Genomic DNA, 48,446 nt, shown 5'->3' with positions numbered 1-48,446 from the left:
CGGGGTTTCTTTTTGCTCGAGCGAGATGGCTCGCGTCATGGGGCGATCAGTGGAACTGGTCTTCTTCGGTGGAGCCGGTCAGCGCGGTCACCGAGGACTGGCCGCCCTGGATGACGGTGGTCACCTTGTCGAAGTAACCGGTCCCCACCTCCTGCTGGTGCGCCACGAAGGTGTAGCCCCGCTCGGCAGCGGCGAACTCCGGCTGCTGCACCATCTCGACGTAGTGCTTCATCCCCTCGCCACGGGCGTACTGGTAGGCCAGCTCGTACATGTGGAACCACATGTTGTGGATGCCCGCCAGGGTGATGAACTGGTACTTGTAGCCCATGTCGGACAGCTCCTGCTGGAAGCGGGCGATGGTGGCATCGTCCAGGTTCTTCTTCCAGTTGAAGCTCGGCGAGCAGTTGTAGGCCAGGATCTTGTCCGGGTACTGGGCCTTGATGGCCTCGGCAAACTTGCGCGCCTCGTCCAGATCCGGCTTGGCGGTCTCGCACCACACCATATCGGCATAGGGGGCGTAGGCCAGGCCACGGGAGATGGCCTGCTCGATGCCGGCCTGCACCTTGTAGAAGCCCTCGCTGGTGCGCTCGCCGGTCAGGAAGCCGGCATCGTAGGGGTCCGCATCCGTGGTCAGCAGATCCGCCGCGTTGGCGTCGGTGCGGGCGATCACTAGCGTGGTGGTGCCGCAGACGTCAGCCGCCAGGCGCGCCGCAACGAGTTTTTGCACCGCCTCCTGGGTCGGTACCAGCACCTTGCCCCCCATGTGGCCGCACTTTTTCACCGAGGCGAGCTGATCTTCGAAGTGTACGCCGGCGGCGCCCGCTTCAATCATCCCCTTCATCAGCTCGAAGGCGTTCAGCACGCCACCGAAACCGGCTTCCGCATCCGCGACGATGGGCAGGAAGTAGTCGATGAAACCCTTGTCCTCTGGCTCCACCTTGTTGGCCCACTGGATCTGGTCGGCGCGGGCGAAGGAGTTGTTGATGCGCTCCACCACCGAGGGGACCGAGTTGGCCGGGTAGAGGGACTGATCCGGGTACATGGTGGAGGATAGGTTGTTGTCTGCCGCTACCTGCCAGCCGGAGAGGTAGATGGCTTCTATGCCCGCCTTGGCCTGCTGCACCGCCTGGCCGCCGGTCAGGGCGCCGAGACAGTTGACATAGCCCTTCTTGGCGCCGCCGTTGATCAGCTCCCACAGCTTGTCGGCGCCGCGTTGGGCCAGGGTGTGTGCCGGCTGCAGGCTGCCGCGCAGGTTCACCACGTCCTCGGCGCTGTAGCCGCGTTTGATCCCTTTCCAGCGGGGGTTCTCTGCCCAGTCTTTCTCGATAGCCTGGATCTGTTGCTCACGGGTCAGTGCCATATCAGTTCCCTCTTTCATTGATTTCACGTGTCCATTGACTTGTTATTGGCGAGCCCCCTCCGGGGCCCGTGATTCAGAGCCGCTCGTAACCGGGCAGCGTCAGAAAATCGATCAGGGTATCGGCGCAGGTGATCTCTTCCATCAGCTCGCTCGCTTCCAAGAAACGCCCGGCCTGCCAGCGGGCTTCGCCCACTTCGCGTCTGACTACCTCCTGCTCCTCGGCCAGCATCTGGCGGAACAGCGCCTTGGTGACCGCCTGGCCGTTGGAGAGGGTCTTGCCGTGGCGGATCCATTGCCAGATGGAGGTACGGGAGATCTCGGCGGTGGCGGCGTCTTCCATCAGGCCGTAGATGGGCACACAGCCGTTGCCGCCTATCCAGGCTTCCAGGTATTGCAGAGCGACCCGGATATTGGTACGCATGCCCGCCTCGGTGCGCTCCCCCTCGCAGGGGGCCAGCAGATCGGCGGCCGTGATGGGGGCATCCTGCTCGCGCAATACACCGATCTGGTTGCTGGCGCCCACCGGGATGGCGGCGTTGAACACCGCCATGGCGGTATCGGCCAGACCGGGGTGGGCCACCCAGGTGCCGTCGTGGCCGTTGTCGGCCTCACGCTGCTTGTCAGCCTTCACCTTGGCAAATACCTGTTCATTCACCGCAGGATCCTTGGCCGGAATAAAGGCGGCCATGCCCCCCATCGCCAGGGCGCCGCGCTTGTGACAGGTCTTGATGAGCAGGCGCGAGTAGGCGGAGAGGAACGGCTTGTCCATGGTGACCACCTGGCGATCCGGCAGCACCCGGTCAGGATGGTTCTTCAAGGTCTTGATGTAGCTGAAGATGTAGTCCCAGCGGCCGCAGTTCAAAGCGACTATGTGATCCTTCATCTGATAGAGCAGCTCGTCCATCTCGAACACCGCCGGCAGGGTCTCGATGAGGACGGTGGCCTTGATGGTGCCGCGGGGCAGACCGAACCTGTCTTCGGTCCAGGCGAACACCTCGCTCCACCAGCGCCCCTCCAGATGGCTCTGCAGCTTGGGTATGTAGAAGTAGGGACCGGAACCCTTGGCCAGCAGCGCCTTGTGGTTGTGCAGGAAATAGAGGGCGAAGTCGAACAGGCCGCCGGGGATAGGGGCGCCATCAAAGGTGACGTGTTTCTCCGGCAGGTGCAGACCGCGCACCCGGCAGATGAGCACAGCAGGGTCGGCATTGAGGGTATAGGATTTCCCCTCCGGGCTCTGGTAGGCAATGGTGCCATTGACCGCATCGCGCAGGTTGAGCTGACCCTCGATCACCTTGTTCCATGCCGGTGCCAGGGAGTCCTCGAAGTCGGCCATGAACACCTTGACGTTGGCGTTGAGGGCGTTGATCACCATCTTGCGCTCGACCGGCCCCGTGATCTCGACGCGGCGATCCTGCAGGTCGGCAGGAATGCCGCGCACCGTCCAGTCGCCATCGCGAATATGGGCGGTTTCGGGCAAAAAGTCCGGCAACTCGCCACCATCGATACGGGCCTGGCGGGCGATGCGTTGCTTGAGCAGGGCCTCACGCTGGGGAGCGAAATGTTCCACCAGCTCCGACACCAGGGCCACCGCTTCCGGCGTCACTATCTGTGCATACTCGGGTTGCATGGGGCCTTGGATGCGAAGGCGATCGCTGCAGAGGGGCTGGGCCGGTGCCGACATGGGGTCACTCCTGTGAAAGGTTACATTTAGAACTAAATAACTACGACTAAAGTCGAATCCCTGTTCAGTGTCCTTGCGAGAGAGGCAAGTAACATGGATGTTACGGTGCTGAAAATAATCAGTAACGTCAACTTGTTTTTTTAAACGCATGTTTTCATGTGGTGGTTAAGTTGATGTTTTTTATGGAATTGAATGAGTCGAGTAAAAACTCAAGCCAGATGGATATGCTCTCGCGAGAGGGGCGGTTGCCGACTGCTCTGCTGGGGTGCCTGGTCAAGGCGGTTTTGTTGCTAATTACGTAATTTTATTACATATGCAAGGGGAGATCCCGACTCGACTCCAGGCTGAAAGTAAACGGCTGTATGAATGGGGTCGCCTCGGGCACGGGCCGACCAGGGGCTTGTCTGGCAAGGGAAAACAGGCTCTGTTTAAAACTGGGGGAGGGGAGGACGCTCGGGTGGAGCCGACGTTGGGACAAGTCCGGAATTGGAGCGCAATAACGTAGGTTTGTATCGGATGCCAGCGAGGACGTCTTGGGCCCAGGCACGGAGGCATCAGTAGGATGAACTGTTATTTTACGTTAATGCAACAGATAACACTTTTTTAAGGGCACCCCCGCAATGGGGGGCGAGAAGGGGGTGAAGGGAGATGGCGTGTCCCCTCAATACTCTTCATCGGGCTCGGCGAGATCTATGATGTCGAGGCGAACGACCTGTTCATCATCGGGTTCCTGGGTGGGGGTATGGGGGGGATGCTGGGTGGTCATGTCTGCTTGCCTCTGGGTAGATTGCAAGCCGGTGGGGAGCTTCCTTACCCCGAATTTTTCCGCATCCCTGCAGCGCGTGCCGGCACAAAGGCGCATATCCTAGCGGCTAATTGGCAAAGGCTCAAGCGGTTCTGTATAAAAAGTGGCCAGACCTTGATGCGACTATCCACTAAGGGGGAAGTGATCACCATATTGCAGGTGTGGCTCCGGCTCATCGAGGCGCGTAGGTGCGGGCAAAAAAATAGCCCAGTCGCGAGACTGGGCTATTTTCGGGGAATGATGGTCGGCGTGAGAGGATTCGAACCTCCGACCCCTGACACCCCATGACAGTGCGCTACCTGGCTGCGCTACACGCCGACTGCGTCAACCTTGGCTGACGGAGGTGAAGTCTAATGAGATGGTCCTTTCGGCGCAAGTCCTTTTTTATCAGAGAGATGCCGACTGCTTCTTTATTGCGCAACCCAGATGTTTCTTGGGCAATCCGGGGGGATTTGGCATAATCGCCCCCAATTCAACCGGCCTTGCGGGCCGGTTGTCGAGCAATCTTTTTCACACTGGCTGTTTTCAAAAAGGGGAGCGACGTTGGACGCCGAGATGTCTGCACAGGATGAAATCTGGATGAGACACGCCATGGCCCTGGCCACCAGGGCGGAGGAGATGGGGGAGATCCCGGTCGGCGCCGTACTGGTGCTGGGGGATGAGGTGGTGGGAGAGGGGTGGAATGGCTCCATCACCGGTCACGATGCCTGCGCCCATGCCGAAATCATGGCGATCCGGGCCGCCGGCGTGCGGCTGCAAAATTATCGTCTGCTCGATACCACCCTCTATGTGACCCTGGAGCCCTGCTGCATGTGCGCCGGCGCCCTCATCCACAGCCGGGTCAAGCGGGTGGTGTTCGGGGCGACGGATCCCAAGACGGGGGCGGCGGGATCCGTGTTCAACATATTGCAAGACCCCCGCCACAACCACAGGGTGGCGCTGTGCGGTGGCGTACTGGCCGAGGCGTGTTCCGCCCAGCTCTCCGCCTTCTTCAAGCGCCGCCGCGCCGAGCAGAAGGCGGCAAGGAGCCGGCACTCTGTCGAAGGGCTCCCCCCCGGGCAGGGGTGAGGGGCTGATCTGCTTTCCTCCCTGGGTGGTCATCGGGGAGGAAACATTAATTTCATGTTGTTATTCAGCCAGTTGACCGTTTCACTCTCGGCTTTCCAGCCGCAATAAACTCCCGCCCCATGTAACAAAACTGTCATGCAACCGCCATATAATGCCGCCAAGCCTAGCTCACATTGAGGTTTTGCATGTCATCGGAATCGATTCACCTGATCATGGCGGGCAGCAGAAAGCGCCGGATCAAGGACACATTGGCCAAATATGGCGTCACCACGGGGGGAACCCTGGTCCTGGTGGCGCTCCTGCTCATCTTCTTTTATCTGCTCTATGTGGTGAAACCCATCTTCAATGGTGCCTCCATGGAGCCGCTCGCCACTTTCTCCTTGCCCGTCAAGGACAAGACCGCCTGGATCGGGGTCGAGGAGCAAAACGAGATAGGCTATCGCTTCAGCGACAAGGGGGAGGTCAACTTCTTCGCGCTGCAAGACGATGCCCGCTTCAAGGTGGGGCAGGCCATCGCTCAGGCCCAGGTGCCGGGCGAGATCAGCGCGGTGGCGATCCCGACCCCGGGCAAGGCCTACCTCGCCTATGGTTTCAGCGATGGCAAGGCCCTGGTAGTGGAGCCCAGGTTCAAGGTGAGCTACCCGGGGGACGTGCGGCTGATTGAGCCCCAGCTCTCCTATCCGTTCGGTGAGGCGCCCATCACGGTGGATCCCGAGGGCAAGCCCCTGAGCCAGCTGGTGTTCGAGGCTGCCAAGGACAAGATGGTGGCGGCCGCACTGACCCAGGATGGCCGTGGCGTGATGGCGGTGCTGAGCGGCGAGGAGAACTTCATCTCGGGCGAGGTGGAGTGGACCAGCCAGAGCTACCCGATCCCGGCGCTGCCCCGTCAGGTGGATCAGATGCTGTTGACCCCCAACCTGCGCATCCTGCTGGTGCGCTCGGGCAACCGTCTCTCCGTCTATGACATCCAGAACCTCAATGACATCCAGCTGCGCAGCGTGCTCGACATCAATGCCCCGGATGCCAACGTCACCCAGCTGGCGCTGCTGGCGGGGGCCTCCTCCATCCTGGTGGGCAATGACAACGGCGTCATCTCCCAGTGGTTCGAGGTGGCCAAGGGGGGCAAGCGCGAGTTCACCTACATCCGCGACTTCAAGAGTGACGGCGCCGTGGCGCAGCTCACCCCCGAGCTGTTTCGCAAGGGGTTTGTCGCCGGCAGCCAGGATGGCGCCATCAACTTCTTCCACGCCACCGGTGAATCCAGGTTGCTCGGCGAGAAGATTGACGGCGGTGCCTTCAACGGCCTGGCGATCTCCCCCCGCAACAACCTGTTGCTGCTGCAACAGGGCAATAAGATCAAGACCTTCTCGGTCGAGAACGAGCACCCCGAGGTGACCTGGTCCGCCCTGTGGCAGGAGGTGTGGTACGAAGGCTATCCCGAGCCCATGTATGTCTGGCAGTCCACCTCCGCCAGCAACGACTTCGAGCCCAAGCTGAGCCTGATCCCCATCTCGTTCGGTACCCTGAAGGCGGCCTTCTACGCCATGCTGTTCGCGGTACCGCTCGGGATCGCGGGGGCCATCTATACCGCCTACTTCATGTCCGCCGGCATGCGCAAGTTCGTCAAGCCGACGGTGGAGATCATGGAGGCGCTGCCCACCGTGATCCTGGGCTTCCTGGCCGGTCTGTGGCTCGCCCCCATCGTCGAGGATTATCTGCCCGGCATCTTCATGATGCTCATCATGCTGCCCCTGGGCATGCTGCTGACCGCCCTGGCCTGGCATGGGCTGCCGGGCAAGCTCAACCAGTGCGTGCCGGAAGGGAGCCAGGCGGTATTGCTCATCCCTGTGGTGCTCTTCATCGGCTGGCTGGCCCTGACCCTGAGCCCAGTGGTGGAGCATGCCTTCTTCGGCGGCGATACCCGCAGCTGGCTCACCAACGAGATGGGCATCAAGTTTGACCAGCGCAACTCCCTGGTGGTCGGCATCGCCATGGGCTTTGCGGTCATCCCGACCATCTTCTCCATCGCCGAAGACGCTGTCTTCTCTGTGCCCAAGCATCTCACCCAGGGATCCCTGGCGCTCGGGGCCACCCCCTGGCAGACCCTGACCCGGGTGGTGATCCTGACCGCGAGTCCGGGCATCTTCTCGGCGGTGATGATGGGCCTTGGCCGCGCCGTGGGCGAGACCATGATAGTGCTGATGGCCACCGGCAATACCCCCATCATGGACTTCTCCATGTTCCAGGGGCTGCGCACCCTGGCGGCCAACATAGCGGTGGAGATGCCGGAGTCGGAAGTGGGCAGTTCCCACTATCGGGTGCTCTTCCTCGCGGCCTTCGTGCTGTTTGTGTTCACTTTTCTCGTCAATACCCTGGCCGAGTTCGTCCGCCAGCGTCTGCGTGAAAAATACAGTTCCCTGTAGTGAAGGAATCGACAATGGGTAAGTGGTTTAAATCAGGGGCCCCCTGGATCTGGATGACGGGCGGTGCCGTCAGCCTGAGTCTGGTCGCCGTGCTGGGTCTGTTGTTGCTCATCGGCTGGCGTGGCCTGGTCTACTTCTGGCCGCACCCCATCTATGAGTGGCAGGTGCAGGGTGCCGACGGCAGCAAGAGCGTGCTGATCGGCGAGATCAACGATCGCGAGCTGGTGCCGGTGGAGCGGCTGCGCGCCTCCGGCCTGGCCCTGGCCGGCGAGGAGCGTACCGATCTGACTCGCTATCTGGTCAAGACCGGCAACCGCGAGTTCGTGGGGCTGGATTTTCGCTGGTTGCTGGAGACCGACATCCTCTCCCGCAGCCAGCCCAAGGAGCTGGCGGTGCTCGAGCGCAGCACCAATGGCAACTTCTATGGCTACATCAGCTCGGTGCGCGAGGATGGCAAGGTCATAGACCAGGATCTGCATCAGGTCGTGGCGCGGATGCTGGATCGCAGCAACCGGCTCTCCGAGCAGGCCAATGATCTGCAAAAGGGCAAGATAGGCAGCATCAACTATCAGCTCGAGAAGCTGCGCCTCAAGGAGCGCAAGGCCGAGCTGGACGATGAGCTGACCGATGAGGTCAAGGCGGATCTCGCCCGCCAGCGGGATGCCCTCAACGCCGACTATCAGGTGCTGGAAAAAGAGCTGTTCGAGCTCAGACGCCAGGCGGATCGTGACGCCATCACGGTCAAGGACATGCGTGGCGAGCAGGTGACCATGCCCATGTCCAGGGTGCTGGACGTGGTCTGGCCCAACGACATGAGCCTGCTGGGCAAGATAGGTCACTGGTTCCATCAGATAGGCAAGTTCGTCAGTGGCGAACCCCGTGAGGCCAACACCGAGGGCGGCGTCTTCCCGGCCATCTTCGGCACCGTCTTCATGGTGATACTGATGGCCATCATAGTGACCCCGCTCGGGGTGGTGGCCGCCGTCTACCTGCACGAGTACGCGGGCAAGAACGGCCTGACCAAACTCATTCGCATCGCGGTGATCAATCTGGCGGGGGTGCCCTCCATCGTCTACGGCGTGTTCGGCCTGGGCTTCTTCGTCTATACGCTCGGTGGTTCGCTGGATCAGCTGTTCTACCCGGAAGCGCTGCCGAGCCCGACCTTTGGCTCCCCTGGCGTCATCTGGTCCGCGCTGACCCTGGCCATCCTGACCCTGCCGGTGGTGATCGTCTCCACCGAGGAGGGGCTGGCCCGGATCCCGAGCACGGTACGCCAGGGCTCCCTGGCCCTGGGGGCCACCCAGGCCGAGACCCTGTGGCGCATCGTGCTGCCCATGGCGAGCCCGGCCATCATGACCGGCCTCATCCTGGCGATAGCGCGTGCGGCGGGTGAAGTGGCGCCCCTGATGCTGGTGGGGGTGGTGAAGCTTGCTCCCACGTTGCCCATGGATGGCAACTTCCCCTACCTGCACGTGGAGCGCAAGTTCATGCACCTGGGCTTCCACATCTATGATGTGGGCTTCCAGAGCCCGAACGTGGAGGCGGCGCGGCCCCTGGTCTATGCCACTTCCTTCCTGCTGGTGACGGTGATCGTCGGCCTCAACCTGACGGCCATCGGTATTCGCAACCACCTGCGCGAGAAATTCCGCTCTTTGGAACATTGATGCGGCGGCATGGACTGATGTCGAGACAAGATATGAACGGCATCAAGCCGACCGACATCACAGGTATTCGCAACCACCTGTGAGAGGAATTCCGCTCTTTGGAACATTGATGCGGCGGCCTGGACTGATGTCGAGACAAGATATGAACGGCATCAAGCCGACCGACATCACAGGTATCCGCAACCACCTGTGTGAGACATGCCGCTCTCTGGCACCTTGATACGGATGGCCAGAGAGACAAGAGTGAGGTAGCAGATGCGCGGCCCGAGAGGGGTCGCCATCTGTCTGCACCAATGACATGAGGGTCGCTGGCAAGCGCCCGGCCACCCCAGACAAGATTTAGAGGTAACAGATGATCAACGTGACGCCGACTCCGACCCAGCACAAGTCCCTGGATCTGAACAAGCTGACCCCGGAGCAGACCGCCCTTGAGGTCAAGGATCTCAACCTGTACTACGGCAGCAAACAGGCGCTGTTCAACGTCAACATGAAGATCCCCAAAGGCCAGGTGACCGCCTTCATCGGCCCGTCCGGTTGCGGCAAATCCACCCTGCTGCGCTGCATCAACCGGATGAACGATCTGGTGGAGATCTGCCGTATCGAGGGGGAAATCCAGCTGCATGGCCACAACATCTATGACAAGAGCGTGGATGTCTCCGCCTTGCGTCGCCGGGTCGGCATGGTGTTCCAGCGCCCGAACCCCTTCCCCAAGTCCATCTACGAGAACGTGGTCTATGGCCTGCGTCTGCAGGGGATCAACGACAGGCGCCAGCTGGACGAGGCGGCCGAGCGCTCCTTGCGCGGCGCGGCCCTGTGGGACGAGGTGAAGGATCGCCTGCATGACAATGCGTTCGGCCTCTCCGGTGGTCAGCAGCAGCGGCTGGTGATCGCCCGGGCCATCGCCATCGAGCCGGAAGTGCTGCTGCTCGATGAGCCGACCTCGGCGCTGGACCCCATCTCGACCCTCACCATCGAGGAGCTGATCAACGAGCTCAAGAGCCAGTTCACCGTGGTGATCGTCACCCACAACATGCAGCAGGCGGCGCGGGTGTCGGATCAGACCGCTTTCATGTACATGGGCGAGCTCATCGAATACGCCGACACCAACACCATCTTCACCACCCCGGCCAAGAAGAAGACCGAAGATTACATCACGGGTCGTTACGGCTAAGGCATGCTTGGTGCAACAAGGATCATTGGTATGAACAAGATGAGCATCAATAAACAGATTGGCGGTCGATTCAACGGCTAAGGCATAATCGGAGCAACAAGGATTATTGGTATGGACAATATGAATCTCAACAAACACATCTCCGGTCAGTTCAATGCCGAGCTCGAGAGCGTGCGCAATCAGGTGCTGGTGATGGGTGGCCTGGTGGAGCAGCAGCTGACCGACGCCATCGCCGCCATTCATGGTCAGGATCTGGAGGCGGCGCGCAAGATAGTGGCCAACGACCACAAGGTCAACGCCATGGAAGTGGCCATCGACGAGGAGTGCACCCGCATCATCGCCAAGCGTCAGCCGGCAGCCTCCGATCTGCGCCTGGTGATGGCCATCATCAAGACCATCACGGATCTGGAGCGCATCGGCGATGTGGCGGACAAGATAGCCCGCATGCTCACCGACAACGCCAACAAGCCGCAGCCGCCCCTGGTGTCGCTTGAAAACATGGGCCGTCGCACCATCAAGATGCTGCACGACGTGCTCGATGCCTTCGCCCGCATGGATCTGGAGGCGGCCATCACTGTCTACAAGGAAGATGACAAGGTCGACCGGGAGTACGAGTCCATCATCCGCGAGCTGATGACCTACATGATGGAAGATCCCCGCACCATCCCCCAGGTACTCAACGTGCTGTGGGCGGCGCGGGCCATCGAGCGGGTGGGGGATCGCTGCCAGCACATCTGCGAATACATCATCTACTTCGTCAAGGGCAAGGACGTGCGCCACACCAAGGTGGACGAGATCAACGACCTGCTGGGCAAACCCTGATGAAATGAATAAAAAGGCGCGCTGAGCGCCTTTTTTATTGCATTGCGCGACAAGTTGAGATAGCGCGCCCAAAGGGGCGCTTTTCTGCTAGAATACGGCCCCTGTGTGAGTCCCGGATGGACTCACGGTCCGGTTTCCCGGGCCCAGTTTGCCGTCTTGTGTCAAGGCGGCTGTAGCAATAGGTCAATCATGAGTTTTGCCGATAGTCTGTTTTTACTGCTGCTGCTGGTTGCCGGCAGCGTGTTCTTTTCCCTCTCCGAGATCTCCCTCGCCGCTTCCCGCAAGATAAAGTTGCAGGTGATGGCCGACGAGGGCAACCGCCAGGCCGCCAAGGTGCTGGCCTTGCAGGCCCAGCCGGGTAACTTCTTTACCGTGGTGCAGATAGGCCTCAATACCGTCGCCATTCTGGGCGGCATATTGGGCGAGTCCGCCCTCAATCCCGCCATCAAGGGGCTGATCGCCGCCATCTATCAGGGGCCCTGGCTCGGGGAAATCAGCTCCATCGCCTCCTTCGTCTTTGTCACCGGCATGTTCATTCTGCTGGCGGATCTGATGCCCAAGCGCCTGGCCATGACCATGCCCGAGCGGATCGCCGTGGTGGTGGTGCGCCCCATGATGCTGTTCGTGGTGCTGTGGATGCCCCTGGTGTGGTTCTTCAACGGCATGGCCAATGCCCTGTTCCGCCTGCTGCGGGTCTCCATGGTGCGCAACGACGAGATCACCTCGGACGACATCTATGCGGTGATGGACGCGGGGGCGGCTGCCGGCGTGTTGCAGCGCGAGGAGCATCAGCTCATCGAGAACGTGTTCGAGCTCCAGTCCCTCGGCGTCACCTCCGCCATGACGGCGCGCGAAAGCCTCATCTACTTCACCCTGCAAGAGAGCGAAGAGAGCATCAAGGCCAAGATAGCCGAGCATCCCCACAACAAGTTCCTGGTGTGCGACCACAACCTCGACAGCATCAAGGGCTTCGTCGATGCCAAGGAGCTGCTGATCCGCGTCATCGGCGGCCAGAGCATAGACCTCATCGGCGGCAATCTGGTGCAGAACGTCATCATCATCCCGGATACCCTGAACCTCTACGAGGCCATGGAGTACTTCAAGAATCATCGTGGCGATTTCGCCGTGGTGATGAACGAGTACGCCCTGGTGGTGGGTATCGTCACCATGAACGATCTGATGAGCACCGTCATGGGGGAGTGGGCCACCCACGTGGTGGAAGAGCAGATAGTCCAGCGGGATGAGAACTCCTGGCTGGTGGACGGCGTCACTCCCATCTCGGACGTGATGCGGGCCTTCGACATCGAGGAGTTTCCGGAGAGCCAGAACTACGAGACCATCGCCGGTTTCATCATGTTCATGCTGCGCAAGATCCCCAAGCGGACCGACTCGGTCAAATACGCCGGATACAAGTTCGAAGTCGTCGATATCGACAGCTACAAGATTGATCAACTGCTGGTCACCCGGGTAGAGGCCGCACCGGCCGAGAAGCCCGCCCAGGAATCGTAAAGGAGTTCATCAGGAGTCATGAAGATGCCGTCTTATTCTCGTGCGTTCGGTTGCTTGGCCCTCGCCCTGGCGCTGGGGGCCTGCAGCCAGAGCGCCCCTCGCAAGCCGGTTGTCGCCCCCAAGCCGGTGGCCCCCAAGGCGGCGGTGGTAGCGCCGCAACCGGATCCCGATGCCGTGGTGCAGAGCGATGCCGCTCAGCCTGCCCCTACCTTTGACGAGGAGTACCATGGCCCGGATCAGGGGTCGCTGGAGTCGGTGACGGCCCTGTTCGCCCGTGGCTACATCGAATCCGCCATGCGTGAAACCATGCTGGCGGCGGTGCAGACCGATTATCCCCTGCTTGGCATGCGCGACGTGCGCATGAGCGATCCCGTGTCCAAGTTCCTCGGCTCTCCCCAGGCCAGCAAGCTGGCCCATGATTACCTGAGGGCCGGGGTCGAGCGCCGTCTCGGCCATCCCTTGAGCCAGGCCCGCTGGCAGGGGATCTGGCAGGGGCTGCCGCGCCAGGGCCGGGTATCCGACTGGAGCAAGCAGCTCAAGCGGGTGCTGGCGGGGCGTTGAGCCCGGGCCATTCACCCACCATGCAAGGCAAGAGGTCACCCCCTGGGGTGGCCTCTTGTCATTCTGGCCTTTCCATGACGAGGACTCGCTCTGCGCGCCGTCCTTTGCCGCCCTCATCCTGCGTTTGCCCGGATTTGTTCGTCGCTCCCGATTGCGTCCCTCTGTGCTTTGGGGCATGATGTCACGGATTTCTAGCCGTCCAGATGTTTTGATGGCTTTAGTGTGGCTTCACACAATAAACACCCGCCATGACGGGGACACGCAGAGAGACAGAGATGGAAAAACAGGATTTGTGGGTACTGGATGGCGGCATGGGCCGCGAGCTGGCGCGCCGTGGTGCGCCCTTTCGCCAGCCGGAGTGGTCGGCCCTGGCCCTGATGGAGGCGCCAGAGACGGTGCGCGAGGTGCACCGGGCCTTCGCGGCGAGCGGGGCCCGGGTCATCACCACCAACAGCTATGCCCTGGTGCCGTTTCATATCGGTGACGAACGCTTCGCCGCGGATGGCGAGCGACTTGCGGCCCTGGCCGGGCAACTGGCGCGGGAGGTGGCCGACGAGCAGAAGGGGGCCGTCAAGGTGGCCGGCTCCTTGCCACCGCTCTTTGGCTCCTATCGCGCGGATCTCTATCAAGCCGATCGGGTGAGCGAGCTGGCGACCCCGCTTGTCCGGGCCCTGTCACCCCATGTGGATCTCTGGCTGGCGGAGACCATGAGCCTCATCGCCGAGCCCCTGGCCCTCAAGGCCCTGCTGCCCGAGGACGGCAAGCCGTTCTGGGTCTCCTTCACCCTGGAAGACGAGGCTCCGGGCAGCGAGCCCAGACTGCGCTCCGGCGAGCGGGTGGCCGATGCCGTGACCGCGCTGGCGTCGGCCGGGGTGGACGCCATCCTGTTCAACTGCTGCCAGCCCGAGGTGATCGAAGGGGCGCTCAAGGTGGCGAGCGCCGGCTTGCAGGCCCTGGGGCGCAGCGGCATTCGCCTCGGCGCCTATGCCAACGCCTTCCCGCCCCAGCCCAAGGAGGCCACCGCCAACGACGGCCTGGACGAGATCCGCGCCGATCTGGGGCCGCTGGATTACCTCGGCTGGGCCGAGCGCTGGCGCGCAGCCGGCGCGAATCTTGTCGGCGGCTGCTGCGGCATAGGCCCGGAACACATCGAGGCCCTGGCCAACCGGCTGCGTTAAGGAGAGCCCATGAAAGAGAGCAAGATAGGGCTCTGGTCCCTTACCGCCCTGGTGTTCAGCTCCATGGTGGGGGCGGGGATCTTCAGCCTGCCCCAGAACATGGCCGAGGTGGCCGGCGCCCGCGCCGTGCTGATCGGCTGGGGCGTGACCGGGGTGGGCATTCTGGCGCTGGCCGCGAGCTTCCTCTATCTGTCGCGGCTGAGACCCGATCTCGACGGCGGCATCTACAGCTATGCCCGCGCCGGCTTTGGCGATCTGGTGGGCTTCTTCTCCGCCTGGGGCTATTGGCTCTGCGCCACCATCGGCGTGGTGGGCTATCTGGTCATCGCCTTCGCGGCGCTGGGCAGCTTCGTCGATACCCCGGAACAGATCTGGTTTGGTGACGGCAACACCCTGGCGGCTTTTGTCGGCGAGTCCTGCATCCTTTGGGCTGTGCACCTGCTGGTGGCCCGCGGCGTGCAGCAGGCTGCCCTGTTCAACCTGGTGGCGACCCTGGCCAAGAGCCTGCCGCTGCTGCTGTTCATTCTGTTCGCCTGCTACTGGTTCGATCCTGTCACCTTCGCGGCAGATCAGCAGGGCAGCACCCTGGCGGTGCCGGTCTCCGAGCAGGTGCGCAACACCATGCTGATCACCCTCTGGGTCTTCACCGGCATAGAGGGGGCGGCGGTGCTCTCGGCCCGGGCCAGAAACAGGCGGGACGTGGGCACGGCCACCGTGCTCGGCGTGGTGCTGGCGCTGCTGCTCTATGTGCTCATCTCTGTGCTGGCGCTCGGGATATTGAGTCGCCCCGAGCTCGCGGCCCTGCCCAACCCCTCCATGGCGGGGTTGATGGCCCAGATGACGGGCTCCTGGGGCAAGGTGCTCATCAGCGTCGGCCTCATCGTCTCTGTGCTCGCCTCCTACGTGAGCTGGACCCTGTTCTCGGCCGAGGTGCCGTTCAGCGCGGCGCGCCACGGCGCCTTCCCGGCCATCTTCCGGCGCCAGAACCGTAGCGGCACCCCCATAGCGTCCCTCTGGCTCACCAGCCTGACGGTGCAGGGCTGCCTGCTGCTGGTGTGGCTGCTCGGCAAGGGGTACACCAACCTGTTGCTCATCTCCACCTCCATGATCCTGGTGCCCTACCTGCTCATCGGCCTGTTTCTGCTCAAGCTCTCTTTTAGTGGAAAGGGTGGGAGCGGGCAGGGCAATGGCCTGGTGCGGGTGGTGGCCCTGGTGTCGAGCGGTTACGGTCTCTGGCTGCTCTACGCCGCCGGGGTGGAGTACCTGCTGCTGTCGCTTCTGCTCTACGGGCCGGGTCTGCTGCTGTTTCTCTACAGCCGCCGTCAGCTCGGGGCGGATCAGCGGCTCAGCGGGCGCGATCGGCTGCTGGCCGGGATAACCCTGATGAGCCTGGTGCCCGCCATCTGGTCCTTCACCCACCAGATTTGACGGGAGAGGGGCCAGGCCCACGCCAAGCGATAAGAGAAAGGGGAGCCGTAGTGGCTCCCCTTTTTCGCTATCCGATGGGCCTCCTCGCGCTAGAGCACCTGGCTCAGGAACTGGCGCAGACGGGGGGAGGCGGGGTTGTCGAAGAAATCGGCGGGCTTGTCATCCACCAGCAGCTCTCCGCGCTCCATGAACAGCACCCTGTCCGCCACTTCCCGGGCAAAGCCCATCTCGTGGGTCACCACCACCATGGTCATTCCCTCGCGCGCCAGCCCCTTCATGACATCCAGCACCTCCCCTACCATCTCGGGGTCCAGGGCGCTGGTGGGCTCGTCAAACAGCATGATGCGCGGCTGCATGGCCAGCGCCCGGGCGATGGCCACCCGTTGCTGCTGGCCGCCGGAAAGCTGGGACGGGTAGCTCTGGGCCTTGTCAGAGAGGCCCACTTTCAGCAGCAGGGCCTTGGCCCGCTCCTCGGCCTCCTGGCGGGGCAGGCCGCGCACCTTCTGGGGGGCGAGAGAGATGTTGTCCAGCACGCTGAGGTGGGGGAAGAGGTTGAAGGACTGGAACACCATGCCCACCTCTTCCCGCAGCTTGTTGACATCCCCGGGCTCGGTGAGGCTGATGCCATCGACCAGGATCTGGCCGTCGTTGATGGTCTCGAGCTGGTTGAGGGTGCGCAGGAAGGTGGATTTGCCCGAGCCGCTCGGGCCCACGATCACCACCACTTCCCCTTCGGCCACCTCTGTGCTGACGTTCTTGAGGGCGTGCACCTGGGTGCCGTAGAACTTCTCCACGCCGCTCGCTTTGATAATGGGATCAGTTGCTGCACGCATATTTCACCTCCAGACGACGCACCGGGAAGGGGCAGGGGGTACCGATGATGGCAGAACTGCTCGACCTCGGTTGCGACTTGATAATGGGGTCAGTTGCTGCGCGCATATTTCACCTCCAGACGACGCACCAGGAAGGAGAGAGTACCGGTCAGCACCAGATAGAGCAGGGCCACGGTGAACCAGACCTCGAACGGGCTGAAGGTGGAGCTGACCACCTCGCGTCCCGCCTTGGTGAGATCCGTGATGGAGATGACCGAGACCAGGGAAGAGTCCTTGATGAGGTTGATGAACTGGCCGGCCAGGGGCGGCAAGACCCGCTTGAAGGCCTGGGGCAGTATGATGTAGCGCATGGTCTGGGCCGAAGTGAGACCAAGGCTTCTGCCCGCCTCCATCTGCCCCTTGTGGATGGAGTCGATGCCGGCGCGCACGATTTCGGCCACGTAGGCGCCGGTGAAGACGGCCAGCGCCGCCACCCCGGCGGTAAACCTGTCGAGGTTGAGCACGGTCCCGATGAAGAAGTAGACGATGAAGATCTGCACCAGCAGCGGCGTGCCGCGAATGAGCTCCACATAGCAGCCGGCGAGATTGCGCAGGGCCGGGTTGGGGGAGAGACGGGCCAGGCCCGCCAGGGTGCCCAGCAGGATGGCGAACACCCCGGCCACCAGGGAGAGCTTGATGGTGACCCAGATGCCGAAGGCGATGGGACCCGGGGTCCACTTCAGCTGGGTATCGAGCACATCGCCGCGAAAGACGGTGTCCCCTTCGCTCAGGTTGGAGCCGGTGGCGGCGATGGCCTGGCGATGGCTGGCGTCCAGATCGTCTTGCAGCACCAGGGTGCCCTGTTCGGCCACGACGGTGCCGTCAAACTCGGCGTAGTTGTGTTGCTGGGCCTGATAGACGATGTACTGGGGGATGCGTTCCCAGCGCCAGGTGTAATCGACCGATTGCACGGCCTTGTAGATGCCGAATACGGCGAGCAGCATCATCAGCACGAAAACGCCGTGCCAGAGTAGTGAGCTGGGCTGTTTTTCCATCTGCTTGATGGGTCTCGGATTGAGCACAGTCGACAACCTCTTTCATTATTGTGTGGGGTCTGCGTGAGGGGCGCGGTCTGGCCGCGCCCTCGGGAGGTTTACTTGAGCTGTTTCAACCAGTCGTTGGACTCGAACCACTTCTGATAGAGGCGATCGTAGCTGCCGTCGCCCTTGATCTGGCGCAGGTAGTTGTTCATCCAGTTGAGGGTGTCCTGATCCCCCTTGCGAATGGCCCAGGCCAGGGGTTCGAAGGTGAAGGGCGTCGCCAGGTGCACCACGGCCGCCTTGTTTTCGGAGGCGAAGATGGCGTTGTAGGGCAGGTCATAGATGAAGGCATCGACCTTGCCGTTGACCACTTCCAGCTTGGCGTCGTCCTGGGTCTCATACTGCAGCAGGGTGGCTTTGGGGATCATGCGCTTGACGGCCTGCTCGCCCGTGGTGCCGAGCTTGACCGCGATCTTGTACTTGGGATCGTTCAGGTCTTGATAGGACTTGATGGCACCCGCCAGCTCCTTGCGCAGCACTATGGTCTGGCCGACGACGATGTAGGGATCGGCGAAGTTGACGCGCAGGTTGCGCTGGGGGGTGACCGTCATGCCGCCCATGATGACGTCGAACTTGTCGGTCAAGAGCGCGGGGATGATGCCATCCCAGGCGGTGTTGACGAACTCCACCTTCACGCCCATCTCCTTGGCCACCATCTTGGCGAGATCCACATCAAAGCCGATGTAGTTGCCCTGCTTGTTGGTCATCTCGAAGGGTTGATAGCCGGCATCGAAGCCGACCCGCAGCACGCCGCGATCCAGGATGGCATCCAGGGTGGAGGGGGAGGCAGTGGGGGCCGCGTTGGCCAGCCCGCAGGCCAGCAGGGTGGAAAGGATCAATTTTTTTATCATAGGTGACGTCTCTGTCGTAAGTGTGTTCGGCCTTGAACCTGCTCCCGTGCGACTCCATGGCACAAGAGACTGCTGCATCCGGCAGCAGGCAAGACAGGATTATTGTCTTGGTCGGGGCGAAAGCCCCATATGAGATTCTATGAATGGCAACTTGAGTGAAAAATGTACCAAAAGTTGATTGTGCCAGAAGACTCAATAAGTTAGTGGGACTTTTTCCTCGCGGCCTGGCTCATAAAACCACAAGAAAACAACATATCTATCTAATGGCGTGGGTTCAAGTGCAAAAATATTCGGCAGGCATTTTGCAGTCACCAGTCAGGATAATCCGGGCTCATACGGCGCTTTTTAACGGCAGTGCAGGGCGAGGGTGGCAGGTTGCGGCCGGGCCGGGGAAATAGTTCAGCACGTCAGAGGGTTTCCTCTGTGTCTCGTCATGGCCTTCCCATATACTCAGCCATCCCCACAGCAAGGCTCGGGTATGGACACCTCAATACTGCTCAATCTGGATGTATTCACCCTGATGCTGATGGCCCTCGGAGGCTACAGCCTGGGTTTCATCACCCTCTCCATCATCTGGTCGACCCACAGGGAGATCCCCGGTCTCGGGTTCTGGTGGTGGTCCAGTCTGTGCGCCCTGGCGGCCCAGTCGCTCTTCTTCCTGCAGGCGTTCTCCCCCCACATCGCCGGGATCTGGCTGGCCAACCTGCTCATCACCTTCTGCATTGCGCTGATGCCGCTGGCCTTGCAGCGTTTCTTCGGGGAGCCGCCAAGCTGGCGCGCCTTCGCCCTCTTCATGCTGATCTACCTGTTGCTGCTCTGCTGGAGCGTGCTGTTCAACGACGAGATGGCGCCTCGGGTACTGCTGGCCTGTCTGAGCTACATGGTGCTGGGGGCGGTGATCGTCTTTCTCGTCTGGCGGCACGGCTATCCGGCCTACCTGCCCGCCGTGCTGGTGTTTACCGTGGTCAACATACTGCTCTACGGCTTCAATCTGGTGCGGATGGCGGCCCTGCTGGACGGCGAGGTACGGGTGCTGATGGATCAGCACGTGGTCAATGTGCTGCCCTTTCTCTCCATGCTGATGGGCAACTACCTCTCCACCTTCGGGGTGCTGCTGCTCTGTACCCAGTACCGGGCCCTGGCCCTGCGCCAGCTGGCTACCCAGGATCCCCTGACCGGGGTCTACAATCGGCGCGGGCTGCATCACCACCTGGCCCCCTTGCTCGGCAAGGGACCCGTCTTGCTGGCCATGGTCGACCTTGACGACTTCAAGCAGATCAATGACGGCTTCGGCCATGAGATGGGGGACAGGGTGCTCAGGGAGGTGGGGCGCTACCTGAAGGATCAGCCGGATCTGCTGGTGGGGCGCTTTGGCGGCGAGGAGTTCGTCTTGCTGGCCAATTGGCAGCAGAGTCAGGCTCATGAGCGGTGCGAGCAGCTGCGCCGGGAGATAGCGGCCCTGGAGGTGGACGGGATCCGCATCACCATCAGCATGGGACTGGACTGGCTCTGGCCCGGCGAGGGGTTGGAGCAGGCACTGCACCGGGCCGACGGGGCACTCTATCGCGCCAAGCGGGAGGGGAAGAACCGGGTCTGTGTCTGGCAAGAGACCCGGGAGTCGTCCCGCCTGTGAGCCTCCCTTGATGGGGCGGGGCGGCCCTCGACCCGGGCGATCCGGGTCGTGGCGGCGTCAGCGGTGCAGTTCGCCCGCGCGCTCGGGCTGATAGACCACCTCCAGAATTTCGACGGCGATATTACGACCGGCCGGGCCCGGCCAGTTGATGCTGTCTCCCACCTTGAGCCCCAGCAGGGCGCTGCCCACGGGGGCCAGCACAGATATCCTGGACTCATCCCCTTGCACATCCTTGGGATAGACCAGGGTCAGGCAGAAGGGGGCATCGCTGTTTTGCATCTTGAAGCGCACCGTGCTGTTCATGGTGACCACGTCCGGCGGCATGTCGGCGGGCTCGCGGATTTCGGCGCGATCCAGCTCCTCCTGCAGGGCCTTGTGCTGGGGCGAGTGGCCCAGCAGGGGTTCAATACGGTCCAGATCCAGGCTGGAGATGATGAGATGGGGTGCTGTCATGGCATAGATCCTCATGCAATGGGATGAACTGGGCCACAGGGGCCGGGTTGAATAGCGGATAAAACGGATACAGGTGCGTGCTGCCCCCGGGCGACTCGGGACGAGACGCGGGCGGGGGCTCAGCTGGGTGTGAGCAGGATGGGGAAAATCAGATTGGTTTTCATGGGGATACCATAACCATTCTGTCCTGGCTTGGCAATCGCTGACCCGGGCTCAGGGAGCCTGGTAGTCGTATTGCAGCAGGATGCGATCCAGGCTGCCGTCGGCCGCCATCTCGGCCAGGGTGTGGCGCCAGCGCGCCGCCTCCTCGGCGGGAAAATCCAGGTTGGCGGCCAGATAGAGCGGCACCCTGGCCAGGGTCTCCCCCTTGATCAGGCGAGTGAGGGGGAGGCCGGCCTCCTGCTGGGCGTAGCGCATGGTATTCCAGGCGGCGGCCCAGGCCTGGATCCGCCCCCGTGCCAGCTTGTCGGCGTTGCCGCGCTCGGACCCGACGCTCTCCAGCTCGGGCATGCCCCGGGCCTGCAGCAGGCTGTGGCTGAGGGAGTGGCGCAGCACGCCAATCTTGAGCCGCCTCGCCTCGGCCAGGGTGAGCGGCTCGTCGTGATGGCGCCGATCGCTGGCAAGCACGAAGGACTCCTCGAGCAGGGGGGCTATCCATTGCAAGCGTGTCTCGCGATCCTGGCTGCGCACCGGGGGCAGCAACAAGACCCCGGACCTGTGCTGGGCCTCCACGAGGGCGCGGGCGAAGGGCATGAGCTCTATGGTGAGGGGTTCGCGCAGCCGACGGGCCGCCTCTTCGACCACTTCCACCGCCATGCCGGTCGGCGCCCCCTGCTGGGCGCGGATCACATAGGGGGGCACCTCGGCCGCCAGCAGGGTGACGGCCAGGGCGAAGGGACTGGGCAGGGCGAGCAGCAGGCACAGGATCAGGGGCATGGCGCTTCATCTGGGTGGCGAAGGCGTCAAGTGTATCATCTTCGCCGCCGCCAGGCCCTGCTCAGTCAAAGAAGTCGCGAATGTCCCGCTGCTGATAGCCGGCAAGATCGAGCCAGGGGGCCCTGGCCGCGAGCCGGGTGGGGGTGAGGGTCATGCGATAGCTGCGATAACCGTCCAGGGAGCCGGATTCCACGCTCAGGGGCACCTGCAGGCGCTCGGACCAGAGGATGCGGGTGCGCTCATGGGGGCTCTGGTGTGCATACCAGCGGGCCCCCGCTGGCGCCTCGTCATCGAGGGGATCCATGGTGGCCAGCAGCGCGGGATCGATGAGGAAGCGCACCTTGGCCGGGTTGGGGGTGAAGGCGACCTGGCCATACTCCTCGGGGGGCACGCTCACCAGCTGGTTGTGGTAGCGGTCGGCGTAGCGCAGTTGCAGATCCCCGGGCGCCAGGCTGACCCAGCGGGCCGCCATCTGGTGGGTGAAGTGCTTGTGGCCGGGCTGATTGTCGTGGCGCAGGTGGTAGGCGCGGGCAATGGGCAGCGGGATGAGCCGCTCGCTCCAGATGTGATCGCCACGGCGCTGCCAGCGCTCCTGCCAGCGGCTCTCGCGCACCACACCGTCGGCGCCCGTGCTGCGGTCCTCGTACTGGATGCGGGCGGCGAGATCCGGCGCCTCGGCCTCAAGGGCCAGGGCCCGGGGGGAGCAGAACAGGGCAAGGCCGAGCAGGGTCAGCAGGAGGCCGACGGGGGCCAGGGTTCGGGGCCCGCTGATCCGGGCGGGCAGGGGAAGGGACGTCTCTCTCATGGGGTCTCTGTCTGGGCTGGTCTGCCGGGGCTCGCCCGGCAGGAATAGAAAGGGAGGAGAGGGCCCCGGCCCGGGATCCTCTCCCTGGGGGCGCGTCAGAGGCCCAGAGCCTCTTTTATCTTGCCAAATACCCGGGTGTTATCCAGGGTACCCTTGAAGCGGCTGCTGCCGGCGCCATCGGCAAACAGCATGACATCGCCGCCGCCATGGGTCTCGGAGCCGAGCTTGATGCCGGTCTCCTGCAGGTAGTCATCCGCCATCACTTCTGTGCTGGTGAGGGTGGGGCGCACATCGGCCCGGTTCGGACCATTGCCGAACACCAGCGTGGTGAAGGGCTTGCCATCCACGTCGGTCTGGGTCGAGCCGTCGCCATTTTTCACCAGATCCAGCACGGGATTGCCCTTGGCGGCATAGCCGTTGATGGTCATGGTGTGGTCATGGTCGGCGGTGACCACGATCAGGGTCTCGTTCAAATCGACCTTGCCCAGGGCCGTCTTGACCGCGTCGTCCAGGGCGACCGCATCGGTGAGGGCCCGCTTGGCATTGGTGCCATGGAGTGCATGGTCGATGCGGCCCCCTTCCACCATCAGGAAGTAACCCTGACCGTTCTGGCTGAGCAGATCGATGGCTTTGGCCGTCATCTCGGACAGGGACGGCTGGGTATTGGCGGCGCCCTTGGCGACGCGGTCCAGCTCGTAGTCGAGGTGGGACTTGGCACTGAACAGGCCCAGCACCTTGCCGCTCTCGACCTTGGCGAGATCGCTTTGGGTGGTGACGTATTGATAGCCCTTGGCACCGAGCTCTGCGGTGAGGTCACGGCCATCGGCCCGGCCTCCCTTGTTGCTGGCGCTGTCGTAAGGGGTCCAGTGGTTGGCACCCCCACCCATCAGCACGTCCACCCCGTCCCCCAGCGCGCTGTTGAACCCGGCGCCGCCCGGCACCGCCTGGGCCGCGATGGCGTAGGCGGCATCCCGGTGGCAGATATGGGAATAGGTCGCCGCCGGGGTGGCGTGGGTCAGCTCGGTGGTGGTGACGGCCCCCACCGACTTGCCCGCCGCCTTGGCCAGCTCGAGGAGGGTGGGCACAGGGGTGCCGTTGTCGGTGCTGCAGTTGTTGATGCCCTTGTTGCCGTTGGCGTCCTTGGACGGCGCGACAGCCTGGGTGTCGCTGCTCATGGCGATCACTTCGTTGTTCATCTTGACGCCCGTGGTGTAGGCCGCCATGGAGGGGGCCGAGTCCGTGGTCTGGGCATCGTTCGAGAAGGTCTTGATGCGGGCCGTGCGCGGCAGTTTCATCATCTCCAGATTGCCCTCTTCTCCCACCTTGAACAGCCGGGTGGCGGTGAGCACGGTGGGGCCCATGCCGTCGCCGATGAAGAGGATGACGTTCTTGGCGTCGCTGGCCTGGGCCTGGGAGGCCAGGGTCAGGGTGGCCAGGGTCAGGGCGGTGCAGATCTGTGAGGTCTTGAATCGAGTCTTCATGGGTGCCATTCCTTAGAGCTGGGCCGCAGCCTTGATCTTGCCGAACACGGCGGTGTTATCCAGAGAGCCATGGAAAGCATCCGCTCCCTGACCGATGGCACCGAGGAACACATCGGTGCCGCCGTGGGTCTCGCTGCCGAGTTCACCCACCTTGACCACCACCTCCTGGTGATAGTCGTCGGCGGAGACGGTGGCATCGTCCAGCGGTGCCACGCTGGCCCGGGAACCGTCGACCCGGTTGTAGCCGTTGCCAAAGCCGATGATGGTGTAGGGCATGCCGTCGCTGTCGAGCAGGTTGTCGCCGCTGACATAGTTCTTCGCCAGCCCCAGCACCCCGGGGTTGCTGTCCGTGGTCTTGCCGGTGCGCTTGGCATAACCGTTCAGCACCAGCGTATGGTCATGGTCGGCGGTCACCACTATCAGGGTGTGTTTCAGCTCGGGATCGGTTTTCTTCACCTCAAGGATGGCGGCCTGGATGGCGTTGTCGAAGGCCAGGGTGTCTTGCAGGGCGCGCTTGGCATTGGTGTCATGCAGGGCGTGGTCGATGCGCCCCCCTTCCACCATCAGGAAGTAGCCCTGCTCCTTGTCCTTGAGCTGCTTGATGGCGGCCAGGGTCATGTCGGTGAGGGAGGGCTCGCTGGCGGGCCTGTCGAGCTCGTACTTCATGTGGCTGGCGCCAAACAGACCCAGCAGCGGCTTGCCGGCCTCGGCTCCCTGCAACTCGCCCAGGGTGCTGGCGAACTGGTAGCCCTGGCCCTTCATCTCCTCGATGAGGTTGCGGCCATCCTCCCGCTTGCCCTTGTCGGCGGTGGGCAGGAAGAAGCTGCTGCCGCCGCCGAGCACCACGTCGATGCCATCCTTGAGGGCAGGGTTGTAGCCGGTGCCGCCCGGCACCAGCTGCACGGCGATGTCCGCTTCCAGATCCCGGTTGCAGAGGTGGGCATAGGTATCGGCCGGGGTGGCGTGGGTGATGCGGGTGGTGGTGACCACGCCGGTGCCGCGGCCATCGGCCTTGGCCAGCTCCAGCAGGGTGGTGACCGGCTTGCCGGCACTCTTGCTGCAGTCGTCCTGCTGGGTTGCCTCGCCATCCATGCTGATGACGCCGTTGTTGCTCTTGACCCCCGTCATGTAGGCCGCCATGGAAGGCGCCGAGTCGGTCACCTGGGCATCGTGGGAGAAAGTCTTGATGAACGCCGTCTCTGGCAATGTGTCCATGGTGAGCTCCCCCTCCTCGCCCACCCCGTAGATGCGGGCGGCGGTCAGGGTGTTGATCCCCATGCCATCGCCGAGGAAGAAGATCACGTTCTTGGCGCGGGTGTTGGCCTCGCCCTTGTCACTGCTGCTGTTGTCGTCGTTGCTGGAATGGCAGCCGGCGGCCAGGGCGGCACTGATCATGAGTGCCATTCCCGTCATTTTTTTCATGGGTTCGCTCCTTGTAAAACCGAGGTGAAGGCTAAGGAGTCAAGATGACGGTTTGAATGAACCCAGATGACACTAGTGTTAAACCGGTGGAAAATCCGTTTATCAATCATGTGGTTAATATTGTGGTGTCGTGTCAGGGGGCGCCGATGGGAGGGAGAGTGGCCCCCGGTGAGACAAGAGTCTGTCAATGTGGGGAAAAGCAGGTAAAATGCGCCCCGTTCCGAGCAGAGAAGGTGAGAGAGAATGTCGATTAACTGGTTCCCCGGTCACATGCACAAGGCCCGTAAAGAGATCGCCGAGGTCATGCCCCAGGTCGATGTCATCATAGAGATGCTCGATGCCCGGATCCCCTTCTCCAGCGAGAACCCCCTGGTGCCGGAATTACGGGGTGACACCCCCGTCATCAAGGTGCTCAACAAGGCGGATCTCGCCGATCCCGAGATCACGGCGCGTTGGGTGGCCCACATGGAGCAGGAGAAGGGGATCAAGGCGCTGCCCCTGACCCAGCAGCAGCCCGACGAGATCAAGAGCCTGCTGACCCTGTGCCACCAGATGCTGCCGGAGCGCAACTTCGACCTGCGCGGGGTGCGCGCCATGATCATGGGCATCCCCAACGTGGGCAAGTCCACCCTGATCAATACCCTGGCGGGGCGTACCATAGCCCGGACCGGCAACGAGGCGGGGGTGACCAAGTCCCAGCAGCGGATCAAGCTCGACAACAACGTCATCCTGACCGATACCCCTGGCTTCCTCTGGCCCAAGCTCAACCCCCCTTCCTGCGGCTACCGGCTGGCCATCACAGCGGCCATCAAGGACACCGTCTTCGACTACGCCGACATCGCCATGTTCGCCGCCGATTATTTCATCAAGGCCTACCCGGAGCGCATCAAGGCCCGCTATCAGATTAGCGATCTGCCCGAGACCGAGATCGAGCTGCTGGAGCTCATCGCCCGCCAGCGCGCCTTCGTGCGCAAGGGGGGCCTGGCGGATCTGCACAAGGCCTCGGAGATCCTGGTCAACGAGTTCCGCTCAGGCCTGCTTGGCCGCATCACTCTGGAGACCCCGGAGATGGTGAGCGAGGAGATAGTGGCGGCGGCCGAAGAGGCGGAGCAGAAGGCCAGGGAGAAGGCCGAGCGGGAAGAGGAGCGCCAGGCGCGGGCCCGTCGCAAGTACGCCAAAAAGCGTCAGAAATAACCGGCATTGTGCCAGGCATCAAGAAGAGGCGACCCCGGGGTCGCCTCTTCTGTTATGGCCTTGATGGCCGGGGCAAGGCAAAAGAGTCGCGTATCCATAGAAGAGGGAGAGAAGCCCCGGGTCACCTTGATGACGTCGCTCACAGCGGGATAAAGATCTCAACCAGGTCCTGCACTTGCCAGTCCAAGACCCGCTTGGTCAGTGCCTTCATCCTGCTGCCGGGCAGGCGTTGCAGGGGGCAGTACCGCGGCGCCAGGGCTGTGCCAAGCAAAACCTGGCAGCGGTTCGTTCAGCGCCGATTGACAATGGCTTTGGCGGTGGCATGATGCGCTCGCATTTTGACTCTCCCCACGGTTTTATCCATGACCACATACTCCCGGCCAGTGCTGTCATTGCTCTGTGGCCTGCTGCTGTTGACCTTGGCCATCGCAGTGTTGAATACCCTGGTGCCGCTCTGGCTCGCCCATGACAAGCTGCCGACCTGGCAGGTGGGCATGGTCGGCTCCGCCTATTTTTTCGGCAACCTGCTGGGGACCCTGCTGGCGGGAGCGCTGATCAGGCGCGCCGGGTTCAACCGCAGCTACTACCTGGCGTCAGCCCTCTTTGCCGCCGCCTGTGTCGGACTAGGACTCACCCTGGGGTTCTGGAGCTGGCTCGGCTGGCGCTTCATCGCAGGCATCGGCTGCGCCATGATCTGGGTGGTGGTGGAGAGTGCGCTGATGTGCAGCGGCAACGCGCGCAACCGGGGGCGCCTGCTCGCCGCCTACATGATGGTCTATTACCTGGGGACTGTGCTCGGGCAACTGCTGGTCAGCACGTTGCCGACCGGTCTGATGGATGTGCTGCCCTGGGTGACTGGCCTGGTCGCGGCCGCCATCCTGCCGCTGCTGTTCACCCGGATTGCCAACGTGCAGGGGGAGGGGCAGGGGGAAACCCGGGTGTGGTCCATGCTGCGCCTGCGTCAGGCACGCCTTGGGGTCAATGGCTGCATCATCTCCGGCATAGTGTTGGGATCGCTCTATGGTCTGATGCCGCTCTACCTGAACCATCAGGGGGTCAGTGATGCCGGTATCGGCTACTGGATGGCGGTGATGGTGAGCGCCGGGATCCTGGGGCAGTGGCCTGCCGGCCGTCTGGCGGACAGGTTCGGCCGCTTGCCGGTACTGCGGATGCAGGTGCTGGTGGTCATTCTGGGCGCCTTGGCGATGCTCGGCGCCGTCGGGATGGGCCCGGCGCTCTTCATCCTGGGCGCAGCCGGTTTTACCCTCTATCCGGTGGCCATGGCCTGGGCCTGCGAGAAGGTCGAGCAACATCAACTGGTGGCGATGAATCAGGCGCTGCTGCTGAGCTACACCCTGGGCAGCCTGCTCGGCCCTGCCTATACCGCGCTCTTGATGCAACACTACTCGGACCATCTGCTGTTTATCATGATCGCCAGTGTCTCCTTCATCTATCTGCTGATGCTGCGGCGCCCCATGGGGGAACATCCGACGCCGGTGGCCCATGTCTGATGAACAGGCGAAGGCCCATGTCCTGACGGGCCTCTGGTGATGGGCTTCGATGGCCTGATGGTGCCAGATAACAACAAGGCGGCCCCGGGGCCGCCTTGTTGTTATCTGGGGCTGGCGAGGGGGAAGGCGCTAGCCATGGCGTTTTTTCGCCTCTTCGAACAGGGAGAGGTGCAACGGGATCAACTGCCGCCAGTCACGGCGATAACCGCCCCCCGGGACGGCGGCGATGGGCAGGCCGTGGCTTATCGCACAGTCAAACACCATGGCGTCCCGCTGGCGCACCCCGGCGTCGCTCAGGGAGAGGTAGCCGAGCTCGTCGGCCTGGTGCACGTCGACCCCGGCCTGATAGAGGATGAGGTCGGGGCGGTAGAGGCGCAGCGCCAGAGAGAGCGCCTGGGCCAGGGTCTCGAGGTAGGCGTCGTCCTCCATGCCGCTTGGCAGGGCAAAGTCCAGGTGGGAGGCGGGCTTGTGGTGGGGGAAGTTGTGCTCGCCGTGCAGGGAGAGGGTGATGATGTCCCGGCTTCCCATGCACAGGGCGGCGCTGCCATCCCCTTGATGAACATCGAGATCCACGATGAGCACCTGCTCGCAGCGCCCCTCGTCGAGGCAGGCCCTGGCCGCGATCACCAGATCGTTGAACAGGCAGAAGCCGCTGCCAAAGTCCCGATGGGCGTGGTGATAGCCGCCGGAGATCTGCAGGCCGCAGCCCTGTTCGAGGGCGTGGCGGCTGGCGGCCAGGGTGGCCCCGACCGAGCGCAAGGTGCGCTCAATCAGCATGGGCGACCAGGGGAAGCCGAGTCTGCGGATGGCACCCTCATCCAGGGTGCCGGCAAGGGCGGCTGCCACATAGTCGGCGTCGTGGACCCGTGTGATCTGCTCGCGGCTCGCGGCGGGGGCCTCTGCCAGCGGATAGCCCAGTGCTGCCAGGTGCTGGTAGAGCGCCTGGTACTTGGCCAGGGGGAAGCGGTGACGCTCGGGCAGCGTCAGGGAGGAGTAATGGGGGTGGTAGAAGATGCGCAGGGACATGGCTATCGGCCTGAACTGATATGAAAAAGGGAAGCCAGGCTCCCCTTTTTTCATAAAGCTATTTTTGCATAAAGCGACGCGCTGCGCCCTTATTGCTGCTGGATCACCCAGATCTGGAAGGCTTTGCGCGTCTCTGCGTCAGCCTTGTTGTACCAGCTTTGCAGCTGGGTCAGGGCTTCCGGGTTGCTCAGGGCTTTGCTCGGGGCCACCTGGACAGGGGCGCTGGCGGCGGCCATGACGGCGGCGGTGGAGACGGCGACCGTGGTCGGCTGGTTGAAGGCCTTGCCCATGGCGATCAGCTCCTGCTGATAGTCACGGGTCAGTTGGAACCCTTCAACCTTGGGCAGCACGAACTGCTCGCTCTTGACGGGCTGACCGCTCACCTTGTCCTTGAGTACCACTTGCTGGGTCTTGACGAACTGCTGCGCTTCGGCTTCGTTGCGCGGCTTCTTGTAGTCCAGGGTCAGGCGCTGGTTGTCTTCGGCGGTGAAGTTGATGACCAGGGGCTCTGCGGTCACGAACTTGGTGTCGCTGCGGCTGGAGTAGTTGCCTTCGAAGGCGACCACCAGCTGATGATCCCCCGCCTCAAGCGGGAAGCTGTTGGATTTGTCGAGCAGCTTGGGACTCATAGATGCGCCATCGATCAACTGCACCACATAGGGTGGGGTGACTTCCAATTGGACATTGGCCAGGGCGCTGCCGGCCCACAACAGACCAGCCAGAGCCGGCACCAGAACAGTCAGTTTCATTTCTTCTCCTTGAACAGTCAGGCGATGGCCTGCTGAAAACAGGGGCCATTTTTACAGGTTTGGCCGTGGGCGGCAATAGCCAAGGGGCGCCGATTCGAGCCCGGGCCGGACCTCCTCTATTCCTCTGTTTCTCAATAGCGAGGGCGGCCGCTGTCACTCGATGCGGCGGGTGAAGGGCGGCAGGGCATCGAGCAGCCCCTTGCCGTAACGCTTGGTGAGCAGGCGGCGATCGAGAATGGTCACCCGGCCCAGATCCGTCTCCTTGCGGATGAGACGGCCGCAGGCCTGGATCAGCTTGCGGGACGCCTCCGGCACCGTCAGCTGGAGGAAGGGGTTGCCACCGCGCTGCTCGACCCATTCGGCGGTCGCCTCTTCCACCGGGGAGTTGGGCACCGCGAACGGGAGCTTGGTGATCACCAGGTTGGTGAGGTAATGGCCGGGCAGGTCCAGCCCTTCCGAGAAGCTGCCGGTGCCGAACAAGATGCTGGCCTGGCCGCCGTCGCATTTCTGCTTGTGCAGGGTCAGCAGGGCATGGCGAGACGCCTCCCCCTGCACCAGCAAAGAGAGCCCCTTGGCCCTCACCCCCTGGGCGACCTCGTTCATCTGCCGGTAGGAGGAAAACAGCACCAGGCTCGCCTCCTTGCCGGCCACCAGCCGAGGCAGGGTATCGATCAGCTCCTGGGTAAAGCCGGGGGCGCTCGGTTCATGGGTCATTTTTGGCAGATAGAGCTCGGCCTTGTGGTAATCGAAGGGGGAGCGCAGGCGCAGATAGCGGGTGCCGTCGTGCTCCTTGAGCCCCACCTGATGGCGAAAGTAGCTGAAAGAGGAGAGGGCGGTGAGGGTGGCCGAGACCAGCACGGCGCCGATGCAGCGGGACCAGAGCCACTCCTCCAGCAGATAGCCGACCTCGATGGGGGAGGCGTGCAGCCAGGTGTCCCCATCCTCGCCTCTGACCATCCAGCGGGCCAGGGGGGTCTTGCCCTCGGGGACATGGCGACCCAGCATCTCCCACAGGGCGGTGAAACTCTCCAGTCGCTGCAGGTGAAAGCCGGTTTCGGCCAGCAGGGGTTCGGCCTCCTTGCGGCGGATCTCGCCATCTTTGAGGGCCTCGCCGATGGCGCCCTGCATCCGGTCCAGCGCCCGCAACGCCTTCTTGCTCGCCTCTTTCAGGTTTTCGGCCAGCATGGGCAGCGGATCGGGCAGTATCCCGCCCTCGAACCTGTGCTGTCCCTCCGGACTCAGCAAGCCCTCGTGGGCGGCGAGCCACTGCTCGAGGGCCTTGAGATCCGGTTGCAGGGAAGCGAGCGCGTCTTGCAGCTTGAGCTGGGGATCGAGCAGGCTCTCCTTGTTGAGGGCCCGGGCCAGCTTGCCGCTGCTCTGGGCCAGCTTCTCCAGCCAGCGGCGGGATCCCTTGATGTTGGCGCTGGCGGCGCCGTGATCCCGGGCTATGGTGGGCAGGTGATGGGCCTCGTCGAGCACATAGAGGCACTCGTCCGGGCTCGGCAGAATGATGCCCCCTCCCATGGTGAGGTCGGAGAGCAGCAGGGCATGATTGACCACCAGCACATCGGCCGCCTCCATGTCGTTCCTGGCGCGATGAAACGGGCAGTGCTGATGGTGACTCAGCGCCTTGTTGCAGGTGTGGCGGTCGGCGGCGATGCGCAGCCAGCCCGGATCCGGAATGGGGTCTGGCCAGTTGTCCCTGTCTCCGTCCCACTTGCCGTCGGTGTAGGCCTGCCACAGAGCCTGGTAGAGGCGCTGATCTCCGGCACTTGGCTTGTGTTTGCTCAAGGCCTCGAAGTCGAACTCGAAGTTGCTCATGTCGGCGCCGCTGGCCGCCTGCTCCAGCAGGTGTTCGCAGCAGTAACGCTGGCGCCCCTTGACCAGCATGAAGCGAAACGGCAGCTCGCTGTGGCGATGATAGAAGGGCAGATCCTTGTGGATCAGCTGCTCTTGCAACGCCACAGTGGCGGTGGAGATGATGAGCTTCTTCTGGGTGAGCCGCGCCACCGGGATGGCGCCCTGGGCATAGGAGAGGGATTTGCCTATCCCGGTGCCCGCCTCGGCCACCAGGATGCGGCGAGACCTGTCGTACTCCCCGGTGAGGGTCTTGGCTATCTCGGCCACCAGGAAGTTCTGCTCCCTGCGGGGCACAAAGCCGGGCAGGCCGTCGGCTATCTGGCGATAGGTGGCGCGAATACTGGCTTTGAGACGGGTCGATAACATGGATTGGCAGATCATGGCTGGGGTTGGGGTGACAGGATACCCGCAACCCGGCGCCCGGGTCGAGGCAGGGATGAGACCCCCTTGCCATGGCCGCCGCCAAATATGCCAACACAGCGGTTGGGGGATGGACGACTCCCCTCAGCGAGCATAAAAAAGCAGCGTTTTTCGCTGTAAACGTTTTCCCTTGGCAGGGGGAAAGAGATGAGAGGAGGATCACATTTTTTCCCCTATGACTATGGATCCGCCAGAAAGTTCCAAGTTTTTTCATTGCGGATTGCAAAACCCGGTGCTAGTCTCGGGCCCCATAGTGATGCAAAGAACATCGCTAACACAGGGAATAACAACAACTTAGTGTTTAATTACAGTAGGCATTGGAAACTATGAAAAAGACAATTCTGGCTATTGCTATCCCGGCTCTGTTCGCATCCGCCGCTAACGCAGCTGTCATCTATGACAAAGACGGTGTGACTTTTGACGTTTACGGCCGTGTTCAGGCTAACTATTACGGCGACCACAACAAAGCCGTTGACGGTACTGACGACTCCTATAAATTCGACAGCAAAACTGGCACCACCGTTTTCGTTCCCGGTTCTGCCGGTGGTTACGAAGATGTTGATGGCGAGCTGGTTGGTTCTTCCCGTCTGGGTTGGTCCGGTAAAGTCGCCCTGAACGACACCTGGTCTGGTATCGCCAAGACCGAGTGGCAGGTTTCTGCCGAGAACTCCGACAACAAATTCAACTCCCGTCACATCTACGTAGGTCTGGACGGCAGCCAGTACGGTAAGATCATCTTCGGTCAGACCGACACCGCTTTCTACGACGCTCTGGAAGCGACCGATATCTTCAACGAATGGGGTGACGTAGGTAACTTCTACGACGGTCGTCAGGAAGGCCAGGTCATCTACTCCAACAGCTTCGGCGGTTTCTCCGGCAAGCTGTCCTACCAGACCAACGATGACGTTGCTGTGAAAGTGACCGACGTCGGTGGTGGCATCAAAGAGACCGACCTGTTTGGTCCGTCTGTGAAGCGCAACTACGGCTTCGCAGCCGCTGCCGGTTACGACTTCGACTTCGGTCTGGGCTTCGACGCCGCCTACTCCACCTCCGAGCTGGAAAACAAATCCACCGGTGACAAGGGTGACAAGGACGAGTGGGCCATCGGTGCCAACTACGCCATCAACGGCTTCTACTTCGCCGGTATGTACACCCAGGGTAAAGTTGACAACGACAACACCGGTTGGGATGGCAAGGGCCGTGGCTACGAGCTGGCTGCTTCCTACAACGTAGACGCCTGGACCTTCCTGGCTGGCTACAACTTCACCGAAACCAAGGCCAACGACAGCAGCTACGAAGATCAAGTTGACGAAACCCTGCTGGGCGTTCAGTACAACTTCACTTCCAAGTTCAAGGCCTACACCGAGTACAAGATCCAGGGTATCGACAACCTGGACGACGAGTGGACTGTTGCCCTGCAATACAACTTCTAATCACGCCTCCCTCTCGTAGGGAAGTTTGAAAGAGTTGATGAAACGGCCAAGCTTGCTTGGCCGTTTTGCTTTTCTGCCCTGCCCCTGGCGGCCTGCGCCGCATCACATTGCCAACCTCATCGGCTTGGTATCGCCATCGATATTCGTTAGATTAATCAGCTTGTTGCCCCGACAGGGAAGGAGCGGGCCTTGATTGATTTCACTCATCCTGCATGGCAGGCATTCGCAAGAGAGCTGCTGGCGCAAGCGCGGGTGCGGGTGCGCGATCGTAACCTTCAGCCCCTGGTCGCCCTGCTCCGTGACAATCAACTGCTTCACTCCCTTGGCGGCCAGCAGGTCGAGCTCACCCCGGCGGGACGGCGCTACCTGCAGCGGGAGCTGACCCTGGCCAGCCTGGCCTGCGCCCCGCCGAGTCCGGAGGAGTGGATCCACGGCCAGGGCTGGCAGCTCAAGGAGAGGGTCAATCGGGATGTGCTCGCCGCCCTCTATCGCAAGGGGGGGCAGCCCTTCAGCGCGGCCGAGCAGATCGATTTCGAAGACAAGGGGGTAGGGCTGTGCGCCGATGCCGCACTCAGGCTGAGGGCAAGTCGCCCCTTCAGCCTGTTTCTGCAAGGGGGACAGCTGCTCGATGCCGGCCCCTGGTTGCAGACCCTCGGGGAGGTGAGCCTGCCCGAGCGCAGCCTGACCGGGCTTGGCAAGCTGATCTGGCCCGGCGATGAGCCTGCCCGCCTCATCACCACCGAGTGCCTCGGGGTGTTCGCCGAGCTGGCCCTGCCCGACGATGCCCTGCTGGCGTGGGCTCCGTGCGAGGCGCTTCATCTGCTCGCGCCCTTGCTGGCCGCCTTGCCCCCCGGGGTGAGCTGGCATCATGTGACGGATCTGGACCCCGCCGGCGCCGCCCGGGTGCAGGCCCTGGCGGCGCGTTTCGCTCGCCCCGCCAGCTGGTGGTTGCCCCGGGATCTGGCGCCTTTCATGGCGACCTATGCCACTTCGCTGGCCGATCATCGCGGCTGGGAGCCGAGTCAGCTGCCCCAGGCACTGTGCCGCGCCTGTCACCCTCTGATCGCCGCGCAGCAAGGGCTGGGGGCCGAGGTGATGGCCCTGGCGCTGACGTGGCAGGCGCTCGGTTGACCCGGTGAAACGGGAGGCGAAAAAGCGGTTTTCCCACAAGATGACGGGTGGTATAAAGGAAGGCGCCGCGCCGCCCAAGGGGCGCGGTGTTTACCATCCAGGACGCCCCCCCATAAAATCAATGGAACACAGGGAAAACCATGTTTGAAAAGGTTGTTGCCGCCCCAGCGGATCCGATTCTGGGCCTGACCGAAGCCTTCCGCGCCGATCCTCGTACCGACAAGATCAATCTCGGGGTCGGGATCTACAAGGATGAATCTGGTGCCACTCCTATTCTGCGCAGTGTCAAGAAGGCAGAACAGCGCCTGCTCGGCGATGAGCTGAGCAAGAACTACCTCGGTATCGAAGGCACGGCCGCCTACGGCGCCATCGTGCAGCAATTGCTGTTTGGCAAGGGCGCCGAGCTCATCAACAGCGGCCGGGTCAAGACCGCCCAGGCTCCGGGGGGCACGGGTGCCCTGCGCATCGCCGCCGAGTTCGTGGCGCGCAACAACCTCAGCAAGACCGTCTGGATTTCGGATCCGACCTGGGCCAACCACGTCAGCGTCTTCCAGGCCGCCGGCCTCGAGGTGAAGTGGTACAAGTACTATGATCCGGCCAGCAAGGGACTGGATTTTGCCGCCATGCAGGCATCCCTCTGTGAGGCGAAGGCGGGGGATCTGGTGCTGCTCCATGGTTGCTGTCACAACCCGACCGGCATCGACCCCACCCGGGAGCAGTGGCAGGCCCTGGCCGAGCAGAGCGTGGCCGCCGGCTGGTTGCCGCTGTTCGACTTCGCCTATCAGGGCTTTGCCCGTGGCATCGAGGAAGATGCCGAGGGGCTGCGCATCTTCGCCGCCTGCCATGACGAGTTGCTGGTGGCCAGCTCGTTTTCCAAGAACTTCGGCCTCTACAACGAGCGGGTCGGCGCCTTCACCCTGGTGTGTGCCAGCAAGGCGATAGCCGACGTGGCCTTTACCCAGGTCAAGACGGTGATCCGTGCCAACTACTCCAACCCCCCTTCCCATGGCGCCGCCGTGGTGACCACCATAGTGCAGGATCCTGCGCTGTACGCCGAGTGGGTGAACGAGGTGGCAGAGATGCGGGTACGCATTCGCGAGATGCGCGAGCTGCTGGTGGAGAAGCTGGCGGCCCTGGGCGTGGCCCAGGACTTCGGTTTCATTCGCGAGCAGAACGGCATGTTCTCCTTCTCCGGGCTGGACAAGGCCCAGGTGGAGCGGCTCAAGCAGGAGTTCGGCATCTATATCGTGGGGTCTGGCCGCATCAGCGTGGCGGGGATCACCCATGCCAACATAGATCCCCTGTGCGAGGCCATCGCCAAGGTGCTCTGAGCCCGGTTGCCTGGCGCGGCCTGCCGCGTCCAGCCCTGAAATGCGAGGGGCCCGCCATGGCGGGCCCCTCTTCATATGGTCTCTCACCCTAGCGGCGGCGCTTGCTGCCGCCGAGCAGGGAGCCGAGCACCCCGCGCACCAGCTGACGCCCCACCTCGCTGCCCAGGGTGCGGGCCACGCTCTTGGCCGCCGTCTGCACCACCCCATCATGCTGGCCGCCCCTGGGGCCGGTGCGACCGAACAGTATCTCACTGAGGGATCCAAGCAGGCCGCCCTCATCCTCCGCCTGTGTGCTGCCCCTGGCACCCTTGCCCGGGGCGGCGGGAGCGTCCTGGTCCGCGTCTGGTGCTCCTTGCAGCCGTTCGAAGGCGGACTCCCTGTCCTGGATCTGCTCGTATTGGCCAAACAGCAGGGACCCCTGGATCAGGGCCTGACGCTCGGCCACCGAGAGGGGGCCTATCCGGCTGGCGGGGGGGGCCATCAGGGCCCGCTCTACCACGTTCGGGCGCCCCTTCTCGTCCAGGGTGGAGACCAGGGCCTCGCCGACACCAAGTTCTGTGATGACGCCGGCGGCGTCGAAGGCCGGATTGGCCCTCAGGGTGTCGGCGGCGATGCGCACCGCCTTCTGATCCTGGGGGGTGAAGGCGCGTAACGCATGCTGCACCCGGTTGCCCAGCTGGCCCAGCACGCTGGCGGGAATGTCCGCCGGACTCTGGGTGACGAAGTAGACCCCCACCCCCTTGGAGCGGATGAGGCGCACCACCAGCTCTATCTTCTCCAGCAGCGCCTTGGGGGTGTCGTTGAACAGCAGGTGGGCCTCGTCGAAGAAGAACACCAGCTTGGGCTTGTCCGGATCCCCCACCTCGGGCAGCTGCTCGAACAGCTCGGAGAGCAGCCAGAGCAGGAAGCAGGCGTAGAGCCGGCTCGACTGGGTCAGCTTGTCTGCCGCCAGTATGTTGATGTGGCCGCGCCCCTGCTCGTCGGTCTGCAGCAGATCCTGGATGTCGAGCATGGGCTCGCCGAAGAAGTGATCGGCCCCGGCCCGCTCCAGGGTCAGCAGGTTGCGCAGTATGGCCCCCACCGAGGCGCTGGAGACATTGCCGTAGCGGGTGGTGAGGGTCTTGGCGTGTTCCCCGACAAACTGCACCATGGCGCGCAGGTCCTTGAGATCGAGCAGCAAGAGCCCCTCGTCGTCCGCCACCTTGAACACCAGCTCCAGCACGCCGCTCTGGGTGTCGTTGAGACCGAGCAGGCGGGAGAGCAGCAGGGGGCCCATGTCGGAGATGGTGGCGCGCACCGGGTGGCCCTGCTCGCCATAGAGATCCCAGAACACCACGGGACTGGCGCAAAAGGCGGGGGCCTCAATGCCCATCTGGCCGAGGCGCTCCTCCAGCTTGGCCGAAGAGGCACCCGGGGCGCCCAGGCCGCTCAGATCCCCTTTCACATCGGCCAGAAAGACGGGGACCCCCAGATTGGAGAAGCCTTCCGCCATCACCTGCAGGGTGACCGTCTTGCCGGTCCCGGTCGCCCCCGTGATGAGGCCGTGGCGGTTGGCCTTGGCGGGGAGCAGCGAGAGAGGATCGTTGCCGGCATAGGCGAGGATGATGGGATGGGCCATGGGGACTCCTTGCGACGGGTTCGGATAGCAACTGATTGATTGTACTCAGTGTGGCGTCAAGGCCGCCCGCTGACAAGGGCGTGGGGGAGGCGGGCAGTGATCAGCGGACGCGGGGCCAGCAGCGCACGATCAGGGCGCAGATCAGGGCTCCCAGCAAGGCGCTGAGCAGGCCGAGCAGCAGGCTGCCGAGCAGAAAAGGGGGCAGCAGGCTCTGCGCCTCCTGCTCGAACCAGGCTAGAGACCACTCGGGATGGAAGGGGAGGGGAGTCTGGTGGAGGAGGACACAACCGGTGCGATAGGCCCACAGATACATCAGGGGCAGGGTGAGGGGGTTGTTGAACCAGACCGCCAGCAGGGCCAGGGGCAGGTTGAAGCCAAACAGCAGCGCCAGGCCGACGGCGACCAGGCTGTGCATGGGCAGGGGGATCCAGGCGGCGAACAGGCCGGCGGCGCAGGCGCCGCAGAGGGCGCGGGGGCTGGATTGCCACAGCGCCGGGGCGAGCAGGCGATCGCCAAACAGGGAGAACCATTTCTGCTGGCGCAGCTGCTCCGGGGTCAGCCGCAGTCGGCTGCGCCAAGGGGGGATCATGACTTGCCCGCACCCCGATTGCGCCATTGGCGCACTATGCTCAGGCGCCACAGGCTGCGCACCACCACATAACCGGTGACGGAGCTGATGATGGCCAGCACCAGGGAACCCAGCAACAGAGGCGGGGCTATGGTCTCGAACACCGAAACCAGCCAGGTCCAGGTAAACTCTATCTCCACGTGTTGATGAGGGCGACCGAGCAGGTGGCAGCCCACCACATAGGCGGCGTAAAACAGCGGCGGCATGGTGATGGGATTGGTGAGCCAGACCAGGGCAACCGACAGCGGCAGATTGACCCGGCAGAAGATGGCGCCGCCAGCGGCCAGCAGCATCTGGAAGGGGACGGGGATCCAGGCCATGAAGAGGCCGACGGCGAAGGCGCCGGCGGCGGATCGGCGATTCAGGTGCCAGAGGTTGCCATCGAGCAACAGGTCGCCAAAAAGGCGTAAGTGCTTGTGTTCCTTGAGCGTTTTATGATCCGGCATCCAGCGTTTAATGAGATGTTTGGGCATAATGAAACCTTGCTAAATACTTGCTCCATGGATCTGCGTCTCTTGTCGTTTGCCCTGGGGGCAAGCTCTTGTCTGCTCTGGCCATGGTTGCCTTCATTCCAATGGGGGGGATTATGGCTGTCCTTGCTGATCCCCTTCTGTTATATGCGTGCCTGGCGGCTGCTGTTTCTGGTGCTGGGTATCCTCTGGATGCAGCTCAACATGCAGGCTCGGCTCTCCTGGCTGGACGCCCTGGGTGAGCAGGCGAGCCACATCATAACCGCACAGCTGCAAAGTGCAGAGCCTCAAGACGATAAATTTACGCGGCTGCGGCTCAGGATCATCACACTGAACGGCGCCAGCCTGCCCCTCTCCCCTCTGGTGCGCATCAATGCTTACCAGACGTTGCCCGCGCTGACGGCGGGCTCGACCCTGACCCTGGTGACCTCCCTCAAACCGGCCCACGGCCTGGCGAACGAGGCGGGCATGGATGGCAGGCGCCAGCTGCTGGGCAAGGGGATCAGCGCCACCGGCAATCTGAGGCGGATCATCGAGGTGGCGCCCGCGCCCCCGGGCTTGCGGGCGCGGTGGCTGACCCGGGCCGGCGAGGCCTGGCAGGGGTTGACCCAGGCACCGCTGCTGGCGGCCCTCACCTTCGGCGAGCAGGGGGGGATCACGGATCGCCAGTGGGATCTGTTTCGCGGCGCCGGACTGAGCCACATCATCGCCATCTCGGGGCAGCACATCGCCCTGGTGGCCGTGCTGGGCTGGTGGCTGGGGCGCCTTGCCGGGCAGCGCGGAGCCCTGCTGGTCTCCCTGCTGTTTGCCGCCACCTACAGTTGGCTGGCGGGGTTCGCGGTGGCGACCGAGCGCGCCCTGATCATGGTGCTGATCTGGAGTCTGCTGCGGCTCTGGCGCCGGGATTGGCCCCCCTATCGCATCTGGCTGCTGGCCTTTGTCGCCATCGTGCTCTGGGATCCCTTTGCGCTGTTTGCCGCCGGTTTCTGGCTCTCCTTCCTGGCGGTGGCGTTGCTGATGGGAGCCAGCTATCTGTACGGGCGCCCCAGCCTGCTGCGGTTGCAGGGGATCTTGCTGCTCGGCCTGTTGCCGCTGCAACTGGCCCTGTTCGAGGGGGTGGCGCCCCTGGCCCTGCTCATCAACCTGCTGGCCCTGCCGCTCTTTTGCCTCTTCATCATTCCCCTGGCCCTGCTCGGTGTGCTGGCGAGTCTCTTCTCCCTTCCCCTGGGGCACGGCCTGCTCTGGCTGGCCGATGGCGCCCTCGGCCAGTTGCTGGGGGCCCTTGCCTGGCTCGACAGTCAGTGGTCGCTCTGGTGGCCGCTGCCGGGCTGGGCCCTGCCCGCCAGTGCCCTGTTGTTGCTGATCTGGCTCGCCTGGCGCCTGCCCGCCGGACGCTGGCTGGGACTGCCCCTGCTCGCGGTGGCGCTGCTGGCCTGCTGGCCGGCGCCCCCCCGCTGGCAGGTGCGGGTGCTGGATGTGGGGCAGGGGTTGGCGGTGCTGGTGACCCGGGGGGAGAGGGCCCTCCTCTATGACACCGGTGACCGTTATCCCGGTGGTTACAACATGGCCGATGCGGTCATCCTGCCTCTGCTGCGCCGCCTCGCCATCGCCGAGCTGGACATGCTGATCCTGAGCCACAGGGACAGGGACCATGCGGGCAACCGTGAGGCCCTGCTGGCGGCCCTGCCCACGGCCCGGGAGATCTCCTCCTACCCCTTTTCTTCCAGTACCCAGTTGTGCCGGCGTGGCCAGACGTGGCAGTGGCAAGGGCTGTCCCTGCGCATGCTCTGGCCAGAGCGCAGCGGCGGCGGGCGCAACAACGATGGCTGCGTGCTCCACATCAGCGATGGCCGGGTGAGCGTGCTGCTGGCGGCCGACATCGAGAAAGAGGCCGAGGCGCGCCTGCTGGCGCTGGAGGGGGAGGGGCTGCGGAGCACCTTGCTGATCAGCCCGCACCACGGCAGCAAGACCTCCTCGACGCCGGGTTTTGTCGCCGCGGTGGCGCCAAGGGGGGTGGTGCACAGCGCGGGCTTCCTGAATCGATGGGGATTTCCCCGCCCCGAGGTGGTCGCCCGTTATGATCAGGTACCCTCGGCGCCCAGCCAGTGGCAGACCGGGGTGTCGGGGGCCATCCGCTTTGATGTGGGGTCAAATGGATTTGTTGTTCGGGCCGAGCGGGAGACCGGCCCCTGGTATAGACGCGCCGGCGCTTGGTGGAAACCGCAGCTTTGGCTAGAATAGCCCGTCATTTCCCATTTATAACGGCGATTCATGCAACAAGATACCTCTCAAGAGAGCTGGCCTGTGTTCAAGCGGTTGCTCGGCTATGTCCGCGATCGCAAGCTGGGCCTGGTCGGCGGCATCATCGGCATGCTGGGTTACGCGGCAGTCGATACCACCTTCGTCTATTCCATCAAGCCCCTCATCGATCAGGGCATCAATGGCAACGACAAGACGGTGCTGACCTGGATGCCCTTCTTCGTGCTGGGCATCGTCGCCCTGCGCGGCGTCGCCACCTTCCTCTCCAACTTCTGCATGGCCTGGGTCGGCAACCATGTGGTGCTCAAGCTGCAACAGGAGGTGTTCAACCACCTGATGGCCATGCCCATGAGCTTCTTCGACCGGCAAAATACCGGCGCCCTGCTCTCCAAGGTGACCTATGACGCGAGCCAGGTCTCCTCTGCCGCCAGCTCCACCCTGGTCTCCATCGTGCGGGAAGGGGCGACCGTCATCGGCCTGCTTGGCCTGATGTTCTGGCACTCCTGGCAGCTCTCCATCATCTTCCTGGTGGTGGGCCCAGTGGTGGGGGTACTGATCAGCTTCATCAGCCGCCGTTTCCGTACCATCAGTCGCCAGATCCAGAAGGCGATGGGCAATATCACCACCTCCACCGAGCAGATGCTCAAGGGTCACAAGGAGGTGCTGATGTTCGGTGGCCAGGAGGTGGAGTCCAAGCGCTTCTTCCGGGTCAGCAACCACATGCGCCAGCAGAACATGAAGATGGTGGCGGCCAATGCCATCGGCACCCCAGTGGTGCAGACGGTGGCCTCCATCGCCCTGGCGGTGTTCCTCTATGTGGCGACCATCGACGGGGTGCGCGAGACCCTGACCGCGGGTACCTTCACCGTCATGATCACCTCCATGATGATGCTGCTCAAGCCGCTGAAAAGCCTGACCGACATCAACAACCAGTTCCAGAAAGGGATCACCGCCTGCCAGAGCCTGTTTGGCCTGCTCGACAGCGCCCCCGAACAGGACACGGGCACCCGCACCCTGGACAGGGCCCGGGGCGAGATCGAGTTTCGCAACGTCACTTTCACCTATCCGACCAAGCAGACCCCGGCGCTGCACAACGTCAGCTTCAAGGTCGAGGCGGGCAAGTCCGTGGCCCTGGTGGGGCGCTCCGGCTCCGGCAAGAGCACCATCGCGAGCCTCTTGACCCGTTTCTACGACATCGACGAGGGGGAGATACTGCTCGACGGGGTCAACATCCGCGAGTACCGCCTGAGCGAGCTGCGCAAGCAGTTCGCCCTGGTCTCCCAGCAGGTGCACCTGTTCAACGACACGGTCGCCAGCAACATCGCCTACGCCGCCGAGGATCGCTACGATCGCGAGCAGATCCGCCATGCCGCCATCGTGGCCCATGCCGATGAGTTCGTCAGCAAGATGAGCGACGGCTACGACACCCTGGTGGGGGAGAATGGCGCCTCCCTGTCCGGCGGTCAGCGCCAGCGGATCGCCATCGCCCGCGCCATGCTGCGCGATGCCCCCGTGCTGTTGCTGGACGAAGCCACCTCGGCCCTGGATACCGAGTCCGAGCGCCACATCCAGGCGGCCATCGACGAGCTGTGCAAGGCCCGTACCTCCCTGGTCATCGCCCACCGCCTCTCCACCATCGAGAAGGCGGACGAGATCCTGGTGATCGATGAGGGACGCATCGTCGAGCGTGGCGACCATGGCACCCTGATGGCACAGGGGGGCACTTATGCCCAGCTGAGGGCCATCCAGTTTGGCCACCCGGATCATGCCCCCGTGAGCGACCCGGCTTGATGCTGGAGCGTATCTGGTACGGTCAGAGTGGCTGGCGCTGGTGGCTGGCTCCCTTCGCCCTGCTGTTTGGTCTCATCAGCGGCCTGCGCCGCCTGGCCTATCGCCGGGGCTGGCTGCAGGCCTATCGTGCCAGCCTGCCGGTGGCCGTGGTGGGCAACCTCTCTGTGGGTGGCAATGGCAAGACCCCGGTCGTGGTCTGGCTGGTGGAACAGCTGCAGGCCAGGGGTTGGCGTCCCGGGGTGGTGAGCCGCGGCTATGGCGGCAAGGCGCCCGTTTACCCCTATCGTCTCGATGAGGCCAGCACCACGGCCGAGGCCGGCGATGAGCCCGTGCTCATCTTCAACCGCTGCCGCTGTCCCGTGGTGGTGGCGCCGGTGCGAAGCGAGGCGGTGCGCCTGCTGGAGGCCAGTGGCGAGGTCGACATCATCATCACAGACGATGGCCTGCAGCACTATGCCCTGGCGCGAGACATCGAGCTGGTGGTGGTGGATGGTGTGCGCCGCTTCGGCAACCGCTGCCTGCTGCCCATGGGGCCGCTGCGCGAGCCTCTCTCCCGGCTCGCCGGGGTCGATGCCGTGCTCTGCAACGGCGGCGAGCCCGGCCCTGGGGAATATGCCATGACGCTGGTGGCGGCCGCGCCGCGCCGTGTGCTGGACGACGCCATCGCCGAGGCGCCCATCGGGCCCGAGGTGGATGCCCTCGCCGGCATAGGTCATCCCCCCCGTTTCTTTGCGACCCTGAGGGAACTGGGCTACCGGCTGCGCCAGGCTCAGGGTTATGCGGATCATCACCCCTTCGATCGCGACGAGCTGATCGCCCGCTTCGCCGATCGTCCCCTGTTAATGACTGAGAAAGATGCCGTCAAGTGCCGCGCCTTCGCGCAGCCCGATTGGTGGTATCTGCCGGTCAGTGCCGAGCTGCCCCAGGCACTGCTCGACACCCTGTTGCAATCCCTGAAGGAGTCTCGTTTTGGCACTGGACATTAAGCTGCTCGACATCATTGCCTGCCCCGTCTGCAAGGGCAAACTGCAATACCACAAGGAAGCGGGCGAGCTCATCTGCCGCTTCGACAAACTGGCCTATCCGCTGGAGGAGGGGATACCGGTACTGCTTGAGAACCGGGCCCGTGCCTTGACCAGCGACGAGCTGCCCTCATGAGCTTCGTGGTGGTCATTCCGGCTCGCTACGCCTCGACCCGCCTGCCGGGCAAGCCCCTTGCCGACATCGCGGGTCGGCCCATGGTGCAGCACGTGGTGGAGAAGGCCCTGCAATCGGGCGCGGATCGGGTCATCGTCGCCACCGACGACGAGCGGGTGCGCGCGGCCCTGGCGCCGTTTGCGGCGACGAGCGGCGCCGAAGTGTGCATGACCTCACCGGATCACCAGTCCGGTACCGAGCGTCTGGCCGAGGTGTGCCGTCACTACGGCTTCGCCAGCGATACCATCATAGTGAACGTGCAAGGGGATGAGCCCCTGATCCCTCCCGCCATCATCCGCCAGGTGGCGGACAACCTGGCGGCGGCCAGCGCCCCCATGGCCACCCTGTCGGTGCCCATCCTGGATGCGGAAGAGGCGTTCAACCCCAATGCGGTCAAGGTGGTGACCGACAAGGATGGCTATGCCCTCTACTTCAGCCGCGCCCCCATCCCCTGGGAGCGGGACAGCTTCGCCGTCTCCCGCGAGCAGATAGGCCCCTGGTTCCAGCGTCACATCGGCATCTATGCCTATCGCGCCGGCTTCATCGAGCGTTATGTGACCTGGGCGCCGAGCCAGCTCGAGCAGGTGGAGTGTCTCGAGCAGTTGCGGGTGCTCTGGTACGGGGAGAAGATCCACGTCGCCCAGGCCCTGGCGGCCCCCCCGGTCGGGGTGGATACCCAGGCCGATCTCGACAAGGTGCGGGCCCTGCTGGCGCGCCCCTGATGGCGATGGATCCGGTCAAAACGGCGTCTCAGGACGCCGTTTTTTATTTAAATTCTATATAATTTGTTGATTAATAAGCTTATTTATAAGCTGTTTCAAACTTTTCCCCGCCATGATTTGCCAAATCGATCAGTTTGGTTATGATGCAAGACGCCGTGTTAACCCTAACTGGCACATAACGAGATAAGAAACGGGGTGTTTGGGTGATAAATGTATTCCTGGTCGATGATCATGAGTTGGTGCGTACAGGGATAAGACGCATTCTGGAAGACGTCCGTGGTATCAAGGTGGTGGGCGAGGCACAGAGTGGCGAATTGGCTGTCACCTTCTGCCGTCAACATCACCCGGATGTGATCCTGATGGACATGAACATGCCTGGCATCGGCGGGCTGGAGGCGACCCGCAAGATCCTGCGGCTGCGCCCCGATGTGCGCATCATAGTGCTGACCATTCATTCTGAAAATCCCTTCCCGACCAAGGTGATGCAGGCGGGCGCCGCCGGTTACCTGACCAAGGGCGCCGCCCCGGAAGAGATGATCCACGCCATTCGCCTGGTGCACTCGGGCCAGCGTTACATCTCCCCCGAGATCGCCCAGCAGATGGCCCTGAGCCAGTTCGCGTCGGCGGATGAGAACCCCTTCAAGTCCCTCTCCGAGCGTGAGCTGCAGATCATGATGATGATCACCAAGGGGCAGAAGGTGAACGAGATCTCCGAGCAGCTCAATCTGAGTCCGAAGACGGTCAACAGCTACCGCTATCGCCTGTTCAGCAAGCTGGACATCAATGGGGATGTGGAACTGACCCATCTGGCCATTCGCTATGGCATGCTGGATGCGGATACCCTGTAGACGGTATCGCGAAGCCATCAAAGGCGGCCTGTGCCGCCTTTTGCTTTTCAAGCAGCGAGCGCAGTATGATCTCCCCGTCTTTTTGCATTCATCCGTTGAGTCGAGTTGCCGATGACCCTCTCCCCCGAGCCCCTTTTTGACAGCAAAGCCTTCTTGAGTGCCGTCAGCCACCAGAGCGGCGTCTACCGCATGTACGACAGCGGCGGCACCGTCATCTATGTGGGCAAGGCCAAGGATCTGAAGAAACGGCTCGCCTCCTACTTTCGCACCCACGTCGACAGCATCAAGACCCGTACCCTGGTGCGCCAGATAGCCGACATCCAGGTGACGGTGACCCACACCGAGACAGAGGCGCTGATCCTCGAGCACAACCTCATCAAGCAGTACCAGCCGCGCTACAACGTGTTGCTGCGGGACGACAAGTCCTATCCCTGGATCATCATCACCGCCCATCAGCATCCCCGCATCGGCGTCCATCGTGGCGCCCGCAAGATAAAGGGGGACTACTTCGGTCCTTATCCCTCGGGCGGGGCGGTGCGCGAGAGCCTGCACCTGATGCAGAAGATCTTCCCGGTGCGCCAGTGCGAGGACGCCGTCTATGCCAACCGCAGTCGCCCCTGCCTGCTCTATCAGCTCAAGCGCTGTGCCGGGCCCTGTGTGGCCGGGCTGGTGAGCGAGGCCGAGTATGCCCAGCAGGTGGAGCTGGCCCGACTGTTTCTGGCGGGCAAGAACCAGCAGGTGATAGGGGAGCTGGTGGGCAAGATGGAGTCTGCCAGCGGCGATCTGCGCTTCGAGGAGGCGGCCCGCTACCGGGATCAGATCCTGGCGCTGCGCAAGGTCACCGAGCAGCAGTCGGTGAGCGGCAACGTGCTGGACGAACTGGACGTGGTCGGCGTGGCGTTCGAACAGGGCACCGCCTGCATCCATGTGCTCTTCATCCGCCAGGGCAAGGTGCTGGGCTCGCGCAGCTACTTCCCGAAAGTCCCCGCCGATACCCCGCTCGACGAGGTGGTGCAATCCTTCCTGCTGCAGTTCTACCTGTCGGGCCAGGGGGGCCGGCAGATCCCGAGCGAGGTGCTGCTGGACGTGGCGCTCGAAGATGAGAGCGTCATCGCCGACACCCTGAGCCAGACCGCAGGTTACAAGGTGCGGGTGCAGAGTCGCACCCGGGCCGAGCGGGCCCGCTTCATCAAGCTTGCCGCCATCAATGCCGAGAGTGCGCTGCGCTCGCGCCTGGCCCACAAGAGCACCATGGCGGCCCGCCTGGCCCAGCTCGAGGAGCTGCTGGAGCTCGACACCCCCATCACCCGCATGGAGTGTTTCGACATCTCCCACACCATGGGGGAGCGCACCGTGGCTTCGTGTGTGGTGTTCAACCGGGAGGGGCCCTTCAGCGCCGAGTATCGCCGCTTCAACATCGAGGGGATCACGGGCGGCGATGACTACGCCGCCATGGAGCAGGCGCTGGCCCGCCGCTTTGGCAAGCAGCAGACCCCGGACAAGGTGCCGGACGTGCTCTTCATCGACGGCGGCCTCGGCCAGTTGCGCCGCGCCGAGGAGATACTGGCGCGCCAGCTGGAGTTCCTCGGCGGCAAGCATCCGCTGCTGGTGGGCATCGCCAAGGGGGTAACCCGCAAGGCGGGGCTGGAGACGCTCATCATGGGTGAGAGTCACGAAGAGATGCACCTGCCGGCGGACATGCCGGCCCTGCACCTCATCCAGCACATTCGCGACGAATCCCACCGCTTCGCCATCACGGGTCACCGCGCGAGACGGGCGAAGGCCCGCACCAGCAGCAGCCTGGAAGAGATCCAGGGGGTCGGGCCCAAGCGTCGCCAGGCCCTGCTCAAATACCTGGGCGGCCTGCAGGAGGTCAAGAAGGCGAGCGTGGACGAGCTGGCCCGGGTACCCGGCATCAGCCAGGAGCTGGCCCAGCACATCTTCGAGTCCCTGCACGGTCATTGAGGGCTTTGCCGCACAAGGGCCGTGACGGGGAGGGGGCCGAAATGCCATAATGCCCGGGCTTTTGAGGATTATTGATGGATTCATGAACCAAGGCGGGTGCCAGCCCGGTTGCAACGCCAACCAGGCTGGGGCTACCATCTAGCGGTATACAAGAAGTGGCTGAAAATAATGACAAATATTCCTAATTTACTGACGTTTTTCCGGATATTGCTGATCCCCGTCTTCGTCGTCCTGTTCTATCTGCCCTACCAGTGGTCCTATCTGGCCGCGGCCATCGTCTTCTTCCTGGCCGCCGCCACCGACTGGTTCGATGGCTACCTCGCCCGCAAGCTGAACCAGTCCACCGCCTTTGGCGCCTTCCTCGATCCGGTTGCCGACAAGATCATGGTGGCTGCCGCCCTTGTGGTCATCGTCGAGCACTACAACACCGTCTGGGTCACCATCCCCGCCATGACCATGATAGGGCGCGAGATCATCATCTCCGCCTTGCGCGAATGGATGGCGGAGCTTGGCAAGCGTTCCGCCGTGGCGGTGAGCTGGATTGGCAAATGGAAGACCATGATCCAGATGGCCTCGCTCACCGGCCTCATCTGGCAATACGACATCTGGATGGTGTGGTGCTCCTACCTGCTGCTCTACGTGGCCACAGTGCTCACCTTCTGGTCCATGTTCCAGTATCTGCGCGCGGCCTGGGGCGATCTGAGCTACCATTCCCGCTTCTGAGGGGAGAGCCCTCGCTCGAACCGGGGCGAGGGCAAGAGTGACGGTTTCCCAGGTTGCTTTGCCAGATGGGCAACAAGCGCTGAAAAAAGACAAAAAGCATAAAAAACGGTCGAACGATCAGAGTATTAAATAATTTGGGTTGACTGACGGGCCAGCATCGCTAGAATGCGTCCTCGTAGTCAGGCACTCAGCCGGACCAATGCGGGAATAGCTCAGTTGGTAGAGCACGACCTTGCCAAGGTCGGGGTCGCGAGTTCGAGTCTCGTTTCCCGCTCCAGTTTCTTGCTCGTTCAGAGCAGTGAAAGAGAGAGTATCAAGTCTCTTTTTTGCATGGCGCGTTAGCAAAGCGGTTATGCAGCGGATTGCAAATCCGTTTAGTCCGGTTCGACTCCGGAACGTGCCTCCAT

General features: G+C 63.1%; 39 protein-coding genes and 3 tRNA genes. 25 read left to right on the top strand and 17 right to left on the bottom strand.

The window, feature by feature from the left end:
* Positions 1 to 46 precede the first annotated feature (46 nt).
* The 3 genes from aceA to BN1119_RS12345 form a co-directional block, all read right to left on the bottom strand.
* A complete protein-coding gene (gene aceA / locus BN1119_RS12355) occupies positions 47 to 1,360 on the bottom strand; it encodes an isocitrate lyase (RefSeq protein WP_041998274.1) in 1,314 nt (437 codons plus the stop codon).
* Positions 1,361 to 1,433: 73 nt separating this feature from the next.
* Complete coding sequence (gene aceB / locus BN1119_RS12350) at positions 1,434 to 3,041, bottom strand: malate synthase A (protein ID WP_084205445.1); 1,608 nt, start codon at positions 3,039 to 3,041, stop codon at positions 1,434 to 1,436.
* A 1,046-nt stretch (positions 3,042 to 4,087) separates the two neighbouring features.
* A tRNA-Pro gene (locus BN1119_RS12345) sits at positions 4,088 to 4,164 on the bottom strand.
* A 237-nt stretch (positions 4,165 to 4,401) separates the two neighbouring features.
* Here BN1119_RS12345 and tadA point away from each other — a divergent pair.
* The 9 genes from tadA to BN1119_RS12300 all read left to right on the top strand — a co-directional run bounded on the left by tadA (position 4,402) and on the right by BN1119_RS12300 (position 15,670).
* On the top strand, positions 4,402 to 4,914 hold the full coding sequence (gene tadA / locus BN1119_RS12340; RefSeq protein ID WP_041998327.1) for a tRNA adenosine(34) deaminase TadA: 513 nt from the start codon (positions 4,402 to 4,404) through the stop codon (positions 4,912 to 4,914).
* A 185-nt stretch (positions 4,915 to 5,099) separates the two neighbouring features.
* Positions 5,100 to 7,337: an ABC transporter permease subunit gene (locus BN1119_RS12335; RefSeq protein WP_041998272.1), complete on the top strand. Its 2,238-nt coding sequence runs from the start codon at positions 5,100 to 5,102 to the stop codon at positions 7,335 to 7,337.
* A 14-nt stretch (positions 7,338 to 7,351) separates the two neighbouring features.
* Positions 7,352 to 9,001: a phosphate ABC transporter permease PstA gene (gene pstA / locus BN1119_RS12330; RefSeq protein ID WP_041998271.1), complete on the top strand. Its 1,650-nt coding sequence runs from the start codon at positions 7,352 to 7,354 to the stop codon at positions 8,999 to 9,001.
* Positions 9,002 to 9,353: 352 nt separating this feature from the next.
* The gene (gene pstB / locus BN1119_RS12325; RefSeq protein WP_041998269.1) at positions 9,354 to 10,172 is read left to right on the top strand and encodes a phosphate ABC transporter ATP-binding protein PstB; all 819 of its coding nucleotides are present in this window, start codon (positions 9,354 to 9,356) and stop codon (positions 10,170 to 10,172) included.
* Between the two features lie 111 nt (positions 10,173 to 10,283).
* Positions 10,284 to 10,994: a phosphate signaling complex protein PhoU gene (phoU, locus tag BN1119_RS12320; RefSeq protein WP_041998267.1), complete on the top strand. Its 711-nt coding sequence runs from the start codon at positions 10,284 to 10,286 to the stop codon at positions 10,992 to 10,994.
* Positions 10,995 to 11,183: 189 nt separating this feature from the next.
* Complete coding sequence (locus tag BN1119_RS12315; RefSeq protein WP_041998265.1) at positions 11,184 to 12,503, top strand: polyamine export protein PaeA; 1,320 nt, start codon at positions 11,184 to 11,186, stop codon at positions 12,501 to 12,503.
* An 18-nt stretch (positions 12,504 to 12,521) separates the two neighbouring features.
* Entirely contained in the window at positions 12,522 to 13,064 is a 543-nt protein-coding gene (locus BN1119_RS12310) for a hypothetical protein (RefSeq protein ID WP_041998263.1), read from the top strand.
* Positions 13,065 to 13,339: 275 nt separating this feature from the next.
* Entirely contained in the window at positions 13,340 to 14,242 is a 903-nt protein-coding gene (locus BN1119_RS12305) for a homocysteine S-methyltransferase family protein (protein ID WP_041998261.1), read from the top strand.
* Between the two features lie 9 nt (positions 14,243 to 14,251).
* Positions 14,252 to 15,670: a basic amino acid/polyamine antiporter gene (locus BN1119_RS12300; protein WP_041998259.1), complete on the top strand. Its 1,419-nt coding sequence runs from the start codon at positions 14,252 to 14,254 to the stop codon at positions 15,668 to 15,670.
* An 89-nt stretch (positions 15,671 to 15,759) separates the two neighbouring features.
* Here BN1119_RS12300 and BN1119_RS12295 read toward each other — a convergent pair whose 3' ends face one another.
* The 3 genes from BN1119_RS12295 to BN1119_RS12285 form a co-directional block, all read right to left on the bottom strand.
* Positions 15,760 to 16,503, bottom strand: coding sequence for an amino acid ABC transporter ATP-binding protein (locus BN1119_RS12295; RefSeq protein WP_041998257.1), 744 nt, complete (start codon positions 16,501 to 16,503; stop codon positions 15,760 to 15,762).
* A gap of 89 nt (positions 16,504 to 16,592) precedes the next feature.
* Complete coding sequence (locus tag BN1119_RS12290; protein WP_301950695.1) at positions 16,593 to 17,564, bottom strand: amino acid ABC transporter permease; 972 nt, start codon at positions 17,562 to 17,564, stop codon at positions 16,593 to 16,595.
* Between the two features lie 71 nt (positions 17,565 to 17,635).
* The gene (locus BN1119_RS12285) at positions 17,636 to 18,433 is read right to left on the bottom strand and encodes a transporter substrate-binding domain-containing protein (RefSeq protein WP_041998255.1); all 798 of its coding nucleotides are present in this window, start codon (positions 18,431 to 18,433) and stop codon (positions 17,636 to 17,638) included.
* 478 nt (positions 18,434 to 18,911) lie between these two features.
* Here BN1119_RS12285 and BN1119_RS12280 point away from each other — a divergent pair, with 478 nt between their 5' ends.
* Positions 18,912 to 20,066, top strand: a complete 1,155-nt coding sequence (locus tag BN1119_RS12280) for a GGDEF domain-containing protein (protein ID WP_041998253.1) — start codon at positions 18,912 to 18,914, stop codon at positions 20,064 to 20,066.
* Positions 20,067 to 20,123: 57 nt separating this feature from the next.
* Here BN1119_RS12280 and rnk read toward each other — a convergent pair whose 3' ends face one another.
* From rnk to BN1119_RS12255, 5 genes are all read right to left on the bottom strand, one after another.
* Positions 20,124 to 20,519 carry a nucleoside diphosphate kinase regulator gene (gene rnk / locus BN1119_RS12275; RefSeq protein WP_041998251.1) on the bottom strand — a complete coding sequence of 132 codons (396 nt, stop codon included), beginning with the start codon at positions 20,517 to 20,519 and terminating at the stop codon, positions 20,124 to 20,126.
* A gap of 213 nt (positions 20,520 to 20,732) precedes the next feature.
* Complete coding sequence (locus BN1119_RS12270) at positions 20,733 to 21,455, bottom strand: substrate-binding periplasmic protein (protein WP_041998249.1); 723 nt, start codon at positions 21,453 to 21,455, stop codon at positions 20,733 to 20,735.
* A gap of 61 nt (positions 21,456 to 21,516) precedes the next feature.
* Entirely contained in the window at positions 21,517 to 22,260 is a 744-nt protein-coding gene (locus BN1119_RS12265) for a hypothetical protein (protein WP_157438660.1), read from the bottom strand.
* 95 nt (positions 22,261 to 22,355) lie between these two features.
* Positions 22,356 to 23,741 carry an alkaline phosphatase gene (locus tag BN1119_RS12260; RefSeq protein WP_167335476.1) on the bottom strand — a complete coding sequence of 462 codons (1,386 nt, stop codon included), beginning with the start codon at positions 23,739 to 23,741 and terminating at the stop codon, positions 22,356 to 22,358.
* 12 nt (positions 23,742 to 23,753) lie between these two features.
* A complete protein-coding gene (locus BN1119_RS12255) occupies positions 23,754 to 25,163 on the bottom strand; it encodes an alkaline phosphatase (RefSeq protein ID WP_041998245.1) in 1,410 nt (469 codons plus the stop codon).
* A 243-nt stretch (positions 25,164 to 25,406) separates the two neighbouring features.
* Here BN1119_RS12255 and ylqF point away from each other — a divergent pair, with 243 nt between their 5' ends.
* Positions 25,407 to 26,357, top strand: coding sequence for a ribosome biogenesis GTPase YlqF (gene ylqF, locus BN1119_RS12250; RefSeq protein ID WP_041998243.1), 951 nt, complete (start codon positions 25,407 to 25,409; stop codon positions 26,355 to 26,357).
* A 362-nt stretch (positions 26,358 to 26,719) separates the two neighbouring features.
* Complete coding sequence (locus BN1119_RS12245; protein WP_041998241.1) at positions 26,720 to 27,868, top strand: MFS transporter; 1,149 nt, start codon at positions 26,720 to 26,722, stop codon at positions 27,866 to 27,868.
* A gap of 129 nt (positions 27,869 to 27,997) precedes the next feature.
* On the opposite strand, the gene BN1119_RS12240 is transcribed toward BN1119_RS12245, so the two are convergent.
* From BN1119_RS12240 to dinG, 3 genes are all read right to left on the bottom strand, one after another.
* Entirely contained in the window at positions 27,998 to 28,894 is an 897-nt protein-coding gene (locus BN1119_RS12240) for a histone deacetylase family protein (protein WP_041998239.1), read from the bottom strand.
* Between the two features lie 89 nt (positions 28,895 to 28,983).
* Positions 28,984 to 29,643, bottom strand: a complete 660-nt coding sequence (locus tag BN1119_RS12235) for a YccT family protein (RefSeq protein ID WP_041998237.1) — start codon at positions 29,641 to 29,643, stop codon at positions 28,984 to 28,986.
* 153 nt (positions 29,644 to 29,796) lie between these two features.
* The gene (dinG, locus tag BN1119_RS12230) at positions 29,797 to 31,869 is read right to left on the bottom strand and encodes an ATP-dependent DNA helicase DinG (RefSeq protein ID WP_041998236.1); all 2,073 of its coding nucleotides are present in this window, start codon (positions 31,867 to 31,869) and stop codon (positions 29,797 to 29,799) included.
* Positions 31,870 to 32,249: 380 nt separating this feature from the next.
* Between dinG and BN1119_RS12225 the strand changes: the two genes are divergently transcribed.
* The 3 genes from BN1119_RS12225 (at position 32,250) to BN1119_RS12215 (ending at position 35,818) form a co-directional block, all read left to right on the top strand.
* On the top strand, positions 32,250 to 33,356 hold the full coding sequence (locus BN1119_RS12225; protein ID WP_041998234.1) for a porin: 1,107 nt from the start codon (positions 32,250 to 32,252) through the stop codon (positions 33,354 to 33,356).
* 189 nt (positions 33,357 to 33,545) lie between these two features.
* Positions 33,546 to 34,487 (top strand): hypothetical protein, encoded by a 942-nt coding sequence (locus BN1119_RS12220; protein WP_041998232.1) that lies wholly within the window; start codon positions 33,546 to 33,548, stop codon positions 34,485 to 34,487.
* A 140-nt stretch (positions 34,488 to 34,627) separates the two neighbouring features.
* Positions 34,628 to 35,818, top strand: a complete 1,191-nt coding sequence (locus tag BN1119_RS12215) for an amino acid aminotransferase (protein WP_041998229.1) — start codon at positions 34,628 to 34,630, stop codon at positions 35,816 to 35,818.
* Positions 35,819 to 35,906: 88 nt separating this feature from the next.
* On the opposite strand, the gene BN1119_RS12210 is transcribed toward BN1119_RS12215, so the two are convergent.
* From BN1119_RS12210 to BN1119_RS12200, 3 genes are all read right to left on the bottom strand, one after another.
* The gene (locus BN1119_RS12210) at positions 35,907 to 37,436 is read right to left on the bottom strand and encodes a helicase HerA-like domain-containing protein (protein WP_041998228.1); all 1,530 of its coding nucleotides are present in this window, start codon (positions 37,434 to 37,436) and stop codon (positions 35,907 to 35,909) included.
* A gap of 100 nt (positions 37,437 to 37,536) precedes the next feature.
* Positions 37,537 to 38,025, bottom strand: coding sequence for a DUF2062 domain-containing protein (locus BN1119_RS12205; protein ID WP_041998226.1), 489 nt, complete (start codon positions 38,023 to 38,025; stop codon positions 37,537 to 37,539).
* Entirely contained in the window at positions 38,022 to 38,537 is a 516-nt protein-coding gene (locus BN1119_RS12200; RefSeq protein ID WP_041998224.1) for a DUF2062 domain-containing protein, read from the bottom strand. The genes BN1119_RS12205 and BN1119_RS12200 overlap by 4 nt, the downstream gene beginning before the upstream one ends.
* Positions 38,538 to 38,564: 27 nt before the next feature.
* Here BN1119_RS12200 and BN1119_RS12195 point away from each other — a divergent pair, with 27 nt between their 5' ends.
* From BN1119_RS12195 to BN1119_RS12150, 10 genes are all read left to right on the top strand, one after another.
* Positions 38,565 to 40,775, top strand: a complete 2,211-nt coding sequence (locus BN1119_RS12195) for a DNA internalization-related competence protein ComEC/Rec2 (protein ID WP_167335475.1) — start codon at positions 38,565 to 38,567, stop codon at positions 40,773 to 40,775.
* Between the two features lie 30 nt (positions 40,776 to 40,805).
* Positions 40,806 to 42,584, top strand: a complete 1,779-nt coding sequence (gene msbA / locus BN1119_RS12190; protein WP_041998220.1) for a lipid A ABC transporter ATP-binding protein/permease MsbA — start codon at positions 40,806 to 40,808, stop codon at positions 42,582 to 42,584.
* Positions 42,584 to 43,570: a tetraacyldisaccharide 4'-kinase gene (gene lpxK, locus BN1119_RS12185; RefSeq protein ID WP_041998218.1), complete on the top strand. Its 987-nt coding sequence runs from the start codon at positions 42,584 to 42,586 to the stop codon at positions 43,568 to 43,570. The genes msbA and lpxK overlap by 1 nt, the downstream gene beginning before the upstream one ends.
* Positions 43,554 to 43,742 (top strand): Trm112 family protein, encoded by a 189-nt coding sequence (locus tag BN1119_RS12180; protein WP_041998216.1) that lies wholly within the window; start codon positions 43,554 to 43,556, stop codon positions 43,740 to 43,742. Before lpxK ends, BN1119_RS12180 begins: the two co-directional genes overlap by 17 nt.
* Complete coding sequence (gene kdsB, locus BN1119_RS12175) at positions 43,739 to 44,503, top strand: 3-deoxy-manno-octulosonate cytidylyltransferase (RefSeq protein WP_041998214.1); 765 nt, start codon at positions 43,739 to 43,741, stop codon at positions 44,501 to 44,503. Before BN1119_RS12180 ends, kdsB begins: the two co-directional genes overlap by 4 nt.
* A 203-nt stretch (positions 44,504 to 44,706) precedes the next feature.
* Positions 44,707 to 45,351 carry a UvrY/SirA/GacA family response regulator transcription factor gene (uvrY, locus tag BN1119_RS12170; RefSeq protein WP_041998212.1) on the top strand — a complete coding sequence of 215 codons (645 nt, stop codon included), beginning with the start codon at positions 44,707 to 44,709 and terminating at the stop codon, positions 45,349 to 45,351.
* A gap of 111 nt (positions 45,352 to 45,462) precedes the next feature.
* Complete coding sequence (gene uvrC, locus BN1119_RS12165) at positions 45,463 to 47,316, top strand: excinuclease ABC subunit UvrC (RefSeq protein ID WP_041998209.1); 1,854 nt, start codon at positions 45,463 to 45,465, stop codon at positions 47,314 to 47,316.
* Between the two features lie 168 nt (positions 47,317 to 47,484).
* Positions 47,485 to 48,039, top strand: coding sequence for a CDP-diacylglycerol--glycerol-3-phosphate 3-phosphatidyltransferase (gene pgsA / locus BN1119_RS12160; RefSeq protein ID WP_041998207.1), 555 nt, complete (start codon positions 47,485 to 47,487; stop codon positions 48,037 to 48,039).
* A 201-nt stretch (positions 48,040 to 48,240) separates the two neighbouring features.
* Positions 48,241 to 48,316 (top strand) — tRNA-Gly (locus BN1119_RS12155).
* Between the two features lie 55 nt (positions 48,317 to 48,371).
* Positions 48,372 to 48,445 (top strand) — tRNA-Cys (locus tag BN1119_RS12150).
* Position 48,446: the final 1 nt, after the last annotated feature.

This window comes from Aeromonas bivalvium (assembly GCF_000819765.1).
Taxonomy (GTDB): domain Bacteria; phylum Pseudomonadota; class Gammaproteobacteria; order Enterobacterales; family Aeromonadaceae; genus Aeromonas; species Aeromonas bivalvium.
The sequence above is the reverse complement of the archived record's forward strand: the minus strand, read 5'-3'. Positions and strand labels throughout refer to the sequence as shown.

Coding starts and splice junctions, on each gene's coding strand:
- aceA (WP_041998274.1), bottom strand. CDS start 1,360: ATGGCACTGACCCGTGAGCAACAGATCCAGGCTATCGAGAAAGACTGG.
- aceB (WP_084205445.1), bottom strand. CDS start 3,041: ATGTCGGCACCGGCCCAGCCCCTCTGCAGCGATCGCCTTCGCATCCAA.
- tadA (WP_041998327.1), top strand. CDS start 4,402: ATGTCTGCACAGGATGAAATCTGGATGAGACACGCCATGGCCCTGGCC.
- BN1119_RS12335 (WP_041998272.1), top strand. CDS start 5,100: ATGTCATCGGAATCGATTCACCTGATCATGGCGGGCAGCAGAAAGCGC.
- pstA (WP_041998271.1), top strand. CDS start 7,352: ATGGGTAAGTGGTTTAAATCAGGGGCCCCCTGGATCTGGATGACGGGC.
- pstB (WP_041998269.1), top strand. CDS start 9,354: ATGATCAACGTGACGCCGACTCCGACCCAGCACAAGTCCCTGGATCTG.
- phoU (WP_041998267.1), top strand. CDS start 10,284: ATGGACAATATGAATCTCAACAAACACATCTCCGGTCAGTTCAATGCC.
- BN1119_RS12315 (WP_041998265.1), top strand. CDS start 11,184: ATGAGTTTTGCCGATAGTCTGTTTTTACTGCTGCTGCTGGTTGCCGGC.
- BN1119_RS12310 (WP_041998263.1), top strand. CDS start 12,522: ATGAAGATGCCGTCTTATTCTCGTGCGTTCGGTTGCTTGGCCCTCGCC.
- BN1119_RS12305 (WP_041998261.1), top strand. CDS start 13,340: ATGGAAAAACAGGATTTGTGGGTACTGGATGGCGGCATGGGCCGCGAG.
- BN1119_RS12300 (WP_041998259.1), top strand. CDS start 14,252: ATGAAAGAGAGCAAGATAGGGCTCTGGTCCCTTACCGCCCTGGTGTTC.
- BN1119_RS12295 (WP_041998257.1), bottom strand. CDS start 16,503: ATGCGTGCAGCAACTGATCCCATTATCAAAGCGAGCGGCGTGGAGAAG.
- BN1119_RS12285 (WP_041998255.1), bottom strand. CDS start 18,433: ATGATAAAAAAATTGATCCTTTCCACCCTGCTGGCCTGCGGGCTGGCC.
- BN1119_RS12280 (WP_041998253.1), top strand. CDS start 18,912: ATGGACACCTCAATACTGCTCAATCTGGATGTATTCACCCTGATGCTG.
- rnk (WP_041998251.1), bottom strand. CDS start 20,519: ATGACAGCACCCCATCTCATCATCTCCAGCCTGGATCTGGACCGTATT.
- BN1119_RS12270 (WP_041998249.1), bottom strand. CDS start 21,455: ATGCCCCTGATCCTGTGCCTGCTGCTCGCCCTGCCCAGTCCCTTCGCC.
- BN1119_RS12265 (WP_157438660.1), bottom strand. CDS start 22,260: ATGAGAGAGACGTCCCTTCCCCTGCCCGCCCGGATCAGCGGGCCCCGA.
- BN1119_RS12260 (WP_167335476.1), bottom strand. CDS start 23,741: ATGAAGACTCGATTCAAGACCTCACAGATCTGCACCGCCCTGACCCTG.
- BN1119_RS12255 (WP_041998245.1), bottom strand. CDS start 25,163: ATGAAAAAAATGACGGGAATGGCACTCATGATCAGTGCCGCCCTGGCC.
- ylqF (WP_041998243.1), top strand. CDS start 25,407: ATGTCGATTAACTGGTTCCCCGGTCACATGCACAAGGCCCGTAAAGAG.
- BN1119_RS12245 (WP_041998241.1), top strand. CDS start 26,720: ATGACCACATACTCCCGGCCAGTGCTGTCATTGCTCTGTGGCCTGCTG.
- BN1119_RS12240 (WP_041998239.1), bottom strand. CDS start 28,894: ATGTCCCTGCGCATCTTCTACCACCCCCATTACTCCTCCCTGACGCTG.
- BN1119_RS12235 (WP_041998237.1), bottom strand. CDS start 29,643: ATGAAACTGACTGTTCTGGTGCCGGCTCTGGCTGGTCTGTTGTGGGCC.
- dinG (WP_041998236.1), bottom strand. CDS start 31,869: ATGTTATCGACCCGTCTCAAAGCCAGTATTCGCGCCACCTATCGCCAG.
- BN1119_RS12225 (WP_041998234.1), top strand. CDS start 32,250: ATGAAAAAGACAATTCTGGCTATTGCTATCCCGGCTCTGTTCGCATCC.
- BN1119_RS12215 (WP_041998229.1), top strand. CDS start 34,628: ATGTTTGAAAAGGTTGTTGCCGCCCCAGCGGATCCGATTCTGGGCCTG.
- BN1119_RS12210 (WP_041998228.1), bottom strand. CDS start 37,436: ATGGCCCATCCCATCATCCTCGCCTATGCCGGCAACGATCCTCTCTCG.
- BN1119_RS12205 (WP_041998226.1), bottom strand. CDS start 38,025: ATGATCCCCCCTTGGCGCAGCCGACTGCGGCTGACCCCGGAGCAGCTG.
- BN1119_RS12200 (WP_041998224.1), bottom strand. CDS start 38,537: ATGCCCAAACATCTCATTAAACGCTGGATGCCGGATCATAAAACGCTC.
- BN1119_RS12195 (WP_167335475.1), top strand. CDS start 38,565: ATGGATCTGCGTCTCTTGTCGTTTGCCCTGGGGGCAAGCTCTTGTCTG.
- msbA (WP_041998220.1), top strand. CDS start 40,806: ATGCAACAAGATACCTCTCAAGAGAGCTGGCCTGTGTTCAAGCGGTTG.
- lpxK (WP_041998218.1), top strand. CDS start 42,584: ATGCTGGAGCGTATCTGGTACGGTCAGAGTGGCTGGCGCTGGTGGCTG.
- kdsB (WP_041998214.1), top strand. CDS start 43,739: ATGAGCTTCGTGGTGGTCATTCCGGCTCGCTACGCCTCGACCCGCCTG.
- uvrC (WP_041998209.1), top strand. CDS start 45,463: ATGACCCTCTCCCCCGAGCCCCTTTTTGACAGCAAAGCCTTCTTGAGT.
- pgsA (WP_041998207.1), top strand. CDS start 47,485: ATGACAAATATTCCTAATTTACTGACGTTTTTCCGGATATTGCTGATC.